At 66.3% G+C, this 56262-nt stretch carries 50 protein-coding genes and 1 tRNA gene (1 of these 51 only partly in view); 32 read left to right on the top strand and 19 right to left on the bottom strand.

All coding sequences use genetic code 11. From position 1 onward, the window contains the following. From LPW26_RS17600 to LPW26_RS17590, 3 genes are all read left to right on the top strand, one after another. Nucleotides 1–275, top strand: the 3' portion of a protein-coding gene (locus tag LPW26_RS17600; RefSeq protein WP_238736791.1) for a DUF1330 domain-containing protein. The gene continues 37 nt to the left of window position 1, outside the view; 275 of the gene's 312 nt are visible here — the last part of the coding sequence; its start codon lies off the left edge, out of view; its stop codon occupies nucleotides 273–275. Nucleotides 276–424: 149 nt separating this feature from the next. After that, nucleotides 425–1240, top strand: a complete 816-nt coding sequence (gene dapB / locus LPW26_RS17595; RefSeq protein ID WP_238736790.1) for a 4-hydroxy-tetrahydrodipicolinate reductase — start codon at nucleotides 425–427, stop codon at nucleotides 1238–1240. Nucleotides 1241–1273: 33 nt separating this feature from the next. Next, complete coding sequence (locus tag LPW26_RS17590) at nucleotides 1274–1897, top strand: 2,3-bisphosphoglycerate-dependent phosphoglycerate mutase (RefSeq protein WP_238736788.1); 624 nt, start codon at nucleotides 1274–1276, stop codon at nucleotides 1895–1897. A gap of 241 nt (nucleotides 1898–2138) precedes the next feature. On the opposite strand, the gene LPW26_RS17585 is transcribed toward LPW26_RS17590, so the two are convergent. Both LPW26_RS17585 and LPW26_RS17580 read right to left on the bottom strand, forming a co-directional pair. Continuing rightward, nucleotides 2139–3752, bottom strand: a complete 1614-nt coding sequence (locus LPW26_RS17585; protein WP_238736786.1) for a phosphoenolpyruvate carboxykinase — start codon at nucleotides 3750–3752, stop codon at nucleotides 2139–2141. Nucleotides 3753–3939: 187 nt separating this feature from the next. Continuing rightward, complete coding sequence (locus LPW26_RS17580; RefSeq protein ID WP_238736784.1) at nucleotides 3940–4674, bottom strand: HugZ family pyridoxamine 5'-phosphate oxidase; 735 nt, start codon at nucleotides 4672–4674, stop codon at nucleotides 3940–3942. 212 nt (nucleotides 4675–4886) lie between these two features. Between LPW26_RS17580 and LPW26_RS17575 the strand changes: the two genes are divergently transcribed. The 5 genes from LPW26_RS17575 to LPW26_RS17555 all read left to right on the top strand — a co-directional run bounded on the left by LPW26_RS17575 (nucleotide 4887) and on the right by LPW26_RS17555 (nucleotide 8912). Continuing rightward, the gene (locus LPW26_RS17575; protein WP_238736783.1) at nucleotides 4887–5588 is read left to right on the top strand and encodes a response regulator transcription factor; all 702 of its coding nucleotides are present in this window, start codon (nucleotides 4887–4889) and stop codon (nucleotides 5586–5588) included. A 227-nt stretch (nucleotides 5589–5815) separates the two neighbouring features. Then, complete coding sequence (locus LPW26_RS17570) at nucleotides 5816–7537, top strand: sensor histidine kinase (protein WP_319942184.1); 1722 nt, start codon at nucleotides 5816–5818, stop codon at nucleotides 7535–7537. After that, nucleotides 7534–8055, top strand: coding sequence for an HPr kinase/phosphorylase (locus LPW26_RS17565; protein ID WP_238736782.1), 522 nt, complete (start codon nucleotides 7534–7536; stop codon nucleotides 8053–8055). The genes LPW26_RS17570 and LPW26_RS17565 overlap by 4 nt, the downstream gene beginning before the upstream one ends. Nucleotides 8056–8187: 132 nt before the next feature. Continuing rightward, the gene (locus LPW26_RS17560) at nucleotides 8188–8589 is read left to right on the top strand and encodes a PTS sugar transporter subunit IIA (protein ID WP_011439367.1); all 402 of its coding nucleotides are present in this window, start codon (nucleotides 8188–8190) and stop codon (nucleotides 8587–8589) included. Beyond that, nucleotides 8586–8912, top strand: coding sequence for an HPr family phosphocarrier protein (locus LPW26_RS17555; protein ID WP_238736781.1), 327 nt, complete (start codon nucleotides 8586–8588; stop codon nucleotides 8910–8912). Before LPW26_RS17560 ends, LPW26_RS17555 begins: the two co-directional genes overlap by 4 nt. Nucleotides 8913–9035: 123 nt before the next feature. Here LPW26_RS17555 and LPW26_RS17550 read toward each other — a convergent pair whose 3' ends face one another. Continuing rightward, a complete protein-coding gene (locus tag LPW26_RS17550) occupies nucleotides 9036–10571 on the bottom strand; it encodes a glycosyltransferase family 39 protein (protein WP_238736780.1) in 1536 nt (511 codons plus the stop codon). Nucleotides 10572–10714: 143 nt separating this feature from the next. On the opposite strand from LPW26_RS17550, the gene lepA reads away from it, so the two are divergent. Next, nucleotides 10715–12526, top strand: coding sequence for a translation elongation factor 4 (gene lepA / locus LPW26_RS17545; protein ID WP_238736779.1), 1812 nt, complete (start codon nucleotides 10715–10717; stop codon nucleotides 12524–12526). A gap of 7 nt (nucleotides 12527–12533) precedes the next feature. Here the strand turns inward: lepA and LPW26_RS17540 are convergent, their stop codons facing one another. Genes LPW26_RS17540 through LPW26_RS17530 form a run of 3 tightly spaced genes read right to left on the bottom strand, consistent with a single transcriptional unit; the run spans nucleotide 12534 to nucleotide 14922 of the window. After that, nucleotides 12534–13331, bottom strand: coding sequence for a hypothetical protein (locus LPW26_RS17540; protein ID WP_238736775.1), 798 nt, complete (start codon nucleotides 13329–13331; stop codon nucleotides 12534–12536). Beyond that, nucleotides 13328–13753 carry a very short patch repair endonuclease gene (locus LPW26_RS17535; RefSeq protein WP_238736773.1) on the bottom strand — a complete coding sequence of 142 codons (426 nt, stop codon included), beginning with the start codon at nucleotides 13751–13753 and terminating at the stop codon, nucleotides 13328–13330. Before LPW26_RS17535 ends, LPW26_RS17540 begins: the two co-directional genes overlap by 4 nt. After that, nucleotides 13750–14922: a DNA cytosine methyltransferase gene (locus LPW26_RS17530; protein WP_238736772.1), complete on the bottom strand. Its 1173-nt coding sequence runs from the start codon at nucleotides 14920–14922 to the stop codon at nucleotides 13750–13752. The genes LPW26_RS17535 and LPW26_RS17530 overlap by 4 nt, the downstream gene beginning before the upstream one ends. 157 nt (nucleotides 14923–15079) lie before the next feature. Here LPW26_RS17530 and aceK point away from each other — a divergent pair, with 157 nt between their 5' ends. The 4 genes from aceK (at nucleotide 15080) to LPW26_RS17510 (ending at nucleotide 21347) form a co-directional block, all read left to right on the top strand. Continuing rightward, nucleotides 15080–16894 carry a bifunctional isocitrate dehydrogenase kinase/phosphatase gene (gene aceK / locus LPW26_RS17525; RefSeq protein WP_238736830.1) on the top strand — a complete coding sequence of 605 codons (1815 nt, stop codon included), beginning with the start codon at nucleotides 15080–15082 and terminating at the stop codon, nucleotides 16892–16894. Between the two features lie 252 nt (nucleotides 16895–17146). Further along, on the top strand, nucleotides 17147–17896 hold the full coding sequence (locus LPW26_RS17520) for a sulfate transporter family protein (RefSeq protein WP_238736770.1): 750 nt from the start codon (nucleotides 17147–17149) through the stop codon (nucleotides 17894–17896). A 693-nt stretch (nucleotides 17897–18589) separates the two neighbouring features. Continuing rightward, nucleotides 18590–19546, top strand: coding sequence for an alpha/beta fold hydrolase BchO (bchO, locus tag LPW26_RS17515; protein ID WP_238736768.1), 957 nt, complete (start codon nucleotides 18590–18592; stop codon nucleotides 19544–19546). Between the two features lie 280 nt (nucleotides 19547–19826). Further along, nucleotides 19827–21347: a S10 family peptidase gene (locus tag LPW26_RS17510; protein ID WP_238736766.1), complete on the top strand. Its 1521-nt coding sequence runs from the start codon at nucleotides 19827–19829 to the stop codon at nucleotides 21345–21347. A 117-nt stretch (nucleotides 21348–21464) separates the two neighbouring features. On the opposite strand, the gene nth is transcribed toward LPW26_RS17510, so the two are convergent. Further along, complete coding sequence (gene nth, locus LPW26_RS17505; protein WP_238736764.1) at nucleotides 21465–22250, bottom strand: endonuclease III; 786 nt, start codon at nucleotides 22248–22250, stop codon at nucleotides 21465–21467. Between the two features lie 22 nt (nucleotides 22251–22272). Here nth and LPW26_RS17500 point away from each other — a divergent pair, with 22 nt between their 5' ends. The 3 genes from LPW26_RS17500 to LPW26_RS17490 are packed head-to-tail and all read left to right on the top strand — an operon-like array spanning nucleotide 22273 to nucleotide 24175. Continuing rightward, nucleotides 22273–22785, top strand: a complete 513-nt coding sequence (locus LPW26_RS17500; protein WP_238736762.1) for a DUF2244 domain-containing protein — start codon at nucleotides 22273–22275, stop codon at nucleotides 22783–22785. A gap of 49 nt (nucleotides 22786–22834) precedes the next feature. Beyond that, the gene (locus LPW26_RS17495) at nucleotides 22835–23752 is read left to right on the top strand and encodes a methylated-DNA--[protein]-cysteine S-methyltransferase (RefSeq protein WP_238736829.1); all 918 of its coding nucleotides are present in this window, start codon (nucleotides 22835–22837) and stop codon (nucleotides 23750–23752) included. Between the two features lie 60 nt (nucleotides 23753–23812). Beyond that, on the top strand, nucleotides 23813–24175 hold the full coding sequence (locus tag LPW26_RS17490; RefSeq protein ID WP_238736760.1) for a hypothetical protein: 363 nt from the start codon (nucleotides 23813–23815) through the stop codon (nucleotides 24173–24175). Nucleotides 24176–24378: 203 nt separating this feature from the next. Here LPW26_RS17490 and rpoH read toward each other — a convergent pair whose 3' ends face one another. Continuing rightward, nucleotides 24379–25278: an RNA polymerase sigma factor RpoH gene (rpoH, locus tag LPW26_RS17485; protein ID WP_119856145.1), complete on the bottom strand. Its 900-nt coding sequence runs from the start codon at nucleotides 25276–25278 to the stop codon at nucleotides 24379–24381. Between the two features lie 219 nt (nucleotides 25279–25497). Beyond that, the gene (locus LPW26_RS17480; protein ID WP_238736759.1) at nucleotides 25498–26502 is read right to left on the bottom strand and encodes an RluA family pseudouridine synthase; all 1005 of its coding nucleotides are present in this window, start codon (nucleotides 26500–26502) and stop codon (nucleotides 25498–25500) included. Nucleotides 26503–26532: 30 nt separating this feature from the next. Between LPW26_RS17480 and LPW26_RS17475 the strand changes: the two genes are divergently transcribed. The 3 genes from LPW26_RS17475 (at nucleotide 26533) to LPW26_RS17465 (ending at nucleotide 27942) form a co-directional block, all read left to right on the top strand. Further along, nucleotides 26533–26868 (top strand): hypothetical protein, encoded by a 336-nt coding sequence (locus LPW26_RS17475; RefSeq protein ID WP_238736758.1) that lies wholly within the window; start codon nucleotides 26533–26535, stop codon nucleotides 26866–26868. Between the two features lie 403 nt (nucleotides 26869–27271). Then, nucleotides 27272–27346, top strand: a tRNA-Glu gene (locus LPW26_RS17470). Nucleotides 27347–27420: 74 nt separating this feature from the next. Continuing rightward, nucleotides 27421–27942, top strand: coding sequence for a hypothetical protein (locus LPW26_RS17465; RefSeq protein WP_238736757.1), 522 nt, complete (start codon nucleotides 27421–27423; stop codon nucleotides 27940–27942). Between the two features lie 11 nt (nucleotides 27943–27953). Here LPW26_RS17465 and LPW26_RS17460 read toward each other — a convergent pair whose 3' ends face one another. After that, a complete protein-coding gene (locus LPW26_RS17460) occupies nucleotides 27954–30428 on the bottom strand; it encodes a sensor domain-containing protein (RefSeq protein ID WP_238736756.1) in 2475 nt (824 codons plus the stop codon). 302 nt (nucleotides 30429–30730) lie between these two features. Further along, nucleotides 30731–31936: a methionine gamma-lyase gene (gene megL, locus LPW26_RS17455; RefSeq protein ID WP_238736755.1), complete on the bottom strand. Its 1206-nt coding sequence runs from the start codon at nucleotides 31934–31936 to the stop codon at nucleotides 30731–30733. 109 nt (nucleotides 31937–32045) lie between these two features. Here megL and LPW26_RS17450 point away from each other — a divergent pair, with 109 nt between their 5' ends. Further along, nucleotides 32046–32531: an Lrp/AsnC family transcriptional regulator gene (locus tag LPW26_RS17450; protein WP_238736754.1), complete on the top strand. Its 486-nt coding sequence runs from the start codon at nucleotides 32046–32048 to the stop codon at nucleotides 32529–32531. Here LPW26_RS17450 and trxC read toward each other — a convergent pair whose 3' ends face one another. Both trxC and LPW26_RS17440 read right to left on the bottom strand, forming a co-directional pair. Then, nucleotides 32532–32969 (bottom strand): thioredoxin TrxC, encoded by a 438-nt coding sequence (gene trxC / locus LPW26_RS17445; RefSeq protein ID WP_238736753.1) that lies wholly within the window; start codon nucleotides 32967–32969, stop codon nucleotides 32532–32534. It abuts the gene before it with no gap. A gap of 70 nt (nucleotides 32970–33039) precedes the next feature. Next, nucleotides 33040–33261 (bottom strand): ChaB family protein, encoded by a 222-nt coding sequence (locus LPW26_RS17440; RefSeq protein WP_238736752.1) that lies wholly within the window; start codon nucleotides 33259–33261, stop codon nucleotides 33040–33042. 224 nt (nucleotides 33262–33485) lie between these two features. Between LPW26_RS17440 and LPW26_RS17435 the strand changes: the two genes are divergently transcribed. The 6 genes from LPW26_RS17435 (at nucleotide 33486) to glgA (ending at nucleotide 41877) form a co-directional block, all read left to right on the top strand. Further along, nucleotides 33486–34208, top strand: coding sequence for a protein-L-isoaspartate(D-aspartate) O-methyltransferase (locus LPW26_RS17435; protein ID WP_238736751.1), 723 nt, complete (start codon nucleotides 33486–33488; stop codon nucleotides 34206–34208). A gap of 118 nt (nucleotides 34209–34326) precedes the next feature. Beyond that, nucleotides 34327–35151, top strand: coding sequence for a universal stress protein (locus LPW26_RS17430; RefSeq protein WP_238736750.1), 825 nt, complete (start codon nucleotides 34327–34329; stop codon nucleotides 35149–35151). A 359-nt stretch (nucleotides 35152–35510) separates the two neighbouring features. Then, nucleotides 35511–36449, top strand: a complete 939-nt coding sequence (locus LPW26_RS17425; protein ID WP_238736749.1) for a 1-phosphofructokinase family hexose kinase — start codon at nucleotides 35511–35513, stop codon at nucleotides 36447–36449. A gap of 117 nt (nucleotides 36450–36566) precedes the next feature. Beyond that, nucleotides 36567–38882, top strand: a complete 2316-nt coding sequence (locus LPW26_RS17420) for an FdhF/YdeP family oxidoreductase (RefSeq protein WP_238736748.1) — start codon at nucleotides 36567–36569, stop codon at nucleotides 38880–38882. Nucleotides 38883–39169: 287 nt separating this feature from the next. Beyond that, on the top strand, nucleotides 39170–40432 hold the full coding sequence (gene glgC / locus LPW26_RS17415; RefSeq protein ID WP_238736747.1) for a glucose-1-phosphate adenylyltransferase: 1263 nt from the start codon (nucleotides 39170–39172) through the stop codon (nucleotides 40430–40432). Continuing rightward, entirely contained in the window at nucleotides 40429–41877 is a 1449-nt protein-coding gene (glgA, locus tag LPW26_RS17410; protein ID WP_238736746.1) for a glycogen synthase GlgA, read from the top strand. Before glgC ends, glgA begins: the two co-directional genes overlap by 4 nt. Nucleotides 41878–42008: 131 nt before the next feature. Here glgA and cysK read toward each other — a convergent pair whose 3' ends face one another. Beyond that, nucleotides 42009–43004, bottom strand: coding sequence for a cysteine synthase A (gene cysK, locus LPW26_RS17405; RefSeq protein ID WP_238736745.1), 996 nt, complete (start codon nucleotides 43002–43004; stop codon nucleotides 42009–42011). A 285-nt stretch (nucleotides 43005–43289) separates the two neighbouring features. Between cysK and LPW26_RS17400 the strand changes: the two genes are divergently transcribed. Further along, nucleotides 43290–43847 carry an HNH endonuclease gene (locus LPW26_RS17400; protein WP_238736744.1) on the top strand — a complete coding sequence of 186 codons (558 nt, stop codon included), beginning with the start codon at nucleotides 43290–43292 and terminating at the stop codon, nucleotides 43845–43847. A gap of 171 nt (nucleotides 43848–44018) precedes the next feature. Then, a complete protein-coding gene (locus LPW26_RS17395; RefSeq protein ID WP_238736743.1) occupies nucleotides 44019–44642 on the top strand; it encodes a class I SAM-dependent methyltransferase in 624 nt (207 codons plus the stop codon). 40 nt (nucleotides 44643–44682) lie between these two features. Here LPW26_RS17395 and LPW26_RS17390 read toward each other — a convergent pair whose 3' ends face one another. The 3 genes from LPW26_RS17390 to LPW26_RS17380 are packed head-to-tail and all read right to left on the bottom strand — an operon-like array spanning nucleotide 44683 to nucleotide 47367. Then, on the bottom strand, nucleotides 44683–45189 hold the full coding sequence (locus tag LPW26_RS17390) for an ureidoglycolate lyase (RefSeq protein WP_238736742.1): 507 nt from the start codon (nucleotides 45187–45189) through the stop codon (nucleotides 44683–44685). Continuing rightward, nucleotides 45186–46025 carry a bifunctional allantoicase/(S)-ureidoglycine aminohydrolase gene (locus tag LPW26_RS17385; RefSeq protein WP_238736741.1) on the bottom strand — a complete coding sequence of 280 codons (840 nt, stop codon included), beginning with the start codon at nucleotides 46023–46025 and terminating at the stop codon, nucleotides 45186–45188. The genes LPW26_RS17390 and LPW26_RS17385 overlap by 4 nt, the downstream gene beginning before the upstream one ends. Nucleotides 46026–46059: 34 nt before the next feature. Further along, nucleotides 46060–47367, bottom strand: a complete 1308-nt coding sequence (locus tag LPW26_RS17380) for a dicarboxylate/amino acid:cation symporter (protein ID WP_238736740.1) — start codon at nucleotides 47365–47367, stop codon at nucleotides 46060–46062. A 105-nt stretch (nucleotides 47368–47472) separates the two neighbouring features. On the opposite strand from LPW26_RS17380, the gene LPW26_RS17375 reads away from it, so the two are divergent. Next, nucleotides 47473–48354 (top strand): LysR family transcriptional regulator, encoded by an 882-nt coding sequence (locus LPW26_RS17375; RefSeq protein WP_238736739.1) that lies wholly within the window; start codon nucleotides 47473–47475, stop codon nucleotides 48352–48354. A 206-nt stretch (nucleotides 48355–48560) separates the two neighbouring features. Further along, nucleotides 48561–51143: an NAD-dependent epimerase/dehydratase family protein gene (locus LPW26_RS17370; RefSeq protein WP_238736738.1), complete on the top strand. Its 2583-nt coding sequence runs from the start codon at nucleotides 48561–48563 to the stop codon at nucleotides 51141–51143. Nucleotides 51144–51154: 11 nt separating this feature from the next. On the opposite strand, the gene LPW26_RS17365 is transcribed toward LPW26_RS17370, so the two are convergent. Continuing rightward, a complete protein-coding gene (locus LPW26_RS17365) occupies nucleotides 51155–52279 on the bottom strand; it encodes an AI-2E family transporter (RefSeq protein WP_238736737.1) in 1125 nt (374 codons plus the stop codon). Between the two features lie 458 nt (nucleotides 52280–52737). On the opposite strand from LPW26_RS17365, the gene LPW26_RS17360 reads away from it, so the two are divergent. Together LPW26_RS17360 and LPW26_RS17355 are read left to right on the top strand one after the other, a co-directional pair. Further along, nucleotides 52738–54432, top strand: coding sequence for a methyl-accepting chemotaxis protein (locus LPW26_RS17360; RefSeq protein WP_238736736.1), 1695 nt, complete (start codon nucleotides 52738–52740; stop codon nucleotides 54430–54432). A gap of 186 nt (nucleotides 54433–54618) precedes the next feature. Then, nucleotides 54619–55683, top strand: coding sequence for a carboxylesterase family protein (locus LPW26_RS17355; RefSeq protein ID WP_238736735.1), 1065 nt, complete (start codon nucleotides 54619–54621; stop codon nucleotides 55681–55683). Here the strand turns inward: LPW26_RS17355 and LPW26_RS17350 are convergent. Next, nucleotides 55652–56158 (bottom strand): hypothetical protein, encoded by a 507-nt coding sequence (locus LPW26_RS17350; protein WP_238736734.1) that lies wholly within the window; start codon nucleotides 56156–56158, stop codon nucleotides 55652–55654. The two genes, LPW26_RS17355 and LPW26_RS17350, sit on opposite strands and share 32 nt — an antisense overlap. Nucleotides 56159–56262 lie beyond the last annotated feature (104 nt).

Genomic DNA, 56262 nt, shown 5'->3' with positions numbered 1-56262 from the left:
ACGATCTCGACGGCTACAAGCGCGATTACGTCGCGCATAACGGCGCGGTGTTCGCCAAATTCGGCGCCAAGTTTCTCACCCGCGGCGGCACCTACGAGGCGCACGAGGGCCCGGCGCGCTCGCGCAACGTGGTGATCGAGTTCAAGGACTACGCCACCGCGCTCGCCTGCTATCACTCGCCGGAATATCAGGCGCTGATCAAGGCCCGCGGGCCGTATTCGCAAGGCGAGATCGTGATCGTCGAGGGCTATGACGGCCCGCAACCGCAGGCCTGAACGGCGCCGCAGCAAGCGCGTCGCGGGGCGATCGGTTGCCGCGCCGATCCGCGGCCGCTATACCCCGAGCCTGTCTGGCGTAGCACCGGTCGCAGCACCGGGCCTTGCGGGGCAGAGACCCGTCGACCGCCAGAAAGGATCGCAAGCCGATGTCCGAGATGCGTCTGATCGTTGCCGGAGCCGGCGGTCGCATGGGCCGCGCCCTGACGCGTGCGATCAGTGAGACCGCAGGCGTGGTGCTGACCGGAGCGCTGGAAGCGCCGGGTTCGGAGTTGCTCGGCAAGGATGCCGGCGTGCTCGCCGGCCTGCCGGCCAACGGCGTCGAACTGTCGGGTGATCTCTGGAAACTGTCGGCCAATGCCGACGGTATCCTCGACTTCACCGTGCCGGCCGCCACGCTCGCCAATGTGGCGATCGCGGCGCAGCGCGGCATCGTGCATGTGATCGGCACCACCGGGCTGTCGGCGTCCGACAATGCGGTGATCCAGAGCGTCACCAAGCAGGCGATCGTGGTGAAGTCCGGCAATATGAGCCTCGGCGTCAATCTGCTGGCGGCGCTGACGCGGCGCGTGGCGCAGTCGCTCGACGACGGTTTCGACATCGAGATCGTCGAGATGCACCACCGCGCCAAGATCGATGCGCCCTCCGGCACCGCGCTGTTGCTCGGCGAAGCGGCGGCGGCCGGCCGCAACGTCGATCTGGAAACGCATTCGGCCCGCGGCCGCGACGGCATCACCGGGGCGCGCAAGAGCGGCGACATCGGTTTCGCGTCGTTGCGCGGCGGCACCGTCACGGGCGATCACAGCGTCATCTTCGCCGGTCCCTATGAGCGGATCGAACTCACCCACAAGGCCGAGGACCGCATGATCTTCGCCCACGGCGCGCTGAAGGCGGCGATGTGGGCGCACGGCAAGTCGCCCGGCCTGTACTCGATGGCCGACGTACTCGGGCTCGCCGACTTCTGAGATTCTCATCGCAGCTAGAAACGGAATTCCACAATGAGCGATCGTCTTCTCGTGCTCGTGCGCCACGGCCAGAGCGAATGGAACCTCAAGAACCTGTTCACCGGCTGGAAGGACCCCGGCCTGACCGAGAAGGGCATCGCCGAAGCCAAGGCCGCCGGCCAGAAGCTCAAGGCCGAGGGTCTCGCCTTCGACGTCGCCTTCACGTCGGTGCTGACCCGCGCCCAGACCACGCTCGATCTGATGCTCACCGAACTCGGCCAGACCGGGCTGAAGACCACCAAGAACGTCGCGCTGAACGAGCGTGACTATGGCGACCTGTCGGGTCTCAACAAGGACGACGCGCGGGCCAAGTGGGGCGAGGAGCAGGTTCACATCTGGCGCCGCTCCTACGACGTGCCGCCGCCCGGCGGCGAAAGCCTCAAGGACACGCTGGCGCGCACGCTGCCCTATTACGTGCAGGAGATCCTGCCCGGCGTCCTGCGCGGCGAACGCACCATCGTGGCGGCGCACGGCAACTCGCTGCGCGCGCTGATCATGGTGCTGGAAAAGCTGACCCCCGAGCAGATCCTCCAGCGCGAACTCGGCACCGGCGCCCCCGTGGTGTACCGCCTCAACGCGGATTCGACGGTCGCCTCGGTGGTCGATCTGGCGGGCTGATCGTCAGCTACACACTCTGACTTTCGTCATGGCCGGGCTCGTCCCGGCCATCCACGCCTTTCTTGTTACTTCTCCCGCAGGCGTGGATGCCCGGCACGAGGCCGGGCATGACGAGTTGAAACGAATGCGCCCTATATCAAGGCTGCGTTCGTTCAGATTCACGCGTGCTCCAGAGTGACAACCGCAATCAAAAAGGGCGGCCTCGCGGCCGCCCTTTGCGTTTGTAGTTCTTGTGAGTCGCTTACTCGGCCGCCATCTTGACGTCCGGCGCGGCGGCGCGGACTTCGGCGTCGACCTGGGCTTCGAACTTGGCGAAGTTCTTCTGGAACATGCCGACCAGCTTGCGGGCGGTGGTGTCGAATGCGGCCTTGTCGGCCCAGGTCTTGACCGGGTCGAGGATCTCGCTCGGCACGCCCGGCAGTGCGGTCGGGACCGCGAAGCCGAAATACGGATCGGTGCGGAATTCGACATTGCGCAGCGAGCCGTCGAGCGCGGCGGTCAGCAGCGCGCGCGTAACCTTGATGGGCATGCGATGGCCGGTGCCGTAGATGCCGCCGGTCCAGCCGGTGTTGACCAGCCAGCAGTCGACATTGTGCTTGGCGATCAGCTCGCGCAGCATGTTGCCGTACACCGACGGATCACGCGGCAGGAACGGCGAGCCGAAGCAGGTCGAGAATTCCGGGGTCGGTTCGGTGACGCCGCGCTCGGTGCCGGCGACCTTGGCGGTGTAGCCCGACAGGAAGTGATACATCGCCTGCGCCGGGGTCAGCTTGGCGATCGGCGGCATCACGCCGAAGGCGTCGGCGGCGAGCATCACCACGTTCTTGGGCTGGCCGGCACGGCCGGTCCGCGAGGCGTTCGGGATCGATTCCAGCGGATAGGCCGAGCGGGTGTTCTCGGTCTTGGAGCCGTCGTCGAAGTCCGGCTTGCGGGTGACTTCGTCGAGCACGACGTTTTCCAGCACCGCGCCGAACATGTTCGAAGCCGCGAAGATCTCCGGCTCGGCTTCCGGCGACAGCTTGATACACTTGGCGTAGCAGCCGCCTTCGAAGTTGAAGACGCCGTCCTTGCCCCAGCCGTGCTCGTCGTCGCCGATCAGCGTGCGGTTCGGGTCGGCCGACAGCGTGGTCTTGCCGGTGCCCGACAGGCCGAAGAAGATCGCGGTGTCGCCGTTCGGGCCGACATTCGCCGAGCAGTGCATCGGCAGCACGCCCTTTTCGGGCAGGTAGTAGTTCAGCGTGGTGAACACGCTCTTCTTCATCTCGCCGGCATATTGCGTGCCGCCGATCAGCACGATCTTGCGGGCGAAGTCGATCGCCACGACGTTTTCGGAGCGGCAGCCATGGCGCTTCGGATCAGCGCGGAAGCTCGGCAGGTCGATGATGGTGAGTTCGGGCACGAAGCCCGCGAGGTCGGACTGCTCGGGACGGCGCAGCAGCGTGCGGATGAACAGCGAGTGCCAGGCGAGCTCGGTGAACACGCGGGTCTTGATCTGGAAGCTCGGGTCGGCGCCGCCGTACAGATCCTGGGCGAACAGCGTCATGCCTTCGGCGTGCGTCAGGAAGTCCTGATACAGGGTCTCGAACTGATCGGCCGTGATCGACTGATTACCACCCCACCACATCGTGGTTTCGGTCGTGGCGTCGCGTACCGTGAACTTGTCTTTCGGGCTGCGGCCGGTGAACACGCCGGTGTCGGCACACAGTGCGCCATCGGCGGACAGCACCGCTTCGCCATTCGACAGCGCGTGCTCGTAGAGCTGCGGCGCGCCGAAGTTCCAGCGCACGCCTTTGAGATTCTTAAGCCCGAATTTGTCGGCGCCATGAGCACCGTTATGCACGCCCGTCTCTTGCACGTATAAATCCTCCTCGAGTCCGCGTTATCCCGGTCGCGCAATTGCCGCCAATGCGCCTCAGCCCGCGGTCAGGCCAATATATACCGGCTCGGTCCGGTGGCGCGACTGAATAGTGTCGAACATTGGCTTTGCCAACCCGGCCGGGCATTATTTGGTTTACCCGGCGGCGACATTGCGCTGCCTCAAGTCATGAGGTCGCGCGCGCGATGTCTGCCATGCGTTTGAGCATATGGCGGAGTTCGGCCGCGTTGCTGACCCGCTCGGGGAAATTCAGTCGCAACACCGCGGTGCCCGCCTGCAGGTCGAGGCCTTCGGGATCGACACCGGTGCAGCGCCACTCCGCCTCGTCGCCGCCGAGCAGCCGGGTCGCATACGAATTGAGCGTGATCAAATGATCCGCATTCATATGCGCGACCGCCGAGGCTTCGATCTCGAGCAGGCCGTCGGCGCCGGTGAGGTCGGTGAGGTAGTCTGACGCAGCCAGATCGACGATACGGCCGAAACCGGCCACCAGATGCGCCCCGTGGGTCGCGATCCGATACAGCGAGAAATCCTTGAAGCCGATATAGTCCTCGGCGCCGGGGTGAGCGGCCAGATACCGGCTGCGCAGCGCCGGAAGCTCCGCGGCGTCCACCGCGGTTGCCTCGCCCATCAGCATGATCCGGGCGCCCTGCAGCGGATCACCCGGGGCGCGTTCGTCCAGCATCAGCGACACCCGCGGGTCGGCCAGCAGGTTCCGGGTGTGCACCGCCAGGCGGGATATCAGCAGCACCGGCGAGCCGTCCGGCGCGCTTGCCAGGTTGACCAGCGAGCAGTACGGCGCGCCGCCGTCCCGCATCAGCGTCGCCAGCGCGCCCTCGCGGCGGCGGCGCAGCAGCGATTTGGCGACCCGGACAGGATCAAAATCGTCGGACGGCTGCATCGGGTTTATTCCGCCAATCGTGACCGGAGGGGTGTTGATGCCCAGAAAACGGGCCTATATCAATCCCCGCACGCCTCCCGCTCGCGGGTTTTGGGAACCGGCCACATTTCAGCCCAGCTTGCATTGCTCGTTGACTGTGCTTTTTGGGCAACCGCCAACCCGAGATCGCCGAATCGCTTCGCGGTCTAGCCACGCCTTTCGGAAAGAGCTTCATGCCGACAATCGCCTTGGTCGACGACGACCGCAACATTCTCACATCCGTTTCGATCGCTCTGGAAGCCGAAGGCTACCGGATCATGACCTACACGGATGGCGCGTCGGCCCTCGATGGCTTTCGCACCTCGCCCCCGGATCTTGCCATCCTCGATATCAAGATGCCGCGGATGGACGGCATGGAAACGCTTCGGCGGCTGCGGCAGAAGTCGGATCTGCCGGTGATCTTCCTGACCTCCAAGGATGAGGAGATCGACGAGCTGTTCGGCCTCAAGATGGGCGCCGACGATTTCATCCGCAAACCGTTCTCGCAGCGCCTGCTGGTCGAGCGCGTCAAGGCGGTGCTGCGGCGCTCGGCGCCGAAGGATCCGGCCGCAACGCCGAAAGAGAACGACGCCAAGGCGCTCGACCGCGGCCTGCTGCGGATGGACCCCGAGCGTCACACCTGCACCTGGAAGAACGAGCCGGTGACGCTGACCGTTACCGAATTCCTGATCCTGCAGGCGCTCGCGACCCGGCCCGGCGTGGTGAAAAGCCGCAACGCCCTGATGGACGCCGCCTATGACGATCAGGTCTATGTCGACGACCGCACCATCGACAGCCACATCAAGCGGCTGCGCAAGAAGTTCAAGATGGTCGACGACGACTTCGAAATGATCGAGACGCTGTACGGCGTCGGTTATCGCTTCAAGGAAACCTGATCGCCACATCGACGTCCGGGCAGGCCGCGGGCCTGCACGGCGCCGCCGCATTGCGATATGCTGGCGCACGGGTCCGAAAATCGAGAGCGGTTTCGGAACAGCTCGTGCGCCGACGAAAACGCTGATCGCCAACATCCGGGCAGGCTTGGCCATTGCTGGATCGCACCGCGCCTGATCAAGACCACCGAGCCGGGGACGATGGCCCCGAGCCCGGCGAAGTTGCGGCGTTGGCGCCGTGGCGCCGGCCGCTCGCCTGGGTGCGGCGCGCCGGGCAGCTGTTCTTCACGCTGAGCTTCTCCAGCCTGACGCGGCGGATCCTGTCGCTGAATCTCGCCGGGCTGCTCGCGCTCTCCACCAGCATTCTCTACCTCTCGCAATTCCGCGCCGGCCTGATCGACGCCCGGGCGCAGAGCCTCTTGGTGCAGGCCGAAATCATCGCCGGCGCGATCGCCGCCTCCGCCACGGTCGAGACCAACACCATCACGATCGATCCGGACCGCCTGCTCGATCTCAAGCCCGGCGAGACCTACGGGCCGCCGGACGAGTACGCGGTGCTGGATTTTCCGATCAATCCCGAGCGCGTCGCGCCGGTGCTGCGGCGGCTGATCTCGCCGACCAAAACCCGCGCCCGCATCTATGACCGCGATGGCGTGCTGATCCTCGACAGCCGCAGCCTGTACGGCCGCGGCGACGTGATGCGGTTCGAACTGCCGCCGCCGGCGATCGAGAAGCCCGGCATCGTCGAGCGGGCGATGATCGCGATCCGCACCTGGCTCAATCGCGGCGACCTGCCGCTGTATCGCGAACTCGGCCCCGAGAACGGCAACGGCTATCAGGAAGTCGCCGACTCGCTGAAGGGCCAGAAGAATTCGATGGTGCGGATCAACGACCGCGGCGAAATCATCGTCTCGGTCGCGGTGCCGGTGCAGCGCTTCCGCGCCATCCACGGCGCCCTGATGCTGTCGACCCAGGGCGACGACATCGACCAGATGGTCACTGCCGAGCGGCTGGCGATCCTGAAGATCTTCGGCGTCGCCGCGGTGGTGATGTTCGTGCTGTCGGTGCTGCTGGCCTCGACCATCGCCGGCCCGGTGCGCCGGCTTGCCGACGCCGCCGAGCGCGTCCGCCGCCGCATCCGCGCCCGCGTCGAGATTCCCGACTTCACCACGCGGCGCGACGAGATCGGGCATCTGTCCGGCGCGCTGCGCGAGATGACCGATTCGCTCTACAACCGCATCGAGGCGATCGAGGCGTTCGCGGCCGACGTCTCGCACGAGCTGAAGAACCCGCTGACCTCGCTGCGCTCCGCGGTCGAGACACTGCCGCTCGCCAAGAACGAGAAGAGCCGCGGCCGGCTGCTGGCGGTGATCGAGCACGACGTCAAACGGCTCGACCGGCTGATTTCGGACATCTCCGACGCCAGCCGGCTCGATGCCGAATTGCAGCGCCAGGACGCCGCCCCGGTCGACCTGCGCCGGCTGCTGACGACGCTGACGCTGGTTGCCAACGAAACCCGGCTCGGGACCAACGCGCTGGTCGAGGTGCGCTTCGAGGGGCCGCCCAGCGACACCTTCTCGGTACCTGGGCACGATTCGCGGCTCGGCCAGGTGATCTCGAATCTGCTGTCCAACGCGCAGTCGTTCTCGCGCGAGGGCGGCAAGGTCCAGATCGTCTGCCGCCGCCGCAAGACCGAGATCGAGATCGTGGTCGACGATGAAGGCCCCGGCATTCGCGACGATGCCTTCGACAAGATCTTCGAGCGCTTCTACACCGACCGGCCGCATCAGGGGTTCGGCCAGAATTCCGGTCTCGGCCTGTCGATTTCCAGGCAGATCGTCGAGGCCCATGGCGGCAAGATCCGCGCCGAGAACCGCCCGGGTCCCCGTGACGCCGACGGCGAGCCGACCGTCGCGGGGGCGCGCTTCGTGGTCCGGCTGCCCTCGACATGAGCGCGGCGGCGCCCAGCCACCACGCCTCCGCCGTGCGGGTGGGGGCGCGCGCCGTACTGATCCGCGGCCCCAGCGGCTCCGGCAAATCCCGTCTCGCCTTCGGGCTGATCGTCGCAGGCCGCAGCGGCCAGATCCCGCCGGCGGAACTGATCGCCGACGACCGGGTCGTCATGGAACCGCGCGAGGGCCGGCTGTGGGTCCGCCCGGTCCCGGAGCTCGCCGGCCTGATCGAAATCCGCGGCCTCGGCATCCGCCGCTGCGGCTTCGTGGCGGAAGCTGCGGTCGGCCTGGTGGTCGATCTCGCGGCAGACGATGCGGCGCGGTTACCCGAGGCAGCGGCGCTGCAGATCGACCTGAACGGCGTCCGGTTGTGGCGGCTGCCGGTCGGCACCGGTTACGATCCGTTACCTCTGGTGGTGGCGGCACTGACGACCGAGGCCGTCGCCCCTGCGACACAGTTGGACGATTGTTGCAAGGATTTTGGTAACCATATGAGCCACACTATCGTCACTGAGTAGACCGGTCCTTGGTTCCTGATTTGTCCCTTCTCGGAGGGTGAATCGCAAAAGATCCCCTTGCATAGGGGCTCTGGATGGTCAAAGTGACCCGTTCGCGCGGTGCACCCAAGAAGCGCCCGCGAGGAGTTTCCGATGATTGGTCTGGTACTTGTGACCCACGGGCGCCTTGCCGACGAGTTTAAGGCAGCGCTGGAACACGTGATGGGGCCGCAAAAGCAAATCGAAGCCGTCACGATCGGCGCCGAGGATGATGCTGACCTGTGTCGCAGCGACATCATCGAGGCGGTGAATCGTGTCGACAGTGGGGACGGTGTGGCGATCCTGACCGACATGTTCGGCGGCACGCCCTCGAACCTCGCGATCTCCTGCATGAGCCGGCCCAAGGTCGAGGTTCTGGCAGGGATCAACTTGCCCATGCTGGTGAAGCTCGCCAAGGTCCGTGAGGAACGCGCCCTGCCCGATGCCATCGCGCTGGCCCAGGAGGCCGGCCGCAAATACGTCACCATCGCCAGCCGGGTGTTGGCCGGCAAATGACCGCAGACGTGCCCCAGACCGCGCCAGACGCACAGGCGGGCACGCCCGCCGGACGAGTATCCCGCGATATCCCCGTCACCAACAAGCGCGGCCTGCACGCCCGGGCCTCGGCCAAATTCGTCCAGATGGCCGAAAAGTTCGACGCCGACGTCACGGTGACGCGCAACGGCGAGACCGTCGGCGGCACCTCGATCATGGGGCTGATGATGCTGGCGGCCGGCATCGGCACCAGCGTCACCGTCTCGGCCACCGGCCCGCAGGCCCAGCAGGCGGTCGACGCGCTGGCCGAACTGATGGCCAGCAAGTTCGGCGAAGAAGAATAATCTCCTCACTCTCGTCATGCCTGCGCTTGTCGCGGGCATCCAGCCTTCACGGCCGATCCGCAGCTAAAGGCGTGGATGGCCGGGACGAGCCCGGCCATGACGGAACGTCGGTGAGGTCGCCGCTTACTTCCCTGCGCCCGCCTCCGGCAGCACCAGAAAGAACACGTCCTGCACGGTGCCGCCGGCGATGCCGAACAGCGGCCGGCTGAGCCACACCTTGCTGCGCAGGATCTGGTTCTGTCCCGCCACGATCTGCTCGGCGATCGCCAGGCACGGCTGATCGGCCGCCGAACACACCAGCGCGCCGCCGCGTGTCGTGATCTCTGCCTTCAGCGCCGCGATGTCCGAGGTCTCGAACGCCCGCGTATCGGTGCGCAGATAATACGCCGTGTTCGCGGCCAGCACGGTCTCGCCCGCCGCCAGGCCGATCGGCTGGCTGCTGTGGCGTCCCCACTGCTTGGCGATGTCGTCGGCGAGCAGCGAGGCGTATTCGAACGGCTCCGGCGGGCTCGTGGTGTGGATCACCACCGCCACGCCCGGCGCCGCGGCGAGAATTGCCAGCGCCAGCGCGGCCGCGCCGATCAGCACGCTGCGCAGCGCGTCGCGGCCGACCGCGATCAGCGGCGACGACAGCAGCACGATCGGCAGCAGCGTGAAGGCCGGCATCGTCCACAGCGGCACGATGCGCACCCCGGTGGCGAGCGCCACCGGCGCCGGCGCCGCCAGCATCAGCAGCTGGATGGTGACGATCAGCCGGCGTTGCGGATCGGCCGGCCAGGCGCTGTCGGCCAGCGCCGCCCGCGATGGCCGCAGCAGCGCCGCCCAGACGATCAGCGCCAGCCCCGCATAGCCGACGCAGCCGGCCAGATAGCCGAGCGTGTCGCGCAGGTTATGGACGAAGCCATCGGATTCATGCGCGGCCGCATAGGCGAACGACGGAAACCGGTGCGCCACCAGCCAGGCGAGATGCGGCGCCAGCACCAGACCGCCGACCAGGATCATCAGCCACGGCGCCGGTGAGGCAAAGAACCGCCCCCGCCGCGGATCCAGCAGCGCGCCGAGCCCGAGCGCGCCGACCAGCACGATCGACCAGTATTTGCCCAGCATCGAGGCGCCGGCGAACAGCCCGGCCAGCGCCGGCCACAGCCAGCCGCGCGCCTCGAACGCCCGCAGGAAGCCGTAGATCGTCAGCGCCCACAGCGGCAGCAGCACCGCATTGGCGTTGTATTTCAGCGCGATGAAATTGAAGAACGGCACGAAGGTGAGCAGCGCCAGCCCGAACAGCGCCTTCTCGGGGGCGAGATAGCGCCGCATCGTCCGCCAGGCGATGTACAGCGTCAGCGCGATGTTGACGGTTGCCAAGAGATGGAACGTGACGTCGGACACCGGCACCACGCTGAACCAGGCGCGGGTGACCAGCGCCGAGAACGGCGGGTGCTTGTCATAGCCGAACGCCAGATGCCGCGACCAGCCATACAGCTCGGAGACGTCGGCATGGACATCGCGCGGCCAGGTGGCGATCATCCGGTAGGCGGTCCAGATCGCCGTATACACGGCCAGCGACAGCGCGACGGAGCGCTCCTGCCGCTGCGGATCGAGCAGCGCCTCGATCCAGCGATCGATCAGCGACGGGGCGCGGGAGGTGGCAAGCGAAGTCATCCGAACCCTGGGCTCGAGGCATGGGCGGCGGACATCACCGGGTTCGCCGGCTCCCGTCAAGCGCGCCAAAAGCGGCGGTTTTTCGGGCGGTTGCGCCTTCCGTTCGCCTTGCCGGGCCGGAGTCCGGGTGCTATCTCGCGACCATGGCCACCGCTCCCCTCGACAACATCCGCAACTTCTCCATCGTCGCCCATATCGACCATGGCAAGTCGACGCTCGCCGACCGCCTGATCCAGATCACCGGCGGCATGTCCGACCGTGAAATGGCCGGCAAGGAGCAGGTGCTCGATTCGATGGACATCGAGCGCGAGCGCGGCATCACCATCAAGGCGCAGACCGTGCGCCTGAACTACCGCGCCAAGGACGGGAAGGCCTACATCTTCAACCTGATGGACACCCCCGGCCACGTCGACTTCGCCTACGAGGTGTCGCGGTCGCTGGCCGCCTGCGAGGGCTCGCTGCTGGTGGTCGACGCCTCGCAGGGCGTCGAGGCGCAGACGCTCGCCAACGTCTATCACGCGCTCGACGCCGGCCACGAGATCGTGCCGGTGCTCAACAAGGTCGATCTGCCGGCCGCCGAGCCCGACAAGGTCAAGCAGCAGATCGAGGACGTGATCGGGCTCGACGCCTCCGACGCGGTGATGATCTCGGCAAAGACGGGCATCGGCGTGCCCGATGTGCTGGAAGCCATCGTCACCCGCCTGCCGCCGCCGAAGGGCGACCGCGACGCCCAGCTCAAGGCGCTGCTGGTGGATAGCTGGTACGACGTCTATCTCGGCGTCGTGGTGCTGGTGCGGATCGTCGACGGCGTGATGCGGAAGGGCCAGCGCATCCGGATGATGGGCACCAATGCGGCCTATGATCTGGAACGCGTCGGCTACTTCACGCCGAAGATGACCACGGTCGACGAACTCGGCCCCGGCGAGATCGGCTTCATCACCGCCGGCATCAAGGAAGTCGCCGACACCCGCGTCGGTGATACCATCACGGACGACAAGAAGCCGATCACCGACATGCTGCCGGGCTTCAAGCCGGCGATCCCGGTGGTGTTCTGCGGCCTGTTCCCGGTCGACGCCGACGATTTCGAAACGCTGCGCGCCGCGATGGGCAAGCTGCGCCTCAACGATGCGAGCTTCTCGTTCGAGATGGAGACCTCGGCCGCCCTAGGCTTCGGCTTCCGCTGCGGCTTCCTAGGATTGCTGCATCTGGAGATCATTCAGGAGCGGCTCAGCCGCGAGTTCGATCTCAATCTGATCGCGACCGCGCCGAGCGTCATCTATCACATGAAGCTCACCGACGGCTCCGAGATCGAGATCCACAATCCGGTCGACATGCCGGACGTGGTCAAGATCGCCCAGATCGACGAGCCGTGGATCGAGGCGACGATCCTGACGCCCGACGAGTATCTGGGCTCGGTGCTGAAGCTGTGCCAGGACCGCCGCGGCAATCAGAAAGAGCTGACCTACGTCGGCGCCCGCGCGATGGTGAAGTACGAACTGCCGCTCAACGAAGTGGTGTTCGACTTCTACGACCGCCTCAAGAGCGTGTCGAAGGGCTACGCCTCGTTCGACTATCATCTCACCGACTACAAGCCGGCCGATCTGGTCAAGATGCAGATCCTCGTCAACGCCGAGCCGGTCGACGCGCTGTCGATGCTGGTGCACCGCACCCGCGCCGAAGGCCGCGGCCGCGCCATGGTCGAAAAGATGAAAGAGCTGATCCCGCCGCACATGTTCCAGATCCCGATCCAGGCGGCGATCGGCGGCAAGGTCATCGCCCGCGAAACCGTCCGCGCCCTGCGCAAGGACGTCACCGCCAAATGCTACGGCGGCGACATCACCCGAAAGCGCAAACTTCTGGAGAAGCAGAAGGAGGGCAAGAAAAAGATGCGCCAGTTCGGCAAGGTGGATATTCCGCAGGAGGCGTTTATTGCGGCGCTGAAGGTGGATAGCTGAGGGGGCGTCAACGCGATTTATTGCGCGCGTTGAATTCCGCTTCGATCTCCAGAAGGACATTCGACAGGGTCGTAGCAACGTCGGGAATACCTGTACTCGGAAATTCGTTCTCGACATTGAAACACCGACAGCTGCCGAACGCCTCCGGGGTTGTTTCATACACGCAAAGCCACATGCGTTCGAATCTACTCGGATCGTCGTTGGTCGACCGTCGCCCCGTACGGCGCTCGAACACCTCCCAAGCGTGGCGTAGGCTCGACCTGCTCTGGCTGTCGCGCGCGGCTTCTCCCGGCATGAATACCAAGGCAGCAAGCACTGCGTACGGTTGTCTCTGGTGATAGTCTTGCGCTTCCGCCCTCAGCTCTCCGTCGAGACGCTTCACGTTCTTGGTGAACCGGCCCGTTCCTTCGTCACGGAAATTCAACGTCTTGACCGAGACGCCGAGCCCCAGTCCGATTTGCGCATTCGAGTAGTTGACATCGAGCTTCTTCATTCCGCTCGCCGAGGCCGACCGCGACTCGTGCTTGGCTCCGGTTTCGTCGGGTAGAATGCCGCGAAATCTCGGCCTCAATCCTTCGGCGATCTTTTGTGCGAGGCACGTGGAGAGCCGATGCGCGAAGCGGTGCTTCACGGCGCGTCCGAATTCGATGTAGCTTCGGTACTCTGGAGGAATATCGAGATTCTTGACGAACTCGGTGACCTTTTCGTTGACGGATGCGATCATCTCGCGATCACCAGCGTAACGAAGCTCGGTCGCGATACTGTCGATGTCTTCGGAAATGGGTGGTCGGATACGAGTCTTCATCGAGAGTCTACGATCGGCTTCAGCCGCTTCCGGACCTTCCCGAGGTCCCGTGTTTCGCATTCCCAGATCGTCACCACCCTGAACCCCATCGTACGCAGCAAGCGCGCCTTGACCCCGTCACGCTTGACGTTCGCGGCGAACTTGGCCAGCCAGAACTCCCGATTGCGGGTCGGCGTCGTCGTCCGACGGCATCCCTGGTGACGATGCCAGAAGCAGCCGTTGACGAATATCGCCCAATGGTGGGTCTTGTTGGCAAAATCGGGTGAGCCGGGGAGCGTCCGCACGTTTCGTCGGAAGCGCAAGCCCAGTTCACGCAGCACGTCGGCGACGTCGTCCTCCGCCTGCGTACCCTTTTGCCGAACCCGCCGCATCAAGGCCGACCGCATGGGGTCGACCGGCGTCTCGCAGGCGGTCGAACTCATTCGGCGGCAAGCAGTGTGCGGCCTTCCTGGACGAAGGCGTCAATGGCTCGGATATGATCGAGATGAGATCGCACCCTATCCTTGAAGCCCGGCACGAACCGCAAGCTGCTTTTCTCGATCCGAGACAAAAACCCGGCCGTGGCGCGGGCCGACAAGAGTTTCGGCTCGTAGCGCAGGAAGTCCTGAAGGTTCGGTCGCTTCGCCCATTTCGGAAATTCGGAGATCGCGACTTCACAGCAGAGTTTGCCGTCGGACCGCGCCGCTTTGGGCCAGTTGCCGCTGACGACGCGGCCGCCGTCGCGCAATCGGTCGTATGTTCCGGGCGCGTTCAACCGTTGTCCAATCCAAGCCGCGATCGGCTTGCTGACGGCGTTGCCGACCAGCGACCATCGAAACGAAGCCCGGGCGACCTTCTCGGCCGGTTTGGTCCAATCGGCGGGAAGTCCCTGAAGCCGCTCGGCGTCGCGGATATCCGGCGTCACAATCTCACCGTTGGGCATCAGGATCGCCGGGGGCGATGGAATCCCCACCGTGGAGCCGTTCTTGAGCGTCGGCACGCAGTCGGGCGCCCATCCCAGGCCGCGCGTGCCCTCGGTCCAATAGAACCCGTGCGCGTGGCTTTGGAGATTGGTCTGAAGCTGGTCAGGCACCGCATCGTCGACCAGCAGAACATCGGCCGGATCGCCCTCGATGCTTGCGAGAAAGAACACGCGGGCGCGCCGGTGTGGCAGGAAGCTCAGCGAGTTCACGACGCGATAGGCCCAGCGATATCCGCGACTTTCGAATTCGGAGACCAGCCGGGTCATTGCACTACCGCCGTCGAGGCGGAGCATGAACGAGACGTTTTCCAGCAGTACCCATTTCGGCCGACTGCGATCGATCAGCCGGAAAACATGCGTCACCAGCCCCGACTTGCCGCCCTTGATCCCGGCGGTCTTGCCGGCCTGGCTGAGATCCTGGCAGGGAAAGCCGGCCGTCATCAGCTCGACTTCGGAGGGCAGCGACGTCAACGTCGCGACATCACCGACGTTCGGTAAGCCCTTGAAGCGATGCTCCAGCACTGCACCGGCCGGTTGCCAGATCTCGGACAGGATCACTGTCTCGTGCCCAGCCCGATGAAGACCGAGCTCGAGCCCTCCGATTCCAGCGAAAAGTCCTGCAATTTTCATCATGCCCTCGCCGCCAATGTTCCCGAATTGTTCGTATTTGGCAAGACCGAATTTATTGCCCGATGCGAGCTCGTGCTCGTGCCATCGGTTCCGGACGGACGATATCTATTTGCGACAGATCACACTGCCGCCTGCCGATCCGGCGCATCATCCGGCGATGATCGCCAGCACGCACCCGCTCTCTCCCGAGATCGACCTTGCCACTCGCATCGCCGAGCCGGATGCCGATCTGCTCGACGCGCTGGTGCGCGGCGACGATCCGGACGATCAGGCGCGCATTCTGGCGCGGCTGGTGCTCGAAGCGTTCGATCATTACTACGCGGTGTCGCGGAAAATTCCGGCGCTCGCCAAGGCAGCGTTCGAGGCCCGCGACTGGGCCCTGACGGTGCGGCTGTCGAAGGTCCGCATCGGGCTCTACACCACCTGCATCGACCAGCTGGTCCCGCCGCTGAAGGCCGGGCTGCCGGAGCTCGTCAAGGACGAGCAGCTGTGGGCCCGCGCCGAGGCCGAGCTGCTGGCGGCGATCGCCGGCCGCTACGAGGCCGACTTCGCCTTCGCGTTCTGGCATTCGCTGCGCCGCAAGCTGGTGGGCGACGAGTGGCGGCCGGTGTCCTACGATTCCGGCCCGGCGGCCCGTCCGCCGGCGTCGTCCGCAGCCATCCTGTCCGCCACCGTGACGACGTTGCCGATCCGGCCGGCGGTGATCCGCGACATCCTCGCGGGCGCCGGTCTGGATGCGCCGTGGCGGGATCTGGATGGCGACGCAGCGCTGGCGGCCGCCGCCCTTCAGGCTGCGCTGGAGCCGCTCGGCCCGCGCGACGGCGAACCTGCACGGATTGAGATTGCCCAGTCCGGCTTCTTCCGCAATCGCGGCGCCTGCCTGATCGGCCGTGTCAAACTTCGCGACCAGGCCGACAGGCCGATGCGCAGCATCCCGCTGCTGATCGCGCTGCTCAACGAGGACGGCGGCCTCGTGGTCGACGCCGTGCTCACCGACGCCGACGAGCTGCAATTCGCGTTCTCATCGACGCTGGCCAACTACCACGCCACCAACCCGCATTATCACGAGCTGGCGCGGCTGCTCTATGAGCTGATGCCGAAGCGTCCGCTCGGCACGCAATATTCCTGCATCGGCTTCCATCATCTCGGCAAGGTCGCGGTGATGACCGAGATCCTCGCCGAGCATCATAGGACCAAGGAGCGCCTCGCCACCGCGCCGGGCTTCAAGGGTACGGTGGCGATCGCCTTCACCATGCCGTCCTCGGCCTATGTGCTGAAGATCATCCGCGACCACCCGACCGACGACTACAAGTTCGACTACTTCGACGGTCTCGACGCGGTGCTGCGCAAATACAATCTGGTGCACGAGATCGACCGCGCCGGCTCGATGCTCGACAACATCATCTATTCCAACGTCAAGCTCGACCGCACGATGTTCGCGCCCGACCTGCTCGACGAGCTGCTCGAGGCCGGCATCGGCACGGTGACGATGGAGCGCGGCGCGCTGGTGTTCCGGCATCTGATCGTGCAGATCAAGCTGACGCCGCTGCCGCTGTATCTGTCGACCGCGAGGCAAGTCGATGCCCGCGCCGCGGTGATCAATCTCGGCGACTGCATCAAGAACAACGCAGCCGCCGACATTTTCAACAAGGATCTCGACGGCCGCAACTACGGCGTCAGCCGCATCCGCAAGGTGTATCTGTTCGACTACGACGCGGTCGAGCCGCTGACCGACGTCAAGGTCCGCAGCCCTGACGAGCCCCGCGTCGAGTTCGAGGACGGCGTCGTGTTCCGTCCTTCAGACATGCTCGAGGGCCTGCGCATCGACGACCCGTCGTTGCGCCGCGTCTTCCGCGACGCGCATCCGGAACTGCTGCAGGCCGAGTACTGGCAAGGCATGCAGCAGGCCCTTCGCGCCGGCAAGGTGCCTCGGGTGATGAACTACCCCGCGGCACGGCGGCTGCGGGCGTAGATGCGGTCGTGTCGTCGCTGACGTCAGCGCTCGAAACCATCCTCACCTCCCGCACAGCCTCCGTCATGGCCGGGCTTGTCCCGGCCATCCACGCCTTCACTGCCGTTGGCCCCGCAAGGCGTGGATGCCCGGCACAAGGCCGGGCATGACGGGGAGAGGAAGTGCCATCGGACCAAACGAACCCTCTCGCCCTTGCCGAACCCGATCGCCCCCTCTACCTGTTCGAGGCTGATTTCCGGACGAGGACTCCCCATGCTCGATGCCGCCATCAAGGCGCTGACCCAGATTTTGTCGCCGCCGATGCGCTCCATTCTGTGGCGCTCGATCGGGTTTGCGCTGGCGCTGATCGCCGTGGCGGCGATCGGGCTGCAGCGGCTGCTGAGCTGGCTGGCGACCTCCAGCGAGCTGTGGGCCGAGACCGCGCTCGGCGGCTTTCAGACGCCGCTGCATATCCTGTCCTGGGTGGTGTCGATCGCGGCCGGGCTCGGCATCGTGGTCGGCGCGGTGTTCCTGATGCCGGCGGTGACCTCCTTGGTCGCCGGCATCTTCGTCGACGAGGCCGCCGAGCATGTCGAGCGCCAATACTATCCGAACGAGGAGCCCGGCGTGGCGCTACCGGTCGGCATCGCGGCGATCGAAACCATCAAGACGGCGCTGCTCACCATCCTGGTGTATCTGGTCGCGCTGCCATTCCTGCTGTTCGCCGGCGCGGGCGTGATCGTGTTCTTCGTCGCCACAGGCTGGCTGCTCGGCCGCGAATATTTCGAACTCGCCGCGATGCGCTTCCGCCCCGCCGCCGAGGCCAAGGCGATGCGCCGCGAGCACGGCACCACGGTGTTCATCGGCGGCCTGATCATCGCCGCCTTCGTGTCGATCCCGATCGTCAATCTGGCGACGCCGCTGTTCGGCATGGCCTTCATGGTGCATCTGCACAAGCGCCTGTCCGGCTCCCGCCCCGAACTCATCGCACCGGATGATCGGCGGCGTGTGACGACGGGCTAGCAAGCTACAAAGAACACCGCTCGGGACGGATTCGCGCCCTGCCCGCACACTCATCCGTCATTGCCGGGCTTGACCCGGCAATCCATCCTCTTCGTAGCAGCCCTTCACAGGCGCGCTCCGCGCCTGACGCTTCAGGAAACGGCACCGAGGCGCTTACTTGTCGCGCGCCCCGCCGAAGCGACGCTTCACCGCATGGGCGACTTCCTGCGCGGCGCCGCCGACGATCATCAGGACGAAGTTGGCAAAATGGGATATCTTCATCGCGAGGCTCTCCGTTCGAGCCGAGCGCGCAGCGAAGCTGGCGAGTAACACCACGGCCGGATCGCCGGTGAGTCGCTGCGAGTGCTCGTTTGCGAATGATATTGGGCTGCATTCGCACGCTTCAAACCACAAACCGGGCCTATCACGGACGATTTCACGCTTGTCATCACGCGTGGACAGTTTTCGTCAGGAGCCCGCGTCAGCACCACCCGGCCGCGGCCGCGGTGTGTCTCGCCAAGCTGACGCAGAGTGTCAATCGGCAGTGCGTAGCAGCCGTCCGCGTCCCTGAGCGCGCGCAGCGCCGCGCACCCCAGCCCTAATTAGTTACCAGCGCTGAGATAAACCCTCGCGCCGCTGGAACCGCGGCCGTGTCCGGCGTTTGACAGCCTGCGCCGGCGATGTTGCCATCGGCGCAACAACGAGACCGACGGTATGCAGCACGCCCTCAACGACAATCATCCGCTCGGCGAATCCTTTGCCGCGTCGCTTGCCAAGCCGGACTGGGCCGTGCAGGGCCGCGACTGGCCGCACCGCGCGGCGAGCGCCTTCGTGCATGCCGGGGGCCTGCGTTGGCACGTGCAGCAGATGGGTCGCGGCCCGGTGCTGCTGCTACTCCACGGTACCGGCGCGGCGACGCATTCGTGGCGCATGCTGGCGCCGCTGCTGGCCGAGCACTTCACCGTGGTGGCGCCCGACCTGCCCGGCCACGGCTTCACCGACACGCCACATGCGTGCCGGATGTCGATGGCCGCGATGGCGCAGGACCTCGCGGCGCTGCTGCGCGGGCTCGGGCATCGGCCCGTGATGGTGGCGGGGCATTCGGCCGGCGCCGCGGTGGCGGCCCGGATGTGCCTCGACGGCAGCATCGATCCGGCCGCGCTGGTCGGGCTCAATGCCGCGCTGCTGCCGATCGGCGGCACTGCCAGCCGCTACATGCTGCCGCTGGCGCGGATGCTGGCGACCACTGCGCTGGTGCCGCGGCTGGTGGCGCGGTTCGCCCGCAATCCCGGCATGGTCGAGCGGATGATCGCCGACACCGGCTCGTCGGTCGATCCGGCCGGCGTCGAGTATTATCGCCGTCTGGTCGGCAGCCCCGGGCATGTGGCGGCGGCGATCCGGATGATGGCGAGCTGGCGGCTCGAAGAACTGGCGGCCGAGTTGCCGCAGCTCGCGCCGAGGCTGCTGCTGATCGCCGGCAGCAACGACAAGACCATCGCCGCCAAGGATGCCACCCGCGTGCAGGCGATCGTCCCCGGCGCCCGCGTCGACGTGATGCAGGGCCTCGGCCACCTCGCCCACGAAGAACGCCCGCACGACGTCGCCGGCCTGATGACCGAACTGGCCCGCGAGTCCGGCCTGCTGCCGCGGATGGTGGCGGCGGCGGAGTGAGCAGCACTCCGCGCAACCCTCATTGTCGCCGCTGTTGATGGACGCGCTATCCCCACCAACCACGTCATCGCCCGGCTCGTCCGGGCGACCCAGTATTGCAGAGCGTCAGCTTCTCACGACCAGCGCTCTGCCATACTGGATCCCCCGCATGCGCGGGGGATGACGGTGGTGGGTGTGGTCCGCCCCGTCGCTAAACCGACGTAGTTCGGCGGCATCTCTCCTTGGAAACAATTTGTCTCGCTTGCCCGTCAGACGGCGAGGGGATGCTCAAGGAGGCCGCATGGTGAAGTCGCTCGGGTTCTGTCGCGCCGCGTTGCTGGGGATGCTGATTGCCACGCCGTCGCTTGCGCCGCTGCATGCGCAGGACGCCTCGCCGGCCAAGCCGGCGACAGTCACTGCGCAAGGCAAAGCGGCGGAGGCCGACCAGCATCGCCTCCCGCCCGACTCCATCACCAAGCACACGCTGGCGCTGCCCGGCCGCAGCCTCGCCTTCACCGCCACCGCCGGCACCATCCGGCTGTTCAACGACAAGAACGAGCCGCAGGCCGATATCGCCACGACGACCTATCGGCTCGACACCGCCGATGCGCGGACCAGGCCGGTGACGTTCCTGTTCAATGGCGGGCCGGGCGCGTCCTCGGCGTGGCTGCAGCTCGGCGCCGCCGGACCGTGGCGGCTGCCGATGGCGGGCGAGGCGGCGTCGGCCTCGGCAACGCCGGCGCTGCTGCCGAACGCCGAGACCTGGCTCGATTTCACCGACCTCGTCTTCATCGATCCGGTCGGCACCGGCTACAGCCGCTTCGTCGCCGACGGCGAGGACGTCCGTAAGCGGTTCTATTCGGTCGAGGGCGACATCGCGGCGCTGTCGCTGGTGATCCGCCGCTGGCTCGAAGCCAACGACCGGCTGCTGTCGCCGAAATACGTCGCCGGCGAAAGCTATGGCGGCATCCGCGGCCCGCGCGTGGTGCGCGACCTCCAGACCAAGCAGGGCATCGGCGTCAAGGGCCTGATCCTGGTGTCGCCGGTGATGGATTTCCGCGAACTCTCCGGGTCGAGCCTGCTGCAATACGTCACCCGGCTGCCCAGCATGGCGGCGGTGGCGCGGCAGCAGAAGGGGCCCGTCACCCGCGCCGCGATGGCCGACGTCGAGGCTTACGCGCGCGGCGAGTATCTGGCGGATCTGCTTAAGGGCGAGGCCGATCAGGACGCCACCACGCGGCTGTCGGACCGCGTCTCGGTGCTGACCGGCATCGACAAGACGGTCACGCGCCGGCTCGCGGGACGGTTCGATACGTCCGAATTCCAGCGCGAGTTCGCCCGCGCCAGCGGCAAGGTCACCGGCCGGTTCGACGGCTCGGTGCAGGGGCTCGATCCGTTTCCGGATTCCAGCGACGGCCAGTTCGGCGATCCCTCCGCCGACGCGCTGATCGCGCCGCTGACCAGCGCGGCGGTCGACCTCACCCGCAACAAGCTGAACTGGCGGCCGAGCGGCTCCTATCAGCTGCTCAACGGCGCGGTCGCCGGCCAATGGGACTTCGGCCGCGGCCGGCATCCGGTCGAATCGGTCACGCAGCTGCGCCAGATCCTCGCGGTCGACCCGAAGCTGCGCGTGCTGGTCACCGGCGGCCTGTACGATCTCGCCGCGCCGTATTTCGGCAACCAGATCGTGCTCGACCAGCTGCCGCCGACCCTGGCGCAGAACCGCGTCAGCCTGATCGTCTATCCGGGCGGCCACATGTTCTACGCCGACGACCCGTCGCGGCAAGCGCTGCGCGACGACGTCAAGGCGATGATGAAGTAGTTAGTCCAGACACGCCCATCCCCGTCATTGCGAGGAGCGGAGCGACGAAGCAATCCAGCGCAGAGCGCGCGGCGTGGATTGCTTCGCTTCGCTCGCAATGACGGAGAGGCCTGCGAACTAACTCAACGTCTTCTCCGGCCAGCGGCACAGATCGTTGATCAGGCACACCTCGCAGCGCGGCTTGCGGGCCAGGCAGGTGTAGCGGCCGTGCAGGATCAGCCAGTGATGGGCGTGCTGCATGTACTCCGGCGGGATCACCTTCTCGAGCCCGAGCTCGACCGCGAGCGGCGTGTCGCCCGGCGCCATGCCGGTGCGGTTGCCGACGCGGAATACATGCGTATCGACCGCCATGGTGGGCTGGCCGAACGCCATGTTGAGCACCACGTTGGCGGTCTTGCGCCCGGCGCCCGGCAGCGTCTCCAGCTCTTCGCGCGTACTTGGTACTTGTCCACCAAAGTCGGATATCAGTTTTTGCGACAGCGCAATCACGTTCCTGGCCTTGGTGCGAAACAAGCCGATGGTCTTGATCGCCTCGCGCACCCGCTCCTCGCCGAGCGCCAGCATCTTGGCCGGCGTATCGGCGATCGCGAACAGGCTCCGCGTCGCCTTGTTGACGCCGGCGTCGGTCGCCTGCGCCGACAGCACCACGGCGACCAGCAGGGTGAACGGGTTGACGTGTTCGAGCTCGCCCTTCGGCTCCGGGTTGGCCTTGGCGAAGCGACCGAAGGCCTCATGGACCTCGGCGGCGGTCCAGCGGCGGGGTGGTTTGGGCCGCTTCGCGGTCTGCCCCGACTTTGCCGCAAGCTTTTTTGGCTGCCTCAGGTTTGCCTCAAGACCTGGGACGGGTTTTTTGGCGGATTTGGGGGCGGCGGGGGCGGCGATGCGGCGAGTGGTTTTGGGCATGGATGAGGTATAATATTCCGCGATGATCACAGACAGCGATCTTGATCCGGATCGGGTGCAACCGAAACTGTTTTCGGCGCTGCTCAAGCCGCATCGCGCCTTGAGTCACAAGGCTTTTCTGGTGCTGATGGGATTTTTCGGCACGATCAGCTTCGCGGCCGGCATCGGCTTCTGGATGATGGGCGCCTGGCCGGTGTTCGGTTTCTTCGGCCTCGACCTGCTGGCCATCTACGTCGCGTTCCGGGTGACGTTCGCGCGGGGCCGCGCCAGCGAGGAAATCTCCATCACGCCCAACGAGTTACGGATCCGCCGCACGTCGCATCGCGGCCAGGTGGTGGAGTGGGTGCTGAACCCGCTCTGGGTCCGGCTGGAAAAGATCGTGCATGCCGAATTCGGCATCGAGCAATTGTATCTGGTCTCCTCAGGCCGCCGCGTCAGCATCGCGAGCTTCCTGGGTGCCGACGAGAAGGCGAGCTTCGCCAATGCGTTGGGCGCCGCGCTGGATGCCGCGCGGCGCGGCCCGGTGTACAACTGAGGCCGGAAAGCGGGTGGCTGCGGGCGCTGCGGCTTGTATCATCGGCCGCATGATGAACCTCGCCGTCTCCGACCACATCCTCGCCAAGCCCGGCCCGCGCGACGCCGCGCTGGCCGACTACGACTGCGTTCGCCGCGCCATCGCGTTCATTTCGCAGAAGTGGAAGGCGCAGCCGACCGTCGAGGCGATCGCCGACGCGGCCGGGCTGACGCCCGACGAACTGCACCATCTGTTCCGCCGCTGGGCCGGGCTGACGCCGAAGGCCTTCATGCAGGCGCTGACGCTCGACCATGCCAAGAGCCTGCTACGCGATTCCGCCAGCGTGCTCGATGCGGCGCTGGAATCCGGCCTGTCCGGCCCCGGCCGGCTGCACGATCTGTTCGTCACCCACGAGGCGATGTCGCCGGGCGAGTGGAAGAGCGGCGGCGCCGGGCTGACGCTGCGCTACGGCTTCCATCCGTCGCCGTTCGGCACCGCGGTTGTGATCGCCTCGGACCGCGGCCTCGCCGGGCTCGCGTTCGCCGATCCGGGCGGCGAGCAGGCCGCGTTCGTAGATCTGCAGCAGCGCTGGCCGCGCGCGACTTGTTTGGCCGATCAGGCCTTCACGGCACCTTTCGCCGCGCGCGTGTTCGACCCGGCGCAATGGCGCGCCGAGCAGCCGCTGCGCGTGGTGCTGATCGGCACCGATTTCGAAGTGCGGGTGTGGCAGACGCTGCTGAAGATCCCGATGGGCAAGGCGCTGTGCTACTCGGACATCGCCCATCGGATCGCGTCTCCGAAAGCCTCGCGGGCGGTCGGGGCGGCGGTCGGCAAGAATCCGATTTCCTTCGTGGTCCCGTGCCACCGCGCGCTCGGCAAAGGCGGCGCGCTGACCGGCTATCACTGGGGCCTGACCCGCAAACAGGCGATGATCGGCTGGGAAGCGGGGCGGATCGGCGCAAGCGAGCCGCCGGGCGGCATCGCTTAACACGTTGTTAACCCGTTGCGGTGTGGAGTGGCTGCCAAGACTCGCCATGGGAGCCGTGCAATGGCCGACATCATGAGCGTCTTGGCGTCGGGTTACACCTCCGCGGCGCTGCAGACGCCGTCGAACACCAAATACGTCAATGTCGATCCAAAGGACTATCAGGGCACGTGGAACGGCACCTATTCGAACACCAAGAAATTCTCGATCACTGTCACGGATGTGAAGGGCTTCCGCGCCCAGGTGAAGTATCAGAGCGAAGGCACGGTGAAGTATCAGAGCGTGCTGATCAAGGACGGCTCGTTCCGGGTCGGCGATACCAAGTTTGCGCTCGGCAAGAACGACACCGCCTCGATCCGCACCGTGGTCACCGATCCGGTCACCGGCCAGACCGGCCTCGTCACCGGCACCGCCAAGCGCGCCTGAGCCGCGACCGGGCGAATGCTTGCCTCGTCATGGCCGGACTCGTTCCGGCTATCCACGCCTTGACCGTTGCAAGGCCTGAAGGCGTGGATGCCCGCGACAAGCGCGGGCATGACGAGTGGATGGGCATTGCCCATCACTCGGCACAAACAAAAACCCCGCCGGCGAGGGCGGGGTTCGTCGTCGTTGGTCGGCGCCGGAAGTGATTAGTGCGCGGCTTCCAGCGCGGCCTGCTCCTGGCGGGCGATGGTGCCCTTGACGGCGCTCTGCACCTTCTCGAACGCCCGCACCTCGATCTGGCGGACGCGCTCGCGCGACACGCCGAACTCGGCGGCAAGGTCTTCCAGCGTCATCGGCTCGTCGGCGAGGCGGCGCGCCTCGAAGATCCGCCGTTCGCGCGGGTTGAGCACGCCGATCGCGCCGGTCAGGGCACGGCGGCGATGATCGAGCTCTTCGTGCTCGGCCATCACGGCTTCCTGATTGGGCGACTGATCGACCAGCCAGTCCTGCCATTCGCCGGGTTCGCCGTCGTCGCGAATCGGCGCGTTGAGCGAAGCGTCGCCGCCGAGGCGGCGGTTCATGTCGATCACGTCCTGCTCGCCGACGCCGAGGCGGGTGGCGATCAGTTTGACCTGATCGGGATGCAGATCACCCTCGTCGAGCGCCGAGATCTTGCTCTTCGCCTTGCGCAGATTGAAGAACAGCTTCTTCTGGTTCGCGGTGGTGCCCATCTTCACGAGCGACCAAGAACGCAGAATGTACTCTTGAATCGATGCCTTGATCCACCACATCGCGTAGGTGGCGAGGCGGAAGCCTTTATCGGGCTCGAACCGCTTCACCGCCTGCATCAGGCCGACATTGCCTTCCGAAACGACTTCGGAGATCGGCAGGCCGTAGCCGCGATAGCCCATGGCGATCTTCGCCACGAGCCGAAGGTGGCTGGTCACGAGCTGATGCGCGGCGTCGCGATCATCGTGTTCGCGCCAGCGCTTGGCGAACATGTATTCCTGCTCGGGCTCGAGCATCGGGAACTTGCGGATTTCCGCCAGATACCGAGCGAGGCCGGATTCACCGTTGAGAACGGGTAACGTAGCTGCACGGGCCATCAGCGCCCTCCAGTGGTTTCAAGCCCCCGATCCGCGGGCGGCTTGGCAGACGGGTCGCTCTCCTAAAGCCGACCGGCCTGCGATGTTCCGCGTTGAGCCATCCCAACGCACCTGCAATATACACGAGGTTAGTCGTGCAAGTTTAGTTACGGTCTTGTCACTTGACTGTGACGTATAAACAACGCGCTGAAATGCTTACCGTTTTCTGACCTGAGTGCGTCATTCCGTCGCCGACAGGGCGGCCCTGAGGCGGCTCAGGTCGGCCGGCAGGGCGGATTCCCACTCCAGGACGACGCCGGTAGACGGGTGTTCGAGCACCAAAAGATACGCATGCAGCGCTTGCCGGCCCAGCTCGGCCAGCACGGCGCGGGCTTCCGGCGTGAGCTGGCTGGCCTTGGTCTTGAAGTGCGGCCCGTAGACTTCGTCGCCGAGAAGCGGGTGGCCGAGATGCGCTAGGTGGACGCGAATCTGGTGGGTCCGGCCGGTTTCGAGCTGGCAGGCGATCAGCGACACCACCTCGCCGCCGCTGCGCCCCGTGAAGGTCTGCAGCACCTCCCAATGGGTGATCGCCTCACGGCCGCCGTCGCGCACCGCCATCTTCTCGCGTGCATAGGGGTGGCGGTCGATCGGCGCCTCGATGGTGCCCCGGGCGCGGCTCGGCACGCCCCAGACGAAGGCGTAATAGCCGCGCCGCAGTTCCCCGGTGCGGCCGTGATCGGCGAACTGGGCGCTCAGCGACTGGTGCGCCTTGTCGTTCTTGGCCACCACCATCAGGCCGGTGGTGTCCTTGTCGAGCCGGTGCACGATGCCGGGCCGCCGCACCCCGCCGATCCCGGACAGCGACGCGCCACAATGCGCGATCAAGGCGTTGACCAGGGTTCCTGTCTCGTGGCCGGCGGCCGGGTGCACCACCAGGCCGCGCGGCTTGTTGATGACGATCAGGTCGTCGTCCTCATGGACGATGTCGAGCGCGATCGCCTCACCCTGCGGCTCCGGCGCCACCGGCGGCGGCACGTCGATTGTGATCGTCTCGCCCGGGCTCGCATGATAAGCGGGGTCGCGCACCGCGCTGCCGGCGATTGCGACGCGGCCGTCCAGGATCAGGACCTTCAGCCGCGACCGCGACAATTCGGGGCAGCGCGCCGCCAGCACGCGGTCGAGCCGCGACGAGCCCTCGTCGCCGGCCACGACCACTTCCAGCAGATGTTGCGACGAATCGTTCACGATTGAGCCTTCCGAAAAACCGAGTGTTGCATGACCGAAACCGCCCTGCCCGAACCGACCCCCGAACAGGCCGCCTTGTTTGCGCGGGTACGGCGGATGATGATGATCGCGGGCCTGACCACGGCGCTGGCGCTCGGGGCGGTTCTGATCGCCATCGGCTATAAGCTTTTCCGCTCCGAGGGAAGCGCCCCGGTGGCGGCCGAGCAAACCCTGCGCCTGCCCAAGGGCGCCCGCGTGGTCTCCACCGCCGTCGCCGGCGACCACATCGTCGTCACCCTGGACGTCGGCGGCGCCACCGAAATCCGCAGCTTCGACGCCAAAACCATGAAGCCCGCCGGGCGGCTGACGTTCGCGAACGAGCCGTAGGGGCGGGCTGCAAGCGTGGGATGAGCCTGAGAGCCTCGCAGTTCGGCGAGCATCTCCGGCGCATGACCCTCGCCTGCCGATCCGATGGCCCGCCGGAATTGCGCGCTTCGAAGTCGGGCAGTTTCGCCTCCGCGCGTCATGCCCGGCCTTGTGCCGGGCATCCACGCCTTCTTGCTGACGAAAACGCCTGAAAAGGCGTGGATGGCCGGGACAAGCCCGGCCATGACGGGACGCTGGGCAAATCAAGCGATCGAGACGGTCCCTCGGGCGTGACCCGGCCATCCAGGGTCACCGCACGGCGCAACAATGTGACTTCCTGCGACGAGCCCAGGCATGGCGACAGAAATTGGCCGCCCGCGATCTTGCAGCCGCGCCATTTCGCGGCTATTGGTTCGGCCCTCACGCTCCCTTCGTCTAGCGGTTAGGACGCGGCCCTCTCAAGGCTGAAACAGGGGTTCGATTCCCCTAGGGAGCGCCAGTTTTCGGTCTTAGAATTGTGCTGGCGTGCCCTCCGGCCCACCTGAACGGCATTCGAATTTCCGGAGCCAGTTCATGATCGAATCCTCGATCCTTCCTGCCAAAGTCTACTACGACCAAGTCGTTCGGCCGACGGTCGAAGAGTTCTTTCGCAACAAAAGCAACCGTCGACTGGCAATGTTAGCCTCGATGTCGCTGCTTCATGTAATTGATCATATCATTCAAAACGAGTTCCCAGCGGACAAAGGCAAAGAAGCGGAGGGCCAAATCAAACGCTACGTAGAAGATCTTGCTGCTCACTTTGTGCCGTTTGCTGTCGTGAGAGCGTTTGCTCTTGCATCGAAACATGCCGTGCTCAGAAGGAAGTTTCAGCCTGGGTTTACGGTCTTACGTGCAACGAATCGTTCGCCCTGTTTCGTGGGGCGGGCGGTTGTTGGGAGAACGTTCTTGGGCGACACGGTCGGAGGGATCACCGTGCAGTGGACGGATCATGGGTACGTGAATTTGACCAACGCTCTGAAGGCAACCATGAAGCGCCTAGAGTCAGATTTCCCGCAGCTTAAAGATTCTGACACTAAAAGTGCCGAAACCGTTTAGTAGTTACTTCGCTATGGATCCGAAGCGCACGACATGAATTGAGCGCCGTTGTTCGCCTTCGCCGGTCGCGCTCCCCGCTCAATCTCCGCCGCCACCCCCGGCGCCTCATCTGCCGCGACGGGCTTCGAGAACACGTAGCCCTGCACGAAATCGCAATCGAAGGTGGTGAGCAGGTCGACCTCCGCGGTCAGTTCGGCGCCTTCGGCGACCACGCTCATTCCGAGGCCGTGCGCGAGCGCGATGATGCCTCCGAGCAGTTTGCGTTTCTCGGGCTCGGTGGCGATGCCGCTCACGAAGGTCCGATCGATCTTCAGGCAGTTGAACGGCAGGCGCGTCAGGTAACCGAGTGACGAATAGCCCGAGCCGAAATCATCGAGCGCGAGCTGGATGCCAAGCTTCGAGAGCGCTGCGAGCGTACTACTGACCTTCTGCTTGGTATGATCGACAAACAGGTTCTCGGTCAGCTCCAGGCAGAGCAGCTCGGCGGGCAGGCCGGTCTCGGCCAGCACCGCGGACACGACCTTCTCGAAATCGCCGTTCCAGATCTGCGCTGGCGAAACGTTGACCGACACCGATCGCGGCGGCAATCCGGCATCGAGCCAGGCGCGCATCTGCCTGCAGGCATCGCGCAGAACCCAATGGCCGAGATCGACGATCAGGCCGGTGCTTTCCGCGATCGGAATGAACTCCGACGGCGAGATCGGCCCGCGCTCGGGATGGCTCCAGCGCAGCAGGGCCTCGAATCCTCTGATCCGGCCGGTCTTCAGATCGATCTGCGGCTGGTAGTGCGTCTTGAGGCCGCCACTCTCGACGGCGTGGCGCAGGCGCCGGCCGAGGTCGAGCTTCTGATCGACCGCCTCGGCGTAGATCGGCTCGAACAGCTGGGCCCGGCCGCGCCCCGCTTCTTTCGCCATGTAGAGCGCAAGATCCGCGTTGCGCGAGGCTTTCTCCGCGGTCGCGCCATGCTGGGGTAGGATGGCGATGCCGATCGTGGCGCCGATGCAGGCCTCGCCTTCGGCGAGTTCGACCGGCACCGACAGCTTGGCGATGATCCGATTGGCAAGCGTGATCGGCTCGTCGGCGGACGCGCATGGGTTGTCGGTCAGCACGGCGAATTCGTCGCCGCCGATCCGGGCGATGAAGGCTTCCGGATCCAGCTCCTGCCGCAGGACATTCGACACGTGAATCAGCAGGGCATCACCAGTGGAATGCCCGAGCGAATCGTTGACCTCCTTGAAGCGATCGAGGTCGATCAGCAGCAGCGAGTTGGTTCGCTCGTCCGCGACGGGGGCGTCGAACAGGCCGGCGAGCTTTCGCTTGAACAATGCGCGATTGGCCAATCCCGTCAGAGGATCGGAGTAGGCCAGCTGCTCGAGCCTGCGCTCGGCCTCCTTGCGATCGGTGACGTCTTGAGCGGTGCCGATCAGGCCGACGATCTTTCCGGCCGCGACCTCGGCTTTGCAGATGATGGCCAGATCGCGCGTCGTGCCGTCAGCGTGGCGCACCCGGATGTCGGTTGCTTCCGTCTTGCTGCTACGCAGGACGCGCATCTGCATCTTCAGCAGACGCTCGGCGTCGTCATCCAGAAAGTAACGCGTGGTGCTCTCGTAAGTCGGTTCGAAAGCACCGGGCTCCAGGCCGAGGAGCTGAAAGAGTTCGGGCGACCAGACCGTTCGGCCGGTGTCCAGCCGGTGCGTCCAAGTGCCGATCCGGCCAAGCCGATGTGCTTCCTCCAGGGCGCGCGTCCGCTGGTCGAGCAAGGCGCGCGCCACCTCGAGCTGGGTGATGTCGCTCGCCGTGCCGCGATAGCCCAGGAACGTGCCGTCATCGGCGAAGATCGGCTTGCCGCTGGTGCTGATACTGATGCGCGAGCCGTCGCTCCCGACCGAGGTGTAGACGAAGTCGCGGAACGGCCGCCGGGCTTCCATGTCGGCCCTGTGCTGGGCCATGGCGTCCTCTTCTTCGGGCGCGTAGGATAGTTCCCAGCGTGCCTTTCCGCCGGACGCGACGGTTTGCAGCGCCGCATTGCCATCGAGCGATTTGGGATAGGGAAGCAGCCGGTTGTCGGGGCCGCTCTCCCAGCACCAGTCCGAAGCGGTGCTGACGAAATCCGCCAGACGCTGTTCGCTCTCGGTGAACAGCCGCAACGCAGAGGTCTCGAGCGTGACGTCCCGGACGACGCCGAACACCCGCTGAACCTGACCGCTCGGGTCGAACTCCGGCTCGCCGTGCACCACGCAATCGCGCCGCGTGCCGTCGGCCTTGAACAGCTTGGTCTCGACCGCGAAGGGCCGGCCGTTGGTCCAGCAGGCTGCGTAGTGCGCCTCCAGATCCTGGCGGCTTTCGGCCAGGTAGCGGTCCTGCATCGCGGCGATCGGAGGCGAGCCGTCTGGCGGTTCGAGGTCGTACAGGGCGGCAACTTCGGGCGAGGCCCAGAAATCGGTCGCAGCCGGGCTATAGGATTCCCAATAGCCGATGCGAGCCATTTTCATCGCTCGACGCAGAGACCACTCCTGATGCCAGCCCTGCGCTTCCCGTGCGTAAGGCCGCCGTAATGACACGCCACGAACGGCCATCTTTCCCCACTAAGACGAACCCGCACAATGATACAGCCTGATTGGTAACATGAAGCCGCAGGCCGTCAGAGCAGCAAGTTTCAACGCGGCGAGAGCGTTCTACATTGTGGTATAATTTGAGTGAACCGGGGTCGGCCGCCGAGTAGCGGCTTCGCCTTGCAACCATTCTGACTGGCTAAGCGTTATCGGTCGCCCCCTGGTTGATAACGGAGCTACGCGGATCGCGGCGCCGCTTGCAGCGCCCCCAGCAGATCCTGGCTTAGATCCTCATAGTCCTCCAGCCCGACCGAAAGCCGGATCAGCCCATCCGTAAAGCCGTGCCGCGCGCGTTCGGCCGGATCGTAGGTCGCATGCGTCATGCTGGCCGGATGCTGGATCAGGGTTTCGGCGTCGCCGAGGCTGACGGCGCGCGTTGCCAGCTTGACGTTGTCCATGAAACTGCGGCCGGCCGCGAGGCCGCCTTTGAGTTCGAGCGCGATCATGCCGCCGGGCTGGCGCATCTGCTGCTGTGCAAGCTTGCGCTGCGGGTGGCTGTCGAGGCCGGGGTAGTACACGGCGGCGACCGCGGGGTGGGCTTGCAGATCGTGCGCGAGTCTCGAGGCGGTGGCGCTATGGCGGTCCATGCGCAGGTTCAGCGTCTTCAGGCCCCGCAGGATCAGGAAGGCGTCGAACGCCGAGATGCAGGCGCCGTTCAGCTCCTTGATGCCGGTGAAGCGGAGCTGATCGATGATCTCCTTCGGCCCCACCACCGCGCCGGCCAGCAGGTCGCCATGGCCGCCGAGATATTTGGTCGCAGAATGCACCACGAGATCGGCGCCGAGCGCGAGCGGCTGCTGCAGATACGGCGTGCAATAGGTGTTGTCGACGACGAGGCGGACGCCGGCGCGGCGGCAGATGTCGGCGCAGGCCGCGATGTCGACCAGCCGCATGTTCGGATTGCTCGGGGTCTCGGAGAACACCAGCCGGGTATTGGCCGCGAGCGCGGCCTGCAGGTTCGCCGGATCGGTGAGATCCGCGAAGGTCACCTCGATGCCGAACCGCGGCAGATGATGCTCGAACAGCCCGAAGGTGCAGCCATAGAGCATCTGGTCGGCGACGATGTGGTCGCCGGTCTTCAGCAGCGTCCAGATCAGTGCGGTGAGGGCGCCGACACCCGAGGCGGTGGCGAGCGCAGCCTCGCCGCCCTCGAGCGCTGCCAGCCGGCTTTCCAGCACCGCCACGGTCGGGTTGCCGACCCGCGAATACACATAGCCGTCAGCCTCGCCAGCGAACCGCGCCGCGCCCTCGGCGGCGCTGGCGAACGCGTAGGTCGAGGTCAGGAACAACGGCGGGTTCAGCGCGCCGTGATACGCCAGCGGGTCATAGCCGTGGTGGATCGCGGTGGTGGCAAAGCCGGGCGGGCGAGCGGATGTGGTCATGGGCGGGCTCCTTCGTGGCCAGTATGGCACGAAAGCCGCCGCGAAACTTGCCAATCATGCCATCTCTGTCGTACAAATTGGCAATCTTCATTACTTTGCTGCGCAGCAAATGCAGAGTCCTGCCAAAATCGCCCTGGATGCGATCGACCTGAAGATCCTTGCCGAGCTGCAGGCCGATGCCCGGATTCCCAACATCGTGCTGGCCGAGAAGGTCGGGCTGTCGCCGTCGCCGTGCTCGCGGCGGGTCAAGCTGTTGGAGCAGGCCGGCGTGCTGGCGAGCTACCGGGCGCTGGTCGACCGCGCCGCGGTCGGGCTCGCGGTCACGGCGTTCGCGTTCATCCGGGTCGAGCGGCATTCCCGCCACAATGCCGAGAGCTTCATCGCCGCGGTGCAGACCATGCCGGAGGTGATCGCCTGTCACCTCGTGTCCGGCGACAGCGACTTCCTGCTCGAAGTGGTGGTGCCGGATATCGCCAGCTACGAGGCGACCGTGCTGCGCGGCCTGCTGGCGCTGCCGACGGTGCGGGATATCCGCACCTCGTTCGCGATGCGCAGCTACAAACTCAGCGGGCCGCTGCCGCTGCCCGCGGCGTGATTACGCTGGCAGATGCTCGCGCACCCAGCGCACGATCTGCTGCGGCGGCATCGCCCCCGAGGTCCGCGCGCGCTCGCGGCCGTTCGCGAACAGGATCATGGTCGGGATACCGCTGACGCCGAGGCGGGCGGCTATCTGCTGTTCGGTGTCGGAGTTGAGCTTGATCAGGCGGACGTTCGGTTCGAGGTCGCGGGCGGCGATCTCGTAGGCCGGCGCCATTGCCCGACAGGGGCCGCACCACGGCGCCCAGACGTCGACCACCACCGGGACGGAGCTGCGTGAAATCTGTTTGTCGAAGATGTCGCCGCCGACATCGGCCGGATGGCCGTCGAACAGCTTGGCGCCGCAACTGCCGCATTTGGCCTGCAGCGCCTGACGTTGCTCCGGCAGGCGGTTGACGCCGCCGCATTGGGTGCACACCACCAGACGATCGGACATGGCCTGCGTCCTCCTCGGGCGATCATGTAGGTGTCGTCCGTGGGATTGCGAGCGGCGCGCCGGCCGCCGCCTATCTGCGTTCCCGCGCCACCCAGTTTTCGCCCTGCTTGCGATATTGTTTCTTCACCGCCGCCCAGGCGACGCGGTGGGCGTTGTTTTCCTGCTCCTCGGGTCCGCGGTCCTCGTATTCGGCAAAAGCGTTGTTGAAGGCCGCGATGTAAATCGCCTGCGCATGCAGGGGCAGCCGGACCTGCAGGGGCGGCGGCAGATCGTCGATCGAACTATACGGCATCACGTCGTCCCCCGATCGGAAGGAAGAGTTCCGCCCGCGCGAGTGAGCCCTGCGGGACGGCGTGTTGGCCGAAACGCTCGCACCCGAATGCGGCGGGCTCGCGTCACCCGGACGTGGCTGGCGGCCTGTCATTGATGCGGATCAAACGGCTGGCGGGATCCGGCCCTAAGATAGCTTCAACTCAGGTGGGAGCAGGGGCTTGGGCCGACGATCCGGGAGGGTGCATGGCATCGCCAGAGTCCCGGCGTTCGTCGGCTTGCGCGCCGGCCGACAGCTTCGCATCGCAGCGTGCCCGGATGGTCGAGACGCAGATTCGCGCTCGCGATGTTCACGACCCGCAGGTCCTTGCCGCGATGGCCAAGGTGCCGCGCGAGGCCTTTGTGCCCGAACTCACCCGCGAGCTCGCCTATGACGATTCGCCCTTGCCGATCGGCTGCGATCAGACGATCTCGCAGCCCTTCATCGTCGCCGTGATGATCGAAGCGCTGCAGCTCGAAGGCGGCGAGCGCGTGCTCGAGATCGGCACCGGCTCGGGCTATGCGGCCGCGGTGCTGGCGCAGATCGCCGGCGAGGTCGTGACGATCGAACGCATCGCCGCTCTCGCTGATCGTGCACGGGCAACGCTTGCGGCGCTCGGGATCGTCAATGTCGAGGTGGGGCAGGGCGACGGCAGCCGCGGCTGTCCGGCGCACGCCCCGTTCGACGCCATCGTGGTCGCGGCCGGCGGGCCGCGGGTGCCGGACTCGCTGAAGGCGCAGCTCACGATCGGCGGCCGGCTGGTGATGCCGGTCGGCACCGATCAGCTCAGCCAAAAATTGCTTCGCATCACCCGCGCGCCCGATGGGCACTACGCCCACGAACACCTCACCGACGTCCGCTTCGTGCCGCTGATCGGAGCTGAAGGCTGGGGCGCGACGCCGGACGAGCCCACCGCGGAGCGCAGATGAGCGCTGCAGCGGCACGTCATCGCGGCCGGGCGCCAGCGTTGCACGCAGTGCTATACAATCGCCCGGCGCTCCGCACGCGTCGGCCGCGCCAATCAATCACCTGCAAGAGGGACGCACCATGATCAAGGATCTCATCGTCAATCTCGAATCGAACGCGACGCGGGACCGCGTCGTCGATGTGGCGCTGACGATTGCCCGGACCTTCGATGCCCATGTCTCCGGCGTCTGCTTCGCCTACGATTCGATGCCGAGCTTCACGATGCCGGACTTCCCGTCCGAGGTGATGACCAAGATGCTGGCCGCCAACGAAGCGGCGGCGCGTATCGCGGTAGAGCGGTTCGAAGCGGCCTGCAAGCGCGAGGGCGTCGCGGCCGAACATCATCTGCTGGAGACGCCCTACGGCACCTCCGGCCGCTTCCCCAAGATGGCGCGGCGCTTCGATCTGTCGGTGATCATGCAGTCCGAACCGGAAACCGGCGACAACGACGTGCTGATCGAGCAGGTGCTGTTCGATTCCGGCCGGCCGGTGCTGATCGTGCCGTACATCCAGAAGGCCGCGGTGAAGCTCGACCGCGTGGTGTGCTGCTGGGACGGCAGCCGCGCCGCGACCCGCGCCATCAACGACGCGCGGCCGTTCCTGCGCCGCGCCGCCGCCGTCGAGCTGCTGATCGTGCGCGACCACAAGGTCCGCGACGAAAGCGAGCTGCGCGGCATCGAGATGGCCAATCATTTGGCGCGCCACGAGATCAAGCTCGATATCAAGGTCATCACCGCGCCGGATATCGGCGTCGCCGGCACCATCCTGTCGCACGTCGCCGACTCCGCCGCGGATCTGCTGGTGATGGGCGGCTACGGCCATTCGCGTCTGCGCGAATTCGTGCTCGGCGGCGTGACCCGCGAGATGCTGGCGTCGATGACGGTCCCGGTGCTGATGTCGCACTGAAGCGGGTTATTGGCGGCAATCTCGCCCACTGTCCGCGTCACCCTCAACCCGGACGCCGTCATCCTGAGGTGCCGCCGCGCAGCGGCGGCCTCGAAGGATGAGCCGTACGGACTTGTCGCCCGCCCCCTTCGAGGCTCGCTGCGCTCGCGCATCAGGGTGACGACTCAGTCGAGAAACAGACGTCACCGCCGCTGCGACATCGCGGCGTCTAGCCGGTTGACGCGTGTCAACGGCAGAACGGGAGCTGCGCGTCAGACTCGATCGGAGCGGCCCCCGGGACGGCCGCCGCCTGCGTCGCCCGTCCCGGTTATCCTGCCCAAACGTCCCCTCAAGCACCTCAGATTTGGAGACTGCCCGCGATGGTCGATATCGTGACCCTCACGCCCAATCCTGCGATCGACCTGTCGACCTCGGTCGAGCGCTTGGTGCCGAGCCGCAAGCTGCGCTGCGCCGCGCAGCAGCGCGATCCGGGCGGCGGCGGCATCAATGTGGCGCGGGTGGTGAAGCGGTTCGGCGGCGACGTCGAGGCGATCTACCCGGCCGGCGGCTTCACCGGCAGGCTGCTGCGCTCGCTGCTTGACCGCGAGCAGATCCCGAGCCGCGTGGTCGAATCCGAAGCCGAGACCCGCGAGGATTTCTCCGTCACCGAGGCCGCGACCGGCCAGCAATTCCGCTTCGTGCTGCCCGGCCTGCCGCTCGCCGAAACCGAATGGCGCGGGCTGCTCGAGATCCTCGGCGGCACCGAGCCGGCGCCCAAGATCGTCGTCGGCAGCGGCAGCCTGCCGCCCGGCGTTCCGCTCGATTTCTACGCGCAGGCCGCCGCGGTGGCCAAGCGGATCGGCGCCAGGTTCTTCCTCGACACCTCGGGCGCGTCGCTGGTCGCGGCGCTCGATCACGGCGTCACGCTGATCAAGCCGAATCTGCGCGAGATGCAGGAGCTGGCGGGCCGGACGCTCGACGGCGATCGGGACTACGTCGCCGCCGCGCGGCAGCAGATCGACGCCGGCAAGGTCGAGATCGTGGCGCTGTCGCTCGGCCATCTCGGCGCCCTGCTGGTGACCTGCGACGAAGCGCTGCGCTCGCCGGCGCTGCCGGTGAACCAGGTCTCGACCGTCGGCGCCGGCGACAGCTTCCTCGGCGCGATCGCCTACAGCCTGGCGCAGGGCCTTTCGGTCGAAGACGGTTTCCGCCGCGCGCTGGCGTCCGGCTCGGCCTCGCTCACCATGCACGGCACGCAATTGTGCCGCCCGGCGGATGTCGAGCGGCTGTGCCGGGAGGTGGTGATCGAGCGGCTCTGATCCTGCGATCCGGCGCGGCCTCTCACAATCGGGAGCGTGGCTCGTTGATGTCGGAACCGTTGCCGGAACGGCCTGTTGTGGGAGGGACGGCGCTGACTGCGCCCCCAGGAGCGCAGCATGGCCCAGGACGACACAAGGATTCGCGAAGCCGACCTCCCCGACACCAGCGAACAGACCGTCGCATATGACGGTCCGGCCGGCGGCTGGGGCTCGCTGCAGGGCATCGCGCAGATCTTCGGCAAGGAGTGGAGCACGCCGGCCGCGATCGAGACCCTGATGCGGCAGAACAAGCCGAAGGGCTTCATGTGCGTGTCGTGCTCCTGGGCCAAGCCGGCCGATCATCACACCGTGGAGTTCTGCGAGAATGGCGCCAAGGCGACGCTGTGGGAGCTCACCACCGCACGCTGCACGCCGGAGTTCTTCGCCGAGCACACCGTCACCGAGCTGCGCAGCTGGGCCGATTACGATCTCGAAATGCAGGGCCGGCTGACCGAGCCGATGCGCTACGACGCGGCGAGCGATCACTACGTGCCGTGCGGCTGGGACGAGGCGTTTCAGGCAATCGGCGAGCACCTGCAGGCGATCGATCCGAAGTCGGCGATCTTCTACGCCTCCGGCCGCGCCAGCCTCGAGACGTCCTATCTCTACGCGCTGTTCGCGCGGCTCTACGGCCACAACAATCTGCCCGACAGCTCCAACATGTGCCACGAGACGACCTCGGTGGCGCTGAAGAAGCTGATCGGCGTCGGCGTCGGCACCACGGTGTTCGACGATCTGGCCAAATGCGACGCGATGTTCTTCTTCGGCCAAAACCCCGGCACCAACAGCCCGCGATTCCTGCATCCGCTGCAGGAGGCGGTGCAGCGCGGCGCCAAGATCGTCACCTTCAATCCGGTGCGCGAGCGGGCGCTGGAGAGCTTCGTCAATCCGCAGAGCCCGACCCAGATGCTGACCGGCAAGGAGACGGCGATCAGCAGCCAGTATCACCAGCTCAAGGTCGGCGGCGACATCGCGGCGCTGCTCGGCATGTGCAAGCACGTGTTCGCGGCCGACGACGCTGCCAAAGCGAGCGGCGGCAAGCGCGTGCTCGATGTCGATTTCATCGCCGCCCACACCCACGGCCTCGACGCCTTCGAGGCCAAGGTTCGCGCCACCTCCTGGGAGCAGATCGAGAGCGAGTCGGGCCTGACCCGGGCGGCGATCGAAGACGCCGCGCAGGTCTACATCCAGGCCGAACGGGTGATCGGCGTTTACGGAATGGGGCTGACGCAGCACGTTCACGGCTTCGACAACATCTCGATGCTGCTCAATCTGCTGCTGCTTCGCGGCAATATCGGCCGCGAGGGCGCCGGCATCTCGCCGGTGCGCGGTCACTCCAACGTGCAGGGCCAGCGCACCGTCGGCATCTCGGAGAAGCCGGAGCTGGTGCCGCTGGACAAGATGGCCGAGCAGTTCGGCTTCGAGCCGCCGCGCCAAAAGGGCATGAACACCGTCGAGGCCTGCCACGGCCTGCTCGAAGGCAAGGTCAAGGCGTTCATCGGGCTCGGCGGCAATTTCATCCGCGCGATTCCCGATCAGGCGGTGCTGGAGAAGGCGTGGACGCGGACGCAGCTCACCGTCCAGATCGCCACCAAGCTCAACCGCAGCCATCTGGTCAACGGCCAGGCCGCCTATCTGCTGCCGTGCCTCGGCCGCACCGAGCAGGACATTCAGGCGAGCGGCCCGCAGGCCGTGACGATGGAAGACACCTTCAGCTGCATCCAGGGCTCGATCGGGCTGCGCCAGCCGGCGAGCGAGCATCTGCGCTCGGAGCTGGCGATCATCGCCGGCATCGCCAAGGCGACGCTGCCGCCCAACCCGAAGGTGAAGTGGGACGACTGGGTCGGCGATTACGGCCTGGTGCGCGAGCTGATCGAGCAGAGCTATCCGGAGATGTTCCACGACTTCAACGCGCGGATGTTCACGCCCGGCGGTTTCTACAAGGGCAACGACGCGCGCGAGCGGATCTGGAACACCGAGAGCGGCAAGGCCGAGTTCAACACCCCCAAGATGGTCAATTCGACCGGCTTCGAAGACGCGCCCGGCCGCTTCCGGCTGCTGACGATGCGCTCCAACGATCAGTTCAACACCACGATCTACGGCATGAGCGACCGGCTGCGCGGCATCGAAGGCCGGCGCGACGTGCTGCTGATCAATCCCGACGACATCGCCCGTGCGGGCCTCGCCGACGGTCAGATGGTCTGGCTCGAAGCCGACGCGGCCGACGGCCTGGCTCGCGAGGTCGGGCCGCTCAAGGTGACGCCGTTTCGGCTGCCGGACGGCTGCCTCGGCGGTTATTATCCGGAGATGAATCCGCTGATCGCGCTGACGCATCACGACCAGCAGTCGAAAACCCCGGCGAACAAGTCCGTGCCGGTGCGGATCCGGGCCTGATCTGCGATGGGGTGTCGCGTCATCGGAAGTTCACTTGCGTCCAACGATCGTCTGGGATGATTCGGCGCAAACCGATGCACGTCGAATCATGCCATGCCGTCCCCAGCCGAACTCCTCCAACGGGCGCAGCCGAAATGTCGTTTCGCCGCGCCATCCCTTACGTCGCGGCATTGCCACGCCTGACGCTGTCCGCCAAACTGCCGCTTGGGCGCGCCTGCGCCGGCAGCCGGGTACAGCGTAACGCCTAAACCGGACCGTCCGCCGCGGGCGGCATAATGAGAGGCTTCATGAGTCAAGGTGTCACTGCTCCGTTCGCCCGCCACGCCATGGCCTATGTGCTGGCAGGAGGGCGCGGCAGTCGGCTGATGGAATTGACCGACTGGCGCGCCAAGCCGGCGGTGTATTTCGGCGGCAAGTCCCGCATCATCGATTTCGCGTTGTCGAACGCGCTCAACTCCGGCATCCGCCGCATCGCGGTGGCGACGCAGTACAAGGCGCACAGCCTGATCCGGCATCTGCAGCGCGGCTGGAACTTCTTCCGCCCGGAACGCAACGAGAGCTTCGACATCCTGCCGGCGAGCCAGCGCGTCTCGGACGACATGTGGTACCGAGGCACGGCCGACGCCGTCTATCAGAACATCGACATCATCGAGAGCTACGATCCGAAGTTCATCGTGCTGCTGGCCGGCGATCACGTCTACAAGATGGACTACGAGAAGATGCTGCAGCAGCACGTCGAGCAGGGCGCCGACGTGACGGTCGGCTGCCTCGAGGTCGACCGCAGCGAGGCGCGCGCCTTCGGCGTCATGGATGTCGACGCCAAGGACGTCATCAAGTCGTTCCTGGAAAAGCCCGCCGATCCGCCGGCGATGCCGGGCAAGGCCGACAAGGCGCTCGCCAGCATGGGCATCTACGTATTCGACACCAAATTCCTGCTCGACGAATTGCGCCGCGACGCCGCCGATCCGAATTCGTCGCACGATTTCGGCAAGGACATCATCCCCTACATCGTCAAGAACGGCAAAGCCGTCGCGCATCATTTCGACAAGTCCTGCCGGCGGTCGAGCTCGGAGGCCACCAGCTACTGGCGCGACGTCGGCACCGTCGATGCGTACTGGTCCGCCAATATCGACCTCACCGACATCGTGCCGCAGCTCGATCTGTACGATCGCGAGTGGCCGATCTGGACCTATGGCGAAATCACGCCGCCGGCGAAGTTCGTCCACGACAAGGACGGTCGCCGCGGCGAGGCGGTGTCGTCGCTGGTGTCGGGCGGCTGCATCGTGTCGGGCGCGTCGCTGCGGCACACGCTGCTGTTCACCGGCGTGCGGGTGCATTCCTACTCGCATGTCGAAGGCGCTGTGATTCTGCCCTATGCGGACATTGCCCGGTCGTGCCGGCTCAAGAACGTGGTGGTCGACGCCGAAGTGCGAATTCCGGACGGGCTGGTGGTCGGCGAGGATCCTGAGCTCGATGCCAAGCGGTTCAGGCGCACCGACAACGGCATCTGCCTGATCACCCGCGCTATGATCGAGAAGCTCGACCAATGACATCTCTCACGGCGCTGTCGGTCGCGTCGGAAATCTTCCCGCTGATCAAGACCGGCGGCCTCGCCGACGTCACCGGTGCGCTGCCGGCGGCGCTGCAGCCGCACGGCATCGCGATGCGGACGCTGGTGCCCGGCTATCCGGCCGTGCTCGGCGGCATTGAAGATCCGCAACCGGTTCACAGCTTCGCCGATCTTTTCGGCGGCAGCGCGCGGCTGCTCGCGGCACGCTGTGAGGATCTCGACCTGCTGGTGCTCGACGCGCCGCATCTCTACGTCCGTCCGGGCAATCCGTATGTCGGGCCGGACGCCAAGGACTGGCCCGACAATGCCTTCCGGTTCGCCGCGCTGGCGCAGGTCGGGGCGCAGATCGGGCAGGGGCTGCTGCCGGGCTTTGTGCCGGATGTGCTGCATGCGCATGACTGGCAGGCCGGGCTGCTGCCGGCCTATCTGCGCTATTCGGATCGGCCGGGGCCCAAGACCGTCTTCACCATTCACAACCTCGCCTATCAGGGCCGGTTCGAGCGCGAGCTTTTGGAGCGGCTCGGGCTGCCACAGCGCGCCTTCAGCCTCGACGGCGTGGAGTATTGGGGCGGAATCGGCTTCCTCAAGGCCGGGCTGCAGCTTGCCGACCGCATTACTACGGTGTCGCCGAGCTACGCGCAGGAGATCCAGGGTCCCGAGGCCGGCATGGGCCTCGAAGGCCTGCTGCGGCTGCGTGCGGATAGCCTCAGCGGCATCCTCAACGGCATCGACACCAAAGTGTGGGACCCGGCCGCCGACGAGCTGATTGCCGCGACCTACGACATGGAAACGATCGGCGCCCGCGCCCGCAACAAGCAGGCGCTGCAGACCCGGTTCGGGTTGAAGCCGAATGCGGATTCGCTGCTGCTCGGCGTCGTCAGCCGGCTGTCGTGGCAGAAGGGCCTCGACATGCTGCTCGAGGTGCTGCCGGGCCTGCTGGCCGAGGGCACCCAGCTCGCGCTGCTCGGCTCTGGCGACGCGCCGCTCGAGGACGGCTTCCGCGCCGCCGCGCTGGCGCATCCGGGCCAGGTCGGCGCGGTGATCGGCTATGATGAAGCGCTCGCGCATCAGATCCAGGCCGGCTCCGACGTGTTGCTGGTGCCGTCGCGGTTCGAGCCCTGCGGCCTGACGCAGCTGTGTGCGCTGCGCTACGGCGCTGTGCCGGTGGTGGCGCGGGTCGGCGGCCTCGCCGATACGGTCGTCGACGCCAACCAGATGGCGATCGCCACCGGCGTCGCGACCGGCGTGCAGTTCTCCCCGGTCACCGCCGAGATGCTGGCTGCCGCCCTGACCAAAACCCGCGGGCTTTACGCTGATCACACCACGTGGCGCAATCTGCAGATCAACGGCATGACCACGGATGTGTCGTGGAAGAACCCGGCGCAGCATTACGCGAAGCTGTATCGGGAGCTGGTGGACGCGTGAGGGATCACCCGTAGCCCAGATGAAGCGCAGCGAAATCCGGGGCGCTGACCGCGGATCTCGCTCATTGATTGACGGCTGCAACCCGGATTGCGCTGCGCTTCATCCGGGCTACAGAGGGGAGGTGCTTTCCCTCACACGCCTTCGAACAGCGCGGTCGACAGATAGCGTTCCGAGAACGACGGCACGATCGCCACGATGGTCTTACCGGCGTTTTCCGGGCGCTTGCCGAGTTCGATGGCGGCCGCAATGGCGGCGCCGGACGAGATGCCGCCCGGGATGCCTTCGTGCCGCGCCAGCGCCCGTGAGGTTTCGATCGCGGTCGGGCCGGCGATCTTCACCACCTCGTCGATTACCGAGCGATCGAGAATGTCCGGCACGAAGCCGGCGCCGATGCCCTGGATCTTGTGCGGGCCAGGCGCACCGCCCGACAGCACGGGGCTTTCTTCCGGCTCGACCGCCACGATCTTGATCGAAGGCTTGCGCGGCTTCAGCACCTGGCCGACGCCGGTGATGGTGCCGCCGGTGCCGACGCCGGCGACGAAGATATCGATCTCGCCATTGGTGTCGTTCCAGATCTCCTCAGCGGTGGTGCGGCGATGCACTTCCGGGTTGGCGAGGTTCTTGAACTGCTGCGGCATCACCGCGTTCGGCGTCGAGGCGATCAGCTCCTCGGCCTTGGCGATGGCGCCCTTCATGCCCTTGGCGGCTTCGGTCAGCACCAGCTCGGCGCCCAGGAAGGCCAGCATCTTGCGGCGCTCGATCGACATCGATTCCGGCATCACCAGCTTCAGCCGGTAGCCCTTGGCGGCGGCCACGAAGGCCAGCGCGATTCCGGTGTTGCCCGAGGTCGGCTCGATCAGGATGGTGTCGGGCTTGATGATGCCGTCGCGTTCCATCGCGGCGATCATCGCGGCGCCGATGCGGTCCTTCACGCTCGAGGCCGGGTTGAAATATTCCAGTTTAGCCAAAATCGTCGCCTTGACGCCGTTCAGCCCTGGCAGTCGGTTCAGCCGGACCAGCGGCGTATCGCCATAGGCGTCGGCGATTGAATCGTAGACCCGGCCTCGGCCCGGCTGGTGCGCCGGCGCGGCGGCGGGTTTCAGAGAAGCGGTTGCGGCGGTGGACATGAACGTCTCCTGGCTGGATCAGGGTCGAATGAAGTTGGATTTGCTATTCATCTGATAGATGGATCACGCGGACGTCAACGCGGGCGGTAAATATGGAACATCTGCCTCCATCCGGCTGTGTTCCGGAACGACCATTCTCCGGCGGTCGACAAATTTGGACGGAATTCCCGCGGTGGAATGGCTGCCAATTTGTCCCGTGCCCTTCACAACGGCGTCACGCTGGCTGTAGTATCCCTGATGCATGCTGCTTCGCAGCGTCGATCGGACGGGAGTCAGGAGCGTTTCTTGAACGCGCATGTCTCGCAAGGCGGTTGGCCGGTGCTGGTGTTGAACGCGGATTTCCGGCCGCTCAGCTACTATCCTCTATCGCTTTGGTCGTGGCAGGACGCGATCAAGGCGGTGTTCCTCGATCGCGTCAACATCGTCGAGCATTACGACCGCGCGGTACACAGCCCCAATCTGGATATTCAGCTGCCGAGCGTCGTCTCGCTGAAGTCCTTCGTCAAGCCGTCGACCCATCCGGCCTTCACGCGGTTCAACGTCTTCCTGCGCGACAAGTTCTCTTGCCAATATTGCGGCGCACCCGAGGACCTGACCTTCGACCACATCATCCCGCGCTCCAAGGGTGGCCAGACCACGTGGGAGAATGTCGTGGCGGCGTGCTCGCCCTGCAATCTGCGCAAGGGCAACATGACGCCGGTCCAGGCCAAGATGTTCCCGCGCCAGACCGCGTTCGCCCCGACGGTGCATCAGCTTCACCGCAACGGCCGGTTATTCCCGCCGAACTATCTGCACGAGAGCTGGCTCGATTACTTGTACTGGGACACCGAGCTGGATCCGTAGACGCGGCGTGAGTCTCAGCTCCGTCCGAACCGCTCGGTGCGCCGGCCGTCAGCCGTTGTGAATGCCACTGCGGTTCGTCGCGAGCCGCGAGCGCGGGCCAGCGCGTGCGGCTTTACACCGCTTCCGACAGCCTCCACTGCTGCGTTCGACTTTCACCGGTGAGTCGGCGTGATGACGGGTTTTGTTGTTCTTCTCTTGCTCCTGGCGGCGCTCTGGGGCGGGTGGCGCATCGCGTCCAGGCGGACGGGGCTGCCGTGCCCGTCGGAGATCGCCTGGCTGGTGGAGATGGAGAACCCGCTGGCGCGTAGCACGCGGTCCGAGCGGATCGTCGAGCAGCTGGGATTGCGGCAGGGCGACGCCGCGATCGACATCGGCTGCGGGCCCGGGCGGGTGACGATTCCGCTGGCGCGGGCCGTTGGGCCCCATGGACAGGTCACGGCGCTGGATGTTCAGGACGGCATGCTGGCGAGACTCGCCGCCAGGGCCGAGGCTGAAGGTCTGACGAACATCCGTCGGCTGCAGTCGGACATTCGCAACGCCGCCATCCCGCCGGGCGCGTTCGATGCGGCGGTGCTGGTGATGGCTCTGGGCGAGATTCCGAACGGGGCCGGGATCTTCCCGTCGGTTTTCAACATGCTGAAGCCGGGTGGCCGTCTTCTCGTTGCCGAAACGATCTTCGATCCGCACTACGTCTCGCGCCGGCGCGTCCGGCAGCAGGTCTCGGCTGCGGGATTTCGGGAGACGCGGTCCATCGGCAATGTGTTCGGCTACAGCATCACCTTCGAACGGCCGTAGACTTGGGTCGCCCAACGCGTCGTGCGGACCGATGAAGCTGTCAGCTGCTTGCTGCGAGATGCACCGTCCACGGCGTGTCGAACACATGCTCTTCCAGATTGAGGCCCGGCCCGCCGCGATCGATCACCACGAAATCCTGCGCGGCGCCGAACGGCGTCAGGACGCCGTGCCAGATGTTGGGCGAGTAGCAGACGCCCTGATGCGGGGCGGTGACGAAGGCCTGCGGGGTGCCGGGCTTGCCGTCGTGGTCCGCGCAAACCACCACCAGAAACGGCGCGGCGTTCAGCGGCACGAAGGCCTGCGCGCCGAGCGGGTGGCGCTCGACCAGTGCGAGCCGCAGCGGCAGCGCGTAAGGCTGCGCCTCGACAAGGCCGACAACGACGCGGGCGCCGTCTCCGGTGACGTCGATGGCAGCGAGATCGTGGAAGCGCCGTGCCATGCCGGCGTTCATCGGGCGAGGCGCGACCTGATTGGAGTCGATCACTTTGCCGAACGGCGCGAACGCCGCGGCGGTCAGCGGCTGCGCGATCAGCGTGCGCTCGGTCATCGCGCGAGCCCGCGGCGGCCGAGCGCCGGATGCCGGTTGACGTCCTTGTACAGCAGATAGCGGAAGCGGCCGGGGCCGCCGGCGTAGCAGGCCTGCGGGCAGAACGCGCGCAGCCACATGAAGTCGCCGGCCTCGACCTCGACCCAGTCGCGGTTGAGCCGATACACCGCCTTGCCCTCCAGCACGAACAGGCCGTGCTCCATCACATGCGTCTCCTCGAACGGGATCGAGGCGCCGGGCTGCAGCGTGACGATGTTGACGTGCATGTCGTGGCGCGGGTCATCCGGCGAGACGAACCGCGTCGTGGCCCAGGCGCCATTCGTGCCGCTCATGCTGGACGGCTCGACCTCGGAGTCGTGCGTCACGAAAGCGGCCGGCACATCGAAGCCGCGCGCGAATTCGTAGGCTTTGCGAACCCAGTGGAAGCGCGCCGGCTCGCCGCCGCGGTTGCGCAGCTTCCAGCCGGCGCCGGGCGGCAGATACGCGTAGCTGCCGGGGCGGAGCGCAAAATCCTGGCCCTCGAGATGCAGCGTCGGCGTGCCGCCGACGACGAACAGCACGCCTTCGGCTTGCGGGTCAGGCTCAGGGCTGTCGGTGCCGCCGCCGGGGGCGACCTCCACCAGATATTGGGCGAAGGTCTCGGCGAAGCCGGACAGCGGCCGCGCCAGAATCCAGACGCGGGTCTTGCTCCAGCCCGGCAGCAGGCTGGTGACGATATCGCTCATCACCCCATGCGGGATCACCGCGTAGGCTTCTGTGAACACCGCGCGGCCGGTGTGGAGCGTCGTTTGCGACGGCAGCCCGCCGCACGCCGGATTGTAGATCGGTGCGTTCATCGCGCCCCTCCCGTTGGTTGTTGTTTGAAGCGCGTCAGGCTGAGGCTTCGGCGACCGGCGCGTCGAGGATCGCCGCGGTGTCGGTCGTAACCTCGCCGTTCAGGACGCGCTTCGCCTGGGCGCGGTCGATATCGCCCTCCCAGGCGGCGATCACCACGGTCGCCACGCAATTGCCGACCAGATTGCCGAGCGCGCGGGCGATGCCGACGAACCAGTCGATCGACAGCACCAGCACGAGGCCGATCAGCGGAATGTCCGGCACCGCCGACAGCGTCGCGGCCAGCACCACGATCGCCGAGCCGGGCACGCCGTGCGCGCCCTTGGAGGTCAGCAGCGCGATGCCGAGGATCAGCAGCAGATGGCCGAACGACAGCGGCGTATTGGTGGCCTGGGCGATGAACACGGTGGCCAGCGTCAGATACAGCGAGAAGGCGTCGAGGTTGAACGAGTAGCCGGTCGGGATCACCAGACCGACGGTGGAGTCCTTGATGCCGAGCCGCTCCATCTTGCGCATCACCTGCGGCAGCACGCTGTCCGACGACGCGGTGCCGGCCACCACCATCAGTTCCTCACGCAGATAGGCCAGCAACTTGATCAGGCTGAACCCCGCCAGCCGCATGATGCCGCCGAGGATCACGAACACGAACAGCGCGACGCCGGCGTAGAACAGCGCCACCAGCAGGCCGAGTTGCTTGAGCGAGCCGATGCCGTATTTGCCGACCGTGAACGCCACCGCGCCGAGCACGCCGAGCGGCGCCAGCCTGACGATGATGCCGATGATCTTGAACAGCACCTCGGTGATGCGCTCGATGCTGTCGGCCAGCGGCTTGCCGCGCTCGCCGAGCAGCGACAGGCCGGAGCCGAACAGGAGTGCGATGATCAGGACCTGGAGTACGTCGCCCTTGGCGAAGGCATCGACGAAGGTGGTCGGCACCAGACGCATCAGGAAATCGGTGAAGCCGGTGACTTCCTTGACGTGGCTGGTGTAGCCGGAGAGCGCCGCACCATCGAGCGTCGCCGGATTGACGTTCATGCCGGCACCGGGCTGGAACACGTACGCCAGCAGGACGCCGAGCGCGAGCGCCAGCGTCGTCACCGCCTCGAAGTAGATCAGCGACTTCAGCCCGACGCGCCCGACCTTCTTCAGATCGCCGGCGCCGACGATGCCTTGCACCACGACGCCGAACACCAGCGGCGCGATGGCGAACTTGATCAGCTTGATGAACAGGTCGCCGAGCGGCTTCAGCGCCACGCCGATCTCCGGCCACACCGCGCCGACGAGGACGCCCAGCACGAGGGCAGCAACTACCTGACCGAACAGCGACGTGAAAAACTGCTTCATCGGAATTGTCCCGCTCTGGAGCCTGCAGAACAATCACTGCTGTCTTTCTAGACGTCAAATATTTCGTATGTCTTGATTGAGATGTTTCAAGTATGATTTGCGCGCATGGAAATCCGCCATCTCCGCTATTTCGTCGCCGTGGCGCGGCATCTGAGCTTTACGGCGGCCGCCGACAGCCTCGGCGTGGCGCAGCCGCCGCTCAGCCAGCAGATTAGGGATCTCGAAGCCGAGATCGGCACGGCGCTGTTCGAACGCACCACGCGCCGGGTCGCGCTGACGCGGGCCGGGGAGGATTTTCTCAAGCAGGCCCTGGCGATCCTGGAGCGAGCCGAGACGGCCGTGCAGCGCGCCCGCGCGATCGGCTCCGGCACCGCCGGCATCCTGAATGTCGGGCTCACCGGCTCGGTGCTGACCGGACCGCTCGGGCGCGCGATCCAGCAGTTCGCGCTGAACTATCCGGACGTCGATCTGCGGATCCACGAGATGTCGCCGGACCGGCAAATCGCTGCGTTGAAATCCGGACAGACCGACGTGAGCTTCCTGCGCCGTCCGCCGCAGGACGCCGCAATCGTCAGTGTCCTGGCGTGGACCGAGCCGGTGCGGGTGGTTCTGCCGAAGGGCCATGCGCTGGCCGCCAAACGGATCGCACTGACGGATCTCAGCCACGACAGCTTCGTGTTTCTGCGGCTCGATGACTCGCTGTTCGCCAAGTATCTGTGGCAGTGCTGTTTCGAAGCGGGCTTTGCGCCGCGGATCACCCATCAGGCGATCGAATCTGCATCGCTGATCAGCCTGGTGGCCGCCGGGCTCGGCGTTGCGATCATTCCGGCATTCGTCAGCAAGCTGGCTCATCAGGATGTGGTGTATCGGCCGCTCACCGGTTCGCCGATCCAGGCCGACGTCTATGCGCTGCGAACAGCCGCGCAGCATTCGCTGGTCGATCAGTTCATCACCCTCGTCCAGACGCTCGGCCACACCGCCGGGTGAGTGCCGACTGTCCGCCCGTTCGGCTGCATCGCAGTCACAGCGCTGGGGGGCGGTCAGGATGTCACATGCGACGTCGCGCGGCGGTCCCGCGGCGCGCGCAATCGGAACGGTTGCCGACAGCTGAGCTTGACCTTGCCAATGGGCACCGACGACGCCCGCTCGCCGCCTTGCGCGAATAGCCAGCCCCGCGATCCGGACCCGTACCGATGCCTCAATCCAAACCCAAGCTGAAGCCGAGCCCCAAGCCGACCGCGAAGGCCGAGTGCCGCCCCACGGTTCTGATCACCGGCAGCAGCGGCTTTCTCGGTCAGGCGATCGCCAAGGGCTTGGCGAAGCGCTACCGGGTGATCGGGCTCGACGTCATGCAGCCGCGCGCGCCGCTCGAGGGAATGCGAACCATCGAGGTCGATCTGACGTCCGACGACAGCGTGACGGGCGCGGTGAAGCAGGCGGCCGAACTCGCCGGCGGTCCGATCGCCTCGGTGATTCATCTCGCCGCCTATTACGACACGACCGGCGAGGACAATCCGAAATATCAGGCCGTCACCGTCGACGGAACGCGGCGGCTGCTGCGCGAACTGCGCACGGTCGGCGCCGAGCAACTGGTGTTTTCCAGCACGCTGCTGGTACACGCGCCGAGCCCGGGCAAAGGGGTGCGGATCGACGAGACATCCCCGGTCCGTCCTGCCTGGGCCTATCCGCAATCGAAGGCCGACACCGAAGCGCTGATCGCGCAGGAGCGCGGCGACGTCAGCGCCGTCATCATGCGATTCGCCGGGGTCTATGACGAAGACTGCCGCGCCGCCTTCGTGGCGCAGCAGATCTCGCGTATCTTTGAGCGTCTGCCGACCGCCTATCTGTTCACCGGCGATCTCGGCGCCGGGCAGCCCTATTTGCACAAGGACGATCTGGTCGATGCCGTCGTCCGCACCGTCGACCGCCGCGGCGAGCTGCCCGGCGAAACCACGCTGCTGATCGGCGAGCAACATACGCCGTCTTACGAGGAGATGCAGAAGCGCATCGGCCGCCTGCTGCACCACGAGGACTGGCCGACCTTGAGTCTGCCCAAAGGGATCACTAAGGCAGGCGCCTGGATGCAGGCCGAGGTTCTCGATCAGGACACCGACGTCAAGCCGTGGATGGTCGAGAACTCCGACGATCACTACGAGATCGACATCGCGCGCGCCCGGGCGCTGCTCGGCTGGGAGCCGACGCATCGGCTGATCGATACGCTGCCGGAGATGATCGCGCGGCTCAAGCAGGACCCGACCCGCTGGTACGCGATCAACAAGCGCGATCCGGAAGTCGTCGCCGCGTCGGAGCCCGAGCTCGCGCAGGCGAGCGAGCGCCTGCGGCAGCCGCTCGAAAGGAGCGACCAGGAGGTCGAGGCGGAGCTGGAGAGCCAGCGCTTCCGCACCCTGTGGGCGCCGCTTTCCGCCGCGGCGCTCGGCCTGTGGCTGATCACCTCGCCGATGACGCTCGGCCTGTTCGATCCGGTGATGCCGACGGTGCCGCCGGCGCTCGGGCACGAACTGGCCGAGCCGCAGGTCCGCAACGGGCGGCTCGGCGTCAGCGAGATCGTCTCCGGCCTGCTGATCGCCGTGCTGGCGCTCGCCGGCATGGCGCGGCGGCGGCGCTGGATGCACTGGGCGGGTGCGGCGGTCGGACTGTGGGTGATGGTCGCGCCGCTGATGTTCTGGACCACCAATGCGGCCGCCTACGCGACCGATACGCTGGTCGGCATGCTGGTGATCGCCTTGCTGGTCATGATCCCGCCGCCGCCCGGCATCAGCCGCCGCGCACTGGCGGCCGATGACGATCGCCCGCTCGGCTGGACCTATTCGCCGTCATCGTTCGGGCAGCGGATTCCGATCATCACGCTCGCTTTTGTGGGCCTGTTCGTGTCGCGCTATCTGGCGGCCTATCAGATGGGCCATACCGACAGCCTGTGGGACCCGTTGTTCGGCGCCGGCGACGCGCCGGTGATGAACGGCAGCGAGGCGGTGGTGACCTCGTGGGTGTCGAAGGGCTTCCCGATCGCCGATGCCGGGCTGGGAGCGTTCGCCTATGCGCTCGACATTCTGGCCGGCACGATCGGCGATCGCCGCCGCTGGCGCACCATGCCCTGGATGGTGTTCCTGTTCGGTCTGCTGATCATCCCGCTCGGCATCGTCAGCGTGACGTTCATCATCATTCAGCCGCCGCTGATCGGCGCGTTGTGCACGCTGTGCATCCTGCAGGCGGTGGTGACGGTGATCCTGATCCCGTACTCACTCGACGAGGTACTGGCGAGCGCGCAGTATCTGTGGCGCGCCAGGCAGGCGGGCGAGCCGTTCTGGCGCACCTTCTGGAAGGGCGGGCCGTCGCTGGCCGAACACCAGACCCCGCAGCCCGATCTCGACCGCCCGGTCCGTGAGATCCTCGAGGACTTCGTGGTCGGCGGCGTGACCTTCCCGTGGACGCTCGGCGTCAGCGCGGCGCTCGGCGTCGCACTCGCGGCGTCGCCGCTGCTGCTCGGCACCGCGCCGCCGCTGTACTTCAGCGATCATATCGCAGGCTGTCTGGCGATCCTGATCGCCGTCACCGCGCTGGCCGAGGTGGCGCGTTCGGTCAGGTTCCTGGGCGTCGTGGTCGGGGCGTGGGTCGTGGTGTCGCCGTTCATGCTCGGCGACGCGCCTGCCGCCGGACTGGTCCATGTGGTCGTAGGCCTTGCCCTGATCGGCCTCAGCCTGCCGCGCGGGACGCGCAGCGAGCATCATTATGGCGCATGGGACCGCGCCATCGTCTAGGCCGACGCGCCCTAAGCGTCGGCGCGGGCCTGGCTGTCGTCCGGACCCGGCGGTGCGATTGCCGGCGTCCCCGCCGTCAGGGCCTGCGTTTCGGCCGGCTGGCGGGCAATCGAGTAGATGTCCCAGGTGGCGATGAACAGCGCGGCGATCACCGGGCCGATGATGAAACCGTTGAGGCCGAACACCTGCAGGCCGCCGAGCGTCGAGATCAGCACCACATAGTCGGGCATCCTTGTATCCTTGCCGACCAGGATCGGACGCAGCACGTTGTCGACCATGCCGATCACCAGCGTGCCGAAGGCGATCAACACCACGCCCTGCCAGATCGATCCGGTGCTCAGCATGTAGATCGCGACCGGCAGCCAGACCAGGCCGGCGCCGACCGCCGGCAGCAGCGACAGGAACGCCATCACCACGCCCCACAGCAGCGCGCCCTTGATGCCGAGCAGATAGAAGATCGTGCCGCCGAGCGCGCCCTGGATCAGGGCGATCAGCATGTTGCCCTTGACGGTGGCGCGAATGACGACGGCGAACTTGCGCAGCAGCTGGCTTTCCTGCTCGACCGGTAGCGGAACGGTGCGGCGGATACGGCCAGCCAGAAGATCGCCGTCGCGCAGCAGGAAGAACAGCAGATACAGCATGACGCCGAGATTGACGACGACATCGAGGGTGCCCTGACCGATGCCGATCGCCTGGCTGGCGATGTATTGGCTGCCCTGCATCAGCCCGCTCGACAGCCGCTGCTGCAGGTCGGCGAGGCTGCCGATGTTGAAACGATTGAGGACGCCGCTGATCCAGCCCGGCGGCTCGGCGATGATCTGCTTCAGATAGCGCAGCACGTCGAGATCGCCGGACTCCACCCGCCGATACATCTGGCCGGCTTCCTGCGCCAGCGCGGCGCCGATCAGCGACAGCGGCAGCAGCACCAGCATGACGATGATCGCCAGCGTGGCCAGCGCCGCGAGGTTGCGGCGCCCCTCGAACAGCTGGGTGAACCTCCGGTTGAGCGGCGCAAAGATGATCGCCATCACCATGCCCCACAGCACCGCGCTGTAGAGCGGCAGCAGAATCCAGCCGAAGCCGATCGAGACGGCGACCAGCAGCAGGATGAAGAACGGATTCTCCGACGCACGCATTCCCAATTGATCCCCTTTGTGGTGGCCGACCACAACGACCAGAGCGGTCGATCGCTCCGCCTGACGCGCGACAATCAGCCTGCGTCCATCCTGCGGCACGCCAGCCACCTCGACGCGCGGGCCTCAATGAACCCGCCATTCGCTGCCGCACGGTAAGTCATTACACAGGGAATGGGAACAACACGGGGACTCAAATGCTCGGCGACCACACTGGGCGCGGCGTCATTCTGCCATCGGCCAGCGAGCCCGTAGGACTACGAAGTCCGGTTCAGGTCGCCCGTAAAGATACGGGCAGGAATTTTAACCAAGCGAAAAGTTCCGTCCCGCAACATCAGGGACCAAAGCCAGGCGATCTCCGGATCGGCGGCGATGACGTCGCTAAGTCCACGGCACCCCCACAGGACTCATCTTGTAACTACACACAAGCGCCCGACTCCAGGAACGGCAGGAAGACAATTATGCTGGCAAAATTCTCCATCCGCGCAAAGATCACTACGCTCGTGGCGGCGCTGCTCATCGCGATGTCGGGCCTGGGCGTGATCGGGCTGCTGAAAATGCAAGCGATCAACGCCGCCACGGTCGATATCACCGGCAACTGGCTGCCGACCGTCACGGTGCTCGGCGATATGCGGGCTGAAGTCCTCAACTATCGGATGAAGCTGCGAAACCACCTGCTGGAGACGAACGCCGGCCGCATGGCCGACATTGAAAAGCAGCTGGCCGACAATGATGGCAGGATCAAGAAGGCCCAGAGCGGCTATGAGAAACTGATCTCGTCGCCAGAGGAGCGGCAGATCTACGAAACATGGCTCAGCGAGTGGACGAAGTACAAGGCTGTTGTCCCGAAGCTGCTGGATCTGTCGCGCAGCAGTCACGACGGGCAGATCTCGTTGGAGGGTGTGGAGGTGCTCTTCAACGCCCTTAATCCGATCGGCGTGCGCATGGACGATGCGTTAGACAAGGACATCGCGCTCAACAACAAGGGCGCCGACCATGCGAGCGAAGTCGCCGGGTCGACTTACAGCTCGGCCTTCTTCATCGTGCTGACGATCCTCGGCGTGTCGATCGTCGGCAGCGTCATCGCGAGCGTGATGGTGATCCGCGACGTCACGTCGGGCATCGCCGCGATCATCAAGCCGATGCAGACGCTCGGCCAGGGCGATCTGAGCGCCGAGGTGCCGTATCGCGGCATGACGACCGAAATCGGCGCGATGGCAGACTCGCTGCAGGTCTTCAAGGAAGCGCTGATCGCCAAGAAGGCGGCAGACGAAGCCGCGGCGGCCGAAGCGGAAGCGAAGATCGCGCGCGGTCAACGTGTCGATGCGGCGACCCGACAGTTCGAAAGCGCCATCGGCGAGATCGTCGCCACGGTCACGTCTGCGTCCACCGAACTCGAAGCGTCGGCCAGCACGCTGACCGCGACGGCCGGGCACGCGCAGGAGCTGACCACGGCGGTTGCAGCAGCGTCGGAAGAGGCCTCCACCAACGTTCAGTCGGTGGCATCGGCGACCGAGGAAATGTCGTCGTCGATCACCGAGATCAGCCGTCAGGTGCAGGAATCCGCCCGGATCGCCGGCGAAGCGGTCGAGCAGGCCCGCACCACCAACGCCAGCGTCGGCGAACTGTCCACTGCGGCGCAGCGCATCGGCGACGTTGTCGAACTGATCAACACCATCGCCGGCCAGACCAATCTGCTGGCTCTCAACGCCACCATCGAGGCGGCGCGGGCCGGTGAGGCGGGCCGCGGGTTCGCCGTCGTGGCGTCCGAAGTGAAGGCGCTGGCCGAGCAGACCGCCAAGGCCACCGGCGAAATCAGCGCGCAGATCGGCGGCATCCAGGCCGCGACCGGCACATCGGTGAAGGCGATCCGCGAGATCGGCGAGACCATCGCCAAAATGTCGGAGATCGCCTCGACGATCGCTTCCGCCGTGGAGGAGCAGGGCGCCGCCACCCAGGAAATCTCCCGCAACGTGCAGCAGGCGGCCGAAGGCACCCAGCAGGTCTCGTCCAACATCACCGACGTGCAGCGCGGCGCCACCGAGACCGGTTCGGCCTCGTCGCAGGTGTTGTCCGCCGCACGTTCGCTGTCGCAGGACAGCGACAAGCTCAAAACCGAAGTCGCCAAATTCCTGGAAACCGTGCGCGCCGCCTGAGGCGCGTCCGGACGCCCGTGCTGTCTCCCGCCTGCGCCGCGCGATCGGTTTTCGCGCGGCGCTTTTTCTGTCGCATGAACCTCGCGGGAGACGAGCGCATTTGCGGTTTCCGGGCGGGACTGCCAGAGTCGCCCGCAGATGCGCGCCGAGATGTCGTGCGGTCGAATCACCAGGGAGGGAAACCGGATGAGCGATGCCGTCGTTGACGACATCGTGGCGTTGCTGCCGCCGCTGCTGCAGTCGGTCGAGGCGCTCGGATTCGTCGCGCGCTATCTGCACCCCCCGGAATTCGGCGAGGTGATGCGGTTGATCGGCAGCCCCGATGCGGATCTGCGCGCAGAGCTGCCGCGGCTCGCCGCCTGGCCCGAGGCGTTCGCGTATCTGCGCGTGCCGCTGCAGGCCACGGCCGATCACGTGACGGCGGCGTTCGACGGGCTGCGCAAGGTCGAGTCCGGCGACGGCGATCTGGTCACGGTGTTCCGCGCGCTGCGGCATCTGCCGCAGGCGATGGAAGCGCTGTATCCGCTGGCCGTCACGCTGCCGCCGGTGTCCGATCTGTTTCTCGACGAAGACGTGCGCGCCGACGAGGACCTGCGCGCGCGCCTGGCGCGGCCGAAGCATCCGGACAGCGGCGTGTTTCACCACGACAACGAGCCTGGCAGCCGCGGCGGCTTTTCGTTCTACGTTCCCGAGACCTACACGCCGGATCGCGCCTGGCCGCTGGTGATGGCGCTGCACGGCGGCAGTGGCCATGGCCGGCTGTTTCTGTGGAGCTGGCTCCGCGCGGCGCGCAGCCGCGGCGCGATCGTGGTGGCGCCGACCGCGACCGGTCCGACCTGGGCGCTGATGGGCGAGGATGCCGACACGCCGAACCTCGGCGCCATCGTCGCCTTCATCCGGTCGCGCTGGTCGATCGATCCGCAGCGCCTGCTGCTCACCGGGCTCAGCGACGGCGGCACCTTCTGCTACGTCAGCGGCCTCGGCTCCGACTCGCCGTTCACCCATCTGGCGCCGATCGCCGCAAGCTTCCATCCGATGATCGTCAGCGTCGCCGACGCCGATCGGCTGCGCGGCCTTCCGATCCAGATCGTGCACGGCCGTCACGACTGGATGTTTCCGGTCGAACTCGCGCGCCAGGCCCAGCAGGCGCTGGTCGCGGCCGGCGCCAACGTCACCTATCGGGAGATCGACGACCTCAGCCACACCTACCCGCGCGAGATCAACGCGGCGCTGCTGGACTGGCTGAAGTGAATTCGGGTTGCGCGCGGCGAAGCCGCAGCGTCGCGGCCTTCGCCAGCTCGGTCGACTCGCCGCGATCCGCATAGAGCGCCAGCAGCACCACCACGAAGCCGCCGTGAAACAACGCGGCGCCCAACGCCACATGGGCCATCTGCCAGATCACGATCGGCGCCGCCACCATCAGGGCCGGTGCGAGCGTGTAACCCAGCGTCAGCGCCGGTGAGGCCGGATGACCGAGCCGCCAGGCGGAGACACCGAGCGCCGCCAGCGCGAGCGCGGCTTTCACCACGGCCATGAAGCGCAGCAGCATGATCAGTTCGGCATCCGTCGGCTGAACCGCGAGATCGCGCGCATCCGGCCACGACGACAGCACCGCCACGCCCATCGCGGCCGCCGCGACGATCAGCGCAACGGCGCGGTGAGCGCTCAGCGCGTGCGCCCGCTGTGGAGCAGCAGATGAAACCGATCGTGCAACTGCATGGCTCATGGTCCGGCGTCCTCGAAGCAGGCAGGCCACAGCGTAGCTGGCTGGTGAGGCGCGTCAAATCACAAGCGTATAGCCACAACGCCCGCTCCATCCGCAGCCGTCAC

Origin of the sequence: Rhodopseudomonas infernalis (genome assembly GCF_022271405.1) — a bacterium.
In the GTDB taxonomy this organism is placed as follows: Bacteria; Pseudomonadota; Alphaproteobacteria; order Rhizobiales; family Xanthobacteraceae; genus Rhodopseudomonas; species Rhodopseudomonas infernalis.
The sequence above is the reverse complement of the archived record's forward strand: the minus strand, read 5'-3'. Positions and strand labels throughout refer to the sequence as shown.

Coding starts and splice junctions, on each gene's coding strand:
- dapB (WP_238736790.1), top strand. CDS start 425: ATGTCCGAGATGCGTCTGATCGTTGCCGGAGCCGGCGGTCGCATGGGC.
- LPW26_RS17590 (WP_238736788.1), top strand. CDS start 1,274: ATGAGCGATCGTCTTCTCGTGCTCGTGCGCCACGGCCAGAGCGAATGG.
- LPW26_RS17580 (WP_238736784.1), bottom strand. CDS start 4,674: ATGCAGCCGTCCGACGATTTTGATCCTGTCCGGGTCGCCAAATCGCTG.
- LPW26_RS17575 (WP_238736783.1), top strand. CDS start 4,887: ATGCCGACAATCGCCTTGGTCGACGACGACCGCAACATTCTCACATCC.
- LPW26_RS17565 (WP_238736782.1), top strand. CDS start 7,534: ATGAGCGCGGCGGCGCCCAGCCACCACGCCTCCGCCGTGCGGGTGGGG.
- LPW26_RS17560 (WP_011439367.1), top strand. CDS start 8,188: ATGATTGGTCTGGTACTTGTGACCCACGGGCGCCTTGCCGACGAGTTT.
- LPW26_RS17555 (WP_238736781.1), top strand. CDS start 8,586: ATGACCGCAGACGTGCCCCAGACCGCGCCAGACGCACAGGCGGGCACG.
- LPW26_RS17550 (WP_238736780.1), bottom strand. CDS start 10,571: ATGACTTCGCTTGCCACCTCCCGCGCCCCGTCGCTGATCGATCGCTGG.
- lepA (WP_238736779.1), top strand. CDS start 10,715: ATGGCCACCGCTCCCCTCGACAACATCCGCAACTTCTCCATCGTCGCC.
- LPW26_RS17540 (WP_238736775.1), bottom strand. CDS start 13,331: ATGAAGACTCGTATCCGACCACCCATTTCCGAAGACATCGACAGTATC.
- LPW26_RS17535 (WP_238736773.1), bottom strand. CDS start 13,753: ATGAGTTCGACCGCCTGCGAGACGCCGGTCGACCCCATGCGGTCGGCC.
- LPW26_RS17530 (WP_238736772.1), bottom strand. CDS start 14,922: ATGAAAATTGCAGGACTTTTCGCTGGAATCGGAGGGCTCGAGCTCGGT.
- aceK (WP_238736830.1), top strand. CDS start 15,080: ATGATCGCCAGCACGCACCCGCTCTCTCCCGAGATCGACCTTGCCACT.
- LPW26_RS17520 (WP_238736770.1), top strand. CDS start 17,147: ATGCTCGATGCCGCCATCAAGGCGCTGACCCAGATTTTGTCGCCGCCG.
- bchO (WP_238736768.1), top strand. CDS start 18,590: ATGCAGCACGCCCTCAACGACAATCATCCGCTCGGCGAATCCTTTGCC.
- LPW26_RS17510 (WP_238736766.1), top strand. CDS start 19,827: ATGGTGAAGTCGCTCGGGTTCTGTCGCGCCGCGTTGCTGGGGATGCTG.
- nth (WP_238736764.1), bottom strand. CDS start 22,250: ATGCCCAAAACCACTCGCCGCATCGCCGCCCCCGCCGCCCCCAAATCC.
- LPW26_RS17500 (WP_238736762.1), top strand. CDS start 22,273: ATGATCACAGACAGCGATCTTGATCCGGATCGGGTGCAACCGAAACTG.
- LPW26_RS17495 (WP_238736829.1), top strand. CDS start 22,835: ATGATGAACCTCGCCGTCTCCGACCACATCCTCGCCAAGCCCGGCCCG.
- LPW26_RS17490 (WP_238736760.1), top strand. CDS start 23,813: ATGGCCGACATCATGAGCGTCTTGGCGTCGGGTTACACCTCCGCGGCG.
- rpoH (WP_119856145.1), bottom strand. CDS start 25,278: ATGGCCCGTGCAGCTACGTTACCCGTTCTCAACGGTGAATCCGGCCTC.
- LPW26_RS17475 (WP_238736758.1), top strand. CDS start 26,533: ATGACCGAAACCGCCCTGCCCGAACCGACCCCCGAACAGGCCGCCTTG.
- LPW26_RS17465 (WP_238736757.1), top strand. CDS start 27,421: ATGATCGAATCCTCGATCCTTCCTGCCAAAGTCTACTACGACCAAGTC.
- LPW26_RS17460 (WP_238736756.1), bottom strand. CDS start 30,428: ATGGCTCGCATCGGCTATTGGGAATCCTATAGCCCGGCTGCGACCGAT.
- megL (WP_238736755.1), bottom strand. CDS start 31,936: ATGACCACATCCGCTCGCCCGCCCGGCTTTGCCACCACCGCGATCCAC.
- LPW26_RS17450 (WP_238736754.1), top strand. CDS start 32,046: ATGCAGAGTCCTGCCAAAATCGCCCTGGATGCGATCGACCTGAAGATC.
- trxC (WP_238736753.1), bottom strand. CDS start 32,969: ATGTCCGATCGTCTGGTGGTGTGCACCCAATGCGGCGGCGTCAACCGC.
- LPW26_RS17440 (WP_238736752.1), bottom strand. CDS start 33,261: ATGCCGTATAGTTCGATCGACGATCTGCCGCCGCCCCTGCAGGTCCGG.
- LPW26_RS17435 (WP_238736751.1), top strand. CDS start 33,486: ATGGCATCGCCAGAGTCCCGGCGTTCGTCGGCTTGCGCGCCGGCCGAC.
- LPW26_RS17430 (WP_238736750.1), top strand. CDS start 34,327: ATGATCAAGGATCTCATCGTCAATCTCGAATCGAACGCGACGCGGGAC.
- LPW26_RS17425 (WP_238736749.1), top strand. CDS start 35,511: ATGGTCGATATCGTGACCCTCACGCCCAATCCTGCGATCGACCTGTCG.
- LPW26_RS17420 (WP_238736748.1), top strand. CDS start 36,567: ATGGCCCAGGACGACACAAGGATTCGCGAAGCCGACCTCCCCGACACC.
- glgC (WP_238736747.1), top strand. CDS start 39,170: ATGAGTCAAGGTGTCACTGCTCCGTTCGCCCGCCACGCCATGGCCTAT.
- glgA (WP_238736746.1), top strand. CDS start 40,429: ATGACATCTCTCACGGCGCTGTCGGTCGCGTCGGAAATCTTCCCGCTG.
- cysK (WP_238736745.1), bottom strand. CDS start 43,004: ATGTCCACCGCCGCAACCGCTTCTCTGAAACCCGCCGCCGCGCCGGCG.
- LPW26_RS17395 (WP_238736743.1), top strand. CDS start 44,019: ATGACGGGTTTTGTTGTTCTTCTCTTGCTCCTGGCGGCGCTCTGGGGC.
- LPW26_RS17390 (WP_238736742.1), bottom strand. CDS start 45,189: ATGACCGAGCGCACGCTGATCGCGCAGCCGCTGACCGCCGCGGCGTTC.
- LPW26_RS17385 (WP_238736741.1), bottom strand. CDS start 46,025: ATGAACGCACCGATCTACAATCCGGCGTGCGGCGGGCTGCCGTCGCAA.
- LPW26_RS17380 (WP_238736740.1), bottom strand. CDS start 47,367: ATGAAGCAGTTTTTCACGTCGCTGTTCGGTCAGGTAGTTGCTGCCCTC.
- LPW26_RS17375 (WP_238736739.1), top strand. CDS start 47,473: ATGGAAATCCGCCATCTCCGCTATTTCGTCGCCGTGGCGCGGCATCTG.
- LPW26_RS17370 (WP_238736738.1), top strand. CDS start 48,561: ATGCCTCAATCCAAACCCAAGCTGAAGCCGAGCCCCAAGCCGACCGCG.
- LPW26_RS17365 (WP_238736737.1), bottom strand. CDS start 52,279: ATGCGTGCGTCGGAGAATCCGTTCTTCATCCTGCTGCTGGTCGCCGTC.
- LPW26_RS17360 (WP_238736736.1), top strand. CDS start 52,738: ATGCTGGCAAAATTCTCCATCCGCGCAAAGATCACTACGCTCGTGGCG.
- LPW26_RS17355 (WP_238736735.1), top strand. CDS start 54,619: ATGAGCGATGCCGTCGTTGACGACATCGTGGCGTTGCTGCCGCCGCTG.
- LPW26_RS17350 (WP_238736734.1), bottom strand. CDS start 56,158: ATGAGCCATGCAGTTGCACGATCGGTTTCATCTGCTGCTCCACAGCGG.